Origin of the sequence: Bacillus sp. SIMBA_008 (assembly GCF_046535495.1) — a bacterium.
Taxonomy (GTDB): domain Bacteria; phylum Bacillota; class Bacilli; order Bacillales; family Bacillaceae; genus Bacillus; species Bacillus subtilis.
The window spans coordinates 633,875-691,337 of record NZ_JAWRWL010000003.1; the positions used below are offsets into that span (position 1 = coordinate 633,875).

At 45.5% G+C, this 57,463-nt stretch carries 59 protein-coding genes and 2 pseudogenes (2 of these 61 cut by a window edge); 20 read left to right on the forward strand and 41 right to left on the reverse strand.

Annotation, left to right across the window (positions count from 1 at the left end):
* The 5 genes from prpB to spoIIR form a co-directional block, all read right to left on the reverse strand.
* Positions 1-208, reverse strand: the beginning of a protein-coding gene (gene prpB / locus SB658_RS13805; RefSeq protein ID WP_014481190.1) for a protein arginine phosphatase PrpB. 245 nt of this gene lie to the left of the window's left edge; only the first 208 of its 453 coding nucleotides appear in the window; its start codon is at positions 206-208; its stop codon lies beyond the left edge, outside the window.
* A 75-nt stretch (positions 209-283) separates the two neighbouring features.
* On the reverse strand, positions 284-841 hold the full coding sequence (locus tag SB658_RS13810) for a manganese efflux pump MntP (protein WP_003227661.1): 558 nt from the start codon (positions 839-841) through the stop codon (positions 284-286).
* Positions 842-919: 78 nt separating this feature from the next.
* Positions 920-1,960, reverse strand: coding sequence for an L-threonylcarbamoyladenylate synthase (locus SB658_RS13815; RefSeq protein ID WP_144500487.1), 1,041 nt, complete (start codon positions 1,958-1,960; stop codon positions 920-922).
* A 156-nt stretch (positions 1,961-2,116) separates the two neighbouring features.
* Complete coding sequence (locus SB658_RS13820; protein ID WP_029726061.1) at positions 2,117-2,560, reverse strand: GNAT family N-acetyltransferase; 444 nt, start codon at positions 2,558-2,560, stop codon at positions 2,117-2,119.
* Positions 2,561-2,626: 66 nt separating this feature from the next.
* Positions 2,627-3,301, reverse strand: coding sequence for a stage II sporulation protein R (gene spoIIR, locus SB658_RS13825; protein WP_003227654.1), 675 nt, complete (start codon positions 3,299-3,301; stop codon positions 2,627-2,629).
* Positions 3,302-3,441: 140 nt separating this feature from the next.
* On the opposite strand from spoIIR, the gene SB658_RS13830 reads away from it, so the two are divergent.
* Positions 3,442-3,804, forward strand: coding sequence for a UPF0715 family protein (locus SB658_RS13830; RefSeq protein ID WP_014478265.1), 363 nt, complete (start codon positions 3,442-3,444; stop codon positions 3,802-3,804).
* A 16-nt stretch (positions 3,805-3,820) separates the two neighbouring features.
* Here the strand turns inward: SB658_RS13830 and SB658_RS13835 are convergent, their stop codons facing one another.
* The 3 genes from SB658_RS13835 to prfA are packed head-to-tail and all read right to left on the reverse strand — an operon-like array spanning position 3,821 to position 6,106.
* Positions 3,821-4,108, reverse strand: a complete 288-nt coding sequence (locus SB658_RS13835; RefSeq protein WP_003244050.1) for a DUF5316 family protein — start codon at positions 4,106-4,108, stop codon at positions 3,821-3,823.
* Between the two features lie 59 nt (positions 4,109-4,167).
* Positions 4,168-5,034 carry a peptide chain release factor N(5)-glutamine methyltransferase gene (gene prmC / locus SB658_RS13840; RefSeq protein ID WP_003227647.1) on the reverse strand — a complete coding sequence of 289 codons (867 nt, stop codon included), beginning with the start codon at positions 5,032-5,034 and terminating at the stop codon, positions 4,168-4,170.
* A 1-nt stretch (position 5,035) separates the two neighbouring features.
* A complete protein-coding gene (prfA, locus tag SB658_RS13845) occupies positions 5,036-6,106 on the reverse strand; it encodes a peptide chain release factor 1 (protein WP_003227645.1) in 1,071 nt (356 codons plus the stop codon).
* Positions 6,107-6,231: 125 nt separating this feature from the next.
* Between prfA and gloA2 the strand changes: the two genes are divergently transcribed.
* The gene (gene gloA2, locus SB658_RS13850; protein ID WP_003227644.1) at positions 6,232-6,618 is read left to right on the forward strand and encodes an SMU1112c/YaeR family gloxylase I-like metalloprotein; all 387 of its coding nucleotides are present in this window, start codon (positions 6,232-6,234) and stop codon (positions 6,616-6,618) included.
* 121 nt (positions 6,619-6,739) lie between these two features.
* Positions 6,740-7,294, forward strand: a complete 555-nt coding sequence (gene racA / locus SB658_RS13855) for a chromosome-anchoring protein RacA (RefSeq protein ID WP_021480817.1) — start codon at positions 6,740-6,742, stop codon at positions 7,292-7,294.
* A 33-nt stretch (positions 7,295-7,327) separates the two neighbouring features.
* Here the strand turns inward: racA and SB658_RS13860 are convergent, their stop codons facing one another.
* From SB658_RS13860 to spo0F, 11 genes are all read right to left on the reverse strand, one after another.
* Complete coding sequence (locus SB658_RS13860) at positions 7,328-8,287, reverse strand: AEC family transporter (RefSeq protein WP_003242497.1); 960 nt, start codon at positions 8,285-8,287, stop codon at positions 7,328-7,330.
* A gap of 81 nt (positions 8,288-8,368) precedes the next feature.
* Complete coding sequence (gene malS, locus SB658_RS13865; protein ID WP_003244309.1) at positions 8,369-10,066, reverse strand: oxaloacetate-decarboxylating malate dehydrogenase; 1,698 nt, start codon at positions 10,064-10,066, stop codon at positions 8,369-8,371.
* Between the two features lie 289 nt (positions 10,067-10,355).
* On the reverse strand, positions 10,356-10,943 hold the full coding sequence (locus SB658_RS13870; RefSeq protein ID WP_024572668.1) for a thymidine kinase: 588 nt from the start codon (positions 10,941-10,943) through the stop codon (positions 10,356-10,358).
* Positions 10,944-11,031: 88 nt separating this feature from the next.
* Positions 11,032-11,232: a 50S ribosomal protein L31 gene (gene rpmE / locus SB658_RS13875; RefSeq protein ID WP_003151132.1), complete on the reverse strand. Its 201-nt coding sequence runs from the start codon at positions 11,230-11,232 to the stop codon at positions 11,032-11,034.
* Between the two features lie 118 nt (positions 11,233-11,350).
* Positions 11,351-12,634 (reverse strand): transcription termination factor Rho, encoded by a 1,284-nt coding sequence (rho, locus tag SB658_RS13880; protein WP_003221939.1) that lies wholly within the window; start codon positions 12,632-12,634, stop codon positions 11,351-11,353.
* 30 nt (positions 12,635-12,664) lie between these two features.
* Positions 12,665-12,826 (reverse strand): hypothetical protein, encoded by a 162-nt coding sequence (locus SB658_RS13885; protein WP_003227632.1) that lies wholly within the window; start codon positions 12,824-12,826, stop codon positions 12,665-12,667.
* Between the two features lie 214 nt (positions 12,827-13,040).
* Positions 13,041-14,006, reverse strand: a complete 966-nt coding sequence (gene glpX / locus SB658_RS13890; RefSeq protein WP_003242962.1) for a class II fructose-bisphosphatase — start codon at positions 14,004-14,006, stop codon at positions 13,041-13,043.
* 30 nt (positions 14,007-14,036) lie between these two features.
* Positions 14,037-15,326: a UDP-N-acetylglucosamine 1-carboxyvinyltransferase gene (locus tag SB658_RS13895; RefSeq protein WP_003227628.1), complete on the reverse strand. Its 1,290-nt coding sequence runs from the start codon at positions 15,324-15,326 to the stop codon at positions 14,037-14,039.
* A 378-nt stretch (positions 15,327-15,704) separates the two neighbouring features.
* Positions 15,705-16,343, reverse strand: a complete 639-nt coding sequence (gene fsa, locus SB658_RS13900; RefSeq protein WP_003227626.1) for a fructose-6-phosphate aldolase — start codon at positions 16,341-16,343, stop codon at positions 15,705-15,707.
* 119 nt (positions 16,344-16,462) lie between these two features.
* A complete protein-coding gene (locus SB658_RS13905) occupies positions 16,463-17,320 on the reverse strand; it encodes a class II fructose-bisphosphate aldolase (RefSeq protein ID WP_003243339.1) in 858 nt (285 codons plus the stop codon).
* Positions 17,321-17,500: 180 nt separating this feature from the next.
* Positions 17,501-17,875 carry a sporulation initiation phosphotransferase Spo0F gene (gene spo0F, locus SB658_RS13910; RefSeq protein WP_003227621.1) on the reverse strand — a complete coding sequence of 125 codons (375 nt, stop codon included), beginning with the start codon at positions 17,873-17,875 and terminating at the stop codon, positions 17,501-17,503.
* Positions 17,876-18,040: 165 nt separating this feature from the next.
* On the opposite strand from spo0F, the gene SB658_RS13915 reads away from it, so the two are divergent.
* On the forward strand, positions 18,041-18,562 hold the full coding sequence (locus tag SB658_RS13915) for a DUF2529 domain-containing protein (RefSeq protein WP_014481199.1): 522 nt from the start codon (positions 18,041-18,043) through the stop codon (positions 18,560-18,562).
* 81 nt (positions 18,563-18,643) lie between these two features.
* On the opposite strand, the gene pyrG is transcribed toward SB658_RS13915, so the two are convergent.
* The 4 genes from pyrG to SB658_RS13935 all read right to left on the reverse strand — a co-directional run bounded on the left by pyrG (position 18,644) and on the right by SB658_RS13935 (position 24,453).
* Positions 18,644-20,251 carry a glutamine hydrolyzing CTP synthase gene (gene pyrG / locus SB658_RS13920; protein WP_003227612.1) on the reverse strand — a complete coding sequence of 536 codons (1,608 nt, stop codon included), beginning with the start codon at positions 20,249-20,251 and terminating at the stop codon, positions 18,644-18,646.
* Positions 20,252-20,492: 241 nt separating this feature from the next.
* The gene (rpoE, locus tag SB658_RS13925; RefSeq protein WP_086344428.1) at positions 20,493-21,017 is read right to left on the reverse strand and encodes a DNA-directed RNA polymerase subunit delta; all 525 of its coding nucleotides are present in this window, start codon (positions 21,015-21,017) and stop codon (positions 20,493-20,495) included.
* 182 nt (positions 21,018-21,199) lie between these two features.
* A complete protein-coding gene (acdA, locus tag SB658_RS13930; protein WP_086344429.1) occupies positions 21,200-22,339 on the reverse strand; it encodes an acyl-CoA dehydrogenase AcdA in 1,140 nt (379 codons plus the stop codon).
* Entirely contained in the window at positions 22,336-24,453 is a 2,118-nt protein-coding gene (locus SB658_RS13935) for a heterodisulfide reductase-related iron-sulfur binding cluster (RefSeq protein WP_410601776.1), read from the reverse strand. The genes acdA and SB658_RS13935 overlap by 4 nt, the downstream gene beginning before the upstream one ends.
* Positions 24,454-24,607: 154 nt before the next feature.
* Here SB658_RS13935 and cls (SB658_RS13940) point away from each other — a divergent pair, with 154 nt between their 5' ends.
* From cls (SB658_RS13940) to SB658_RS13950, 3 genes are all read left to right on the forward strand, one after another.
* A complete protein-coding gene (cls, locus tag SB658_RS13940; protein ID WP_029726068.1) occupies positions 24,608-25,804 on the forward strand; it encodes a cardiolipin synthase in 1,197 nt (398 codons plus the stop codon).
* Positions 25,805-25,816: 12 nt separating this feature from the next.
* Entirely contained in the window at positions 25,817-26,779 is a 963-nt protein-coding gene (gene uvsE / locus SB658_RS13945) for a UV DNA damage repair endonuclease UvsE (protein WP_029726069.1), read from the forward strand.
* Between the two features lie 80 nt (positions 26,780-26,859).
* Positions 26,860-27,132 (forward strand): hypothetical protein, encoded by a 273-nt coding sequence (locus SB658_RS13950; RefSeq protein WP_003227597.1) that lies wholly within the window; start codon positions 26,860-26,862, stop codon positions 27,130-27,132.
* A gap of 41 nt (positions 27,133-27,173) precedes the next feature.
* Here the strand turns inward: SB658_RS13950 and SB658_RS13955 are convergent, their stop codons facing one another.
* The 9 genes and pseudogenes from SB658_RS13955 to arfM form a co-directional block, all read right to left on the reverse strand.
* Positions 27,174-27,698 carry a dihydrofolate reductase family protein gene (locus SB658_RS13955; protein ID WP_029726070.1) on the reverse strand — a complete coding sequence of 175 codons (525 nt, stop codon included), beginning with the start codon at positions 27,696-27,698 and terminating at the stop codon, positions 27,174-27,176.
* Between the two features lie 9 nt (positions 27,699-27,707).
* On the reverse strand, positions 27,708-29,435 hold the full coding sequence (locus SB658_RS13960) for an ABC transporter ATP-binding protein (RefSeq protein ID WP_029726071.1): 1,728 nt from the start codon (positions 29,433-29,435) through the stop codon (positions 27,708-27,710).
* Between the two features lie 88 nt (positions 29,436-29,523).
* On the reverse strand, positions 29,524-31,026 hold the full coding sequence (cls, locus tag SB658_RS13965; RefSeq protein WP_003242612.1) for a cardiolipin synthase: 1,503 nt from the start codon (positions 31,024-31,026) through the stop codon (positions 29,524-29,526).
* 189 nt (positions 31,027-31,215) lie between these two features.
* Positions 31,216-31,370 (reverse strand): annotated as a pseudogene (locus tag SB658_RS13970) (YitT family protein); the annotation flags it as partial.
* Positions 31,371-31,555: 185 nt separating this feature from the next.
* Positions 31,556-32,227, reverse strand: coding sequence for a respiratory nitrate reductase subunit gamma (narI, locus tag SB658_RS13975; RefSeq protein WP_003227587.1), 672 nt, complete (start codon positions 32,225-32,227; stop codon positions 31,556-31,558).
* Positions 32,224-32,778: a nitrate reductase molybdenum cofactor assembly chaperone gene (gene narJ / locus SB658_RS13980; protein ID WP_144500482.1), complete on the reverse strand. Its 555-nt coding sequence runs from the start codon at positions 32,776-32,778 to the stop codon at positions 32,224-32,226. The genes narI and narJ overlap by 4 nt, the downstream gene beginning before the upstream one ends.
* A 25-nt stretch (positions 32,779-32,803) precedes the next feature.
* Positions 32,804-34,267, reverse strand: coding sequence for a nitrate reductase subunit beta (gene narH, locus SB658_RS13985; protein ID WP_014481212.1), 1,464 nt, complete (start codon positions 34,265-34,267; stop codon positions 32,804-32,806).
* Entirely contained in the window at positions 34,257-37,943 is a 3,687-nt protein-coding gene (locus SB658_RS13990) for a nitrate reductase subunit alpha (RefSeq protein ID WP_410601780.1), read from the reverse strand. Before SB658_RS13990 ends, narH begins: the two co-directional genes overlap by 11 nt.
* A gap of 193 nt (positions 37,944-38,136) precedes the next feature.
* Complete coding sequence (gene arfM, locus SB658_RS13995) at positions 38,137-38,613, reverse strand: Crp/Fnr family transcriptional regulator ArfM (protein WP_003243032.1); 477 nt, start codon at positions 38,611-38,613, stop codon at positions 38,137-38,139.
* Positions 38,614-38,756: 143 nt separating this feature from the next.
* Here arfM and SB658_RS14000 point away from each other — a divergent pair, with 143 nt between their 5' ends.
* Positions 38,757-39,476, forward strand: a complete 720-nt coding sequence (locus SB658_RS14000; protein ID WP_144500479.1) for a YwiC-like family protein — start codon at positions 38,757-38,759, stop codon at positions 39,474-39,476.
* 30 nt (positions 39,477-39,506) lie between these two features.
* Here the strand turns inward: SB658_RS14000 and fnr are convergent, their stop codons facing one another.
* The 4 genes from fnr to SB658_RS14020 all read right to left on the reverse strand — a co-directional run bounded on the left by fnr (position 39,507) and on the right by SB658_RS14020 (position 43,740).
* Positions 39,507-40,223: a fumarate/nitrate reduction transcriptional regulator Fnr gene (fnr, locus tag SB658_RS14005; RefSeq protein WP_086344437.1), complete on the reverse strand. Its 717-nt coding sequence runs from the start codon at positions 40,221-40,223 to the stop codon at positions 39,507-39,509.
* Between the two features lie 98 nt (positions 40,224-40,321).
* Entirely contained in the window at positions 40,322-41,509 is a 1,188-nt protein-coding gene (gene narK / locus SB658_RS14010) for a nitrate transporter NarK (protein ID WP_014478287.1), read from the reverse strand.
* Between the two features lie 135 nt (positions 41,510-41,644).
* Complete coding sequence (argS, locus tag SB658_RS14015) at positions 41,645-43,315, reverse strand: arginine--tRNA ligase (RefSeq protein WP_029726075.1); 1,671 nt, start codon at positions 43,313-43,315, stop codon at positions 41,645-41,647.
* Positions 43,312-43,740: a YwiB family protein gene (locus SB658_RS14020; RefSeq protein WP_003243604.1), complete on the reverse strand. Its 429-nt coding sequence runs from the start codon at positions 43,738-43,740 to the stop codon at positions 43,312-43,314. The genes argS and SB658_RS14020 overlap by 4 nt, the downstream gene beginning before the upstream one ends.
* 312 nt (positions 43,741-44,052) lie before the next feature.
* Here SB658_RS14020 and sboA point away from each other — a divergent pair, with 312 nt between their 5' ends.
* The 9 genes from sboA to albG are packed head-to-tail and all read left to right on the forward strand — an operon-like array spanning position 44,053 to position 50,990.
* On the forward strand, positions 44,053-44,184 hold the full coding sequence (gene sboA / locus SB658_RS14025) for a subtilosin A (protein WP_003222002.1): 132 nt from the start codon (positions 44,053-44,055) through the stop codon (positions 44,182-44,184).
* Entirely contained in the window at positions 44,141-44,293 is a 153-nt protein-coding gene (sboX, locus tag SB658_RS14030; protein ID WP_010886632.1) for a bacteriocin-like protein SboX, read from the forward strand. Before sboA ends, sboX begins: the two co-directional genes overlap by 44 nt.
* Positions 44,294-44,317: 24 nt before the next feature.
* Positions 44,318-45,664 carry a subtilosin maturase AlbA gene (gene albA / locus SB658_RS14035; protein WP_144500478.1) on the forward strand — a complete coding sequence of 449 codons (1,347 nt, stop codon included), beginning with the start codon at positions 44,318-44,320 and terminating at the stop codon, positions 45,662-45,664.
* A 12-nt stretch (positions 45,665-45,676) separates the two neighbouring features.
* Positions 45,677-45,838: an antilisterial bacteriocin subtilosin biosynthesis protein AlbB gene (albB, locus tag SB658_RS14040; RefSeq protein WP_003222006.1), complete on the forward strand. Its 162-nt coding sequence runs from the start codon at positions 45,677-45,679 to the stop codon at positions 45,836-45,838.
* On the forward strand, positions 45,835-46,554 hold the full coding sequence (locus SB658_RS14045; protein ID WP_003227564.1) for an ABC transporter ATP-binding protein: 720 nt from the start codon (positions 45,835-45,837) through the stop codon (positions 46,552-46,554). The genes albB and SB658_RS14045 overlap by 4 nt, the downstream gene beginning before the upstream one ends.
* Positions 46,547-47,857, forward strand: coding sequence for an antilisterial bacteriocin subtilosin biosynthesis protein AlbD (gene albD / locus SB658_RS14050; RefSeq protein WP_003243158.1), 1,311 nt, complete (start codon positions 46,547-46,549; stop codon positions 47,855-47,857). Before SB658_RS14045 ends, albD begins: the two co-directional genes overlap by 8 nt.
* Positions 47,847-49,007 (forward strand): antilisterial bacteriocin subtilosin biosynthesis protein AlbE, encoded by a 1,161-nt coding sequence (gene albE / locus SB658_RS14055; RefSeq protein ID WP_072692833.1) that lies wholly within the window; start codon positions 47,847-47,849, stop codon positions 49,005-49,007. Before albD ends, albE begins: the two co-directional genes overlap by 11 nt.
* Positions 49,008-49,011: 4 nt before the next feature.
* Positions 49,012-50,292, forward strand: coding sequence for a M16 family metallopeptidase (locus SB658_RS14060; protein WP_003227558.1), 1,281 nt, complete (start codon positions 49,012-49,014; stop codon positions 50,290-50,292).
* Positions 50,289-50,990, forward strand: coding sequence for an antilisterial bacteriocin subtilosin biosynthesis protein AlbG (gene albG, locus SB658_RS14065; RefSeq protein ID WP_144500477.1), 702 nt, complete (start codon positions 50,289-50,291; stop codon positions 50,988-50,990). Before SB658_RS14060 ends, albG begins: the two co-directional genes overlap by 4 nt.
* Before the next feature lie 5 nt (positions 50,991-50,995).
* On the opposite strand, the gene SB658_RS14070 is transcribed toward albG, so the two are convergent.
* The 3 genes from SB658_RS14070 to SB658_RS14080 are packed head-to-tail and all read right to left on the reverse strand — an operon-like array spanning position 50,996 to position 53,993.
* A complete protein-coding gene (locus tag SB658_RS14070) occupies positions 50,996-52,372 on the reverse strand; it encodes a YncE family protein (protein ID WP_069703619.1) in 1,377 nt (458 codons plus the stop codon).
* Between the two features lie 38 nt (positions 52,373-52,410).
* On the reverse strand, positions 52,411-53,766 hold the full coding sequence (locus SB658_RS14075) for a YncE family protein (protein ID WP_144500476.1): 1,356 nt from the start codon (positions 53,764-53,766) through the stop codon (positions 52,411-52,413).
* Positions 53,763-53,993, reverse strand: a complete 231-nt coding sequence (locus SB658_RS14080) for a hypothetical protein (protein WP_125121078.1) — start codon at positions 53,991-53,993, stop codon at positions 53,763-53,765. The genes SB658_RS14075 and SB658_RS14080 overlap by 4 nt, the downstream gene beginning before the upstream one ends.
* Before the next feature lie 2 nt (positions 53,994-53,995).
* On the opposite strand from SB658_RS14080, the gene rapF reads away from it, so the two are divergent.
* The 3 genes and pseudogenes from rapF (at position 53,996) to SB658_RS14095 (ending at position 55,806) form a co-directional block, all read left to right on the forward strand.
* A complete protein-coding gene (rapF, locus tag SB658_RS14085) occupies positions 53,996-55,141 on the forward strand; it encodes a response regulator aspartate phosphatase RapF (RefSeq protein WP_029318693.1) in 1,146 nt (381 codons plus the stop codon).
* Positions 55,125-55,244, forward strand: a complete 120-nt coding sequence (gene phrF / locus SB658_RS14090) for a phosphatase RapF inhibitor PhrF (RefSeq protein ID WP_009968329.1) — start codon at positions 55,125-55,127, stop codon at positions 55,242-55,244. Before rapF ends, phrF begins: the two co-directional genes overlap by 17 nt.
* 97 nt (positions 55,245-55,341) lie before the next feature.
* A pseudogene (locus SB658_RS14095) lies at positions 55,342-55,806 on the forward strand (YbaK/EbsC family protein).
* Between the two features lie 31 nt (positions 55,807-55,837).
* Here SB658_RS14095 and speB read toward each other — a convergent pair.
* Together speB and speE are read right to left on the reverse strand one after the other, a co-directional pair.
* Positions 55,838-56,710 carry an agmatinase gene (gene speB / locus SB658_RS14100; protein WP_003227545.1) on the reverse strand — a complete coding sequence of 291 codons (873 nt, stop codon included), beginning with the start codon at positions 56,708-56,710 and terminating at the stop codon, positions 55,838-55,840.
* Between the two features lie 60 nt (positions 56,711-56,770).
* Positions 56,771-57,463 carry the 3' portion of a spermidine synthase gene (gene speE, locus SB658_RS14105; RefSeq protein ID WP_003227543.1) on the reverse strand. The gene runs 138 nt beyond the window's last position, so only the last 693 of its 831 coding nucleotides appear in the window; its start codon lies beyond the right edge, outside the window; the stop codon is at positions 56,771-56,773.

Here is a 57,463-nt window from a genome sequence, read left to right on the forward strand (position 1 = left end):
TTAATGGAGAAGACACATGATTAAGGGCAATGTGTTTTTCAAACAGCGCTTCGACTGCATGAGGCGTCGCTTTCCCATTAGGTGAAGCAAACACGCCTGCCGAGCGGACATTGACATTCAGCCCTTCCATTTCTGCAATTGATTTAAAAAGCGCCTCAGCCATTGGGCTGCGGCACGTATTTCCAGTACAGACAAAAATAATATCCATGTCAGTCACCCCTTATTTTTCTCTATTATATATGAAGAAAAAAGAAACGGCGACTTCGTTTCTTTTATTGGTATATTAAATTGGCAAAAGCAGCTTTAATCCAAACACGATTAATATGATGCCCCCGAGCGCTTCGCTGTATGTGCCAAGCCATGACTGCACTTGTTTTCCGACCAGCAGGCCCAGCCATGTCAACATCATGCTGAACAGCCCGAACAGGGTAATTGTGAGGAGCGGATGCGAGCCGTATATCCCCAAGCTCAAGCCGACGGAAAAGCTGTCAAGGCTGACGCCGATGGCAAACAGCAATAAGCCCGGCCCTGCCGGTGACATGAATCGTTCTTCTGACTGTTTAAAAGAGGCCATAAGCATTTGAACCCCAAGAACAAAAAGCAACGCCCCACCGATATAAACCGCTAACACGCCGAGGAGCCCTGACAGCATGTTACCGGCCGCCATCCCTGCGAGAGGCATGATGACGTGAAAGAGGCCGATGATGAAACCAATATAGAATATCTGCTTCTTTCTAAGTTTGACCATGCCCATTCCAAGGCCGACAGAAAAAGCATCCATCCCTAAAGCAAACGCCATGATGCTTAATGTAATCAGTTCGCCTATAAACAAATCCGACATACATAAATAACCCCCTTGGACACGCCCCGCTTTTTTAGCCTATGCGTGTCCAAAAAGGGTTAGAACATCTGACTGCTTTCAGCGAATCACTCTTCCTCCGGCGGCTTTCATCAGCCTGTTCATAATAGCAAGACCGACACCTGTATCCGGAAAGGATTCCGCTATAATGAAATCCACCTTATTCTCATCAAAGCTGCGCAAAGCATCATACAGCCCTGCCGCAACAGTCTCAAGCTGAGCCCGTCTTCCGCAGCTCTTCACATAATCAGCGGAATAAACGCCCGCGTTTTCTTCTGTCGTCAGGACACCGACCCGTCTTCCGCCCTGTTGATATTCTTGAATGAGGTGCTGAATGCGCTCTGGGCTGCCTTCGCAAATGGCAAGAGGCGCTGTCGGCGCATAATGTGTATATTTCATCCCTGGAGAAATCGGCTTCTCGTTTTGGTCGCTGAGCCCTTTATCCACATGAATCGGCCCGATCACGGCCTCAATTTGTTCCTTCGTAATGCCGCCCGGACGCAGGAGAACAGGGATGTCGTCCGCACATGAAAGCACGGTTGATTCGACCCCGATTCCGGTAGGGCCTCCATCCATAATACCGGCTATGCGGCCATCCAAGTCGTGTGCCACATGCTCTGCTTTTGTGGGACTTGGCTTGCCTGATAGATTGGCGCTCGGTGCTGCAATCGGCAGTCCCGATTCGCGAATCAATGCAAGGGCAAGCGGATGATCCGGCATTCTAATGGCAACCGTTTCAAGACCTGCCGTTACACGAGGTGAAAGCGCACCAGGTTTGCAAGGCAGTATGAGCGTAAGTGCTCCCGGCCAAAACCGTTTCATCAATGTTTTCGCCTTTTCCGGCGCTGGGCCCGTTAAATTCTCAAGCTGGCTGATATCCGCAATGTGGACAATCAGGGGATTATCGCTCGGCCGCCCTTTCGCCTCATATATTTTTTTGACGGCATCCGTATTTTTTGCGTTTGCGCCTAGGCCATATACTGTTTCTGTCGGAAAGGCAACGACCTCATTTTCTCGGAGCAAAGCGGCTGCTTGTGCAATTTGTGGATCATTTGTGGATAACTCGTCAGTTACATCCACAAACCATCTTTTCGTTTTCATTTCTGACCAAACTCCTTATTCACAACAATAAAACGATTGTTTTACGCGTGTAATCCTTTTGAAAGTATAAAAGATGTCCTGTAATAAAACAAGCGTTATCCACAAATTGTGGACAACGCTAATAAAGAAGTGGATAAGTATGTGTATAAACTGCACTTATCCAGACGCTTTTTTCATCAAAACGGCCCCTTCTGTTTGCCGCGATTCACAGAAGTGATCAGAAGAAAACAGCTCCTCCGGTACACTTTCAGCTCTTTCAAAACCCATGGCCGTCAGAAAGTCCGCAGAGGAATGCTGATTCGCTACTAGGTACACGGTTTTGATCTGATGCTTTTCGCACAGCACCTCCATGCTTTGAAAAAGCGTGACGATGTGGCCTTGGTGAAGCTTGTCCGATATGACAAGTGATCGCAGCAGCCCCTGGTCACAGCTGATTTTTTCAATACCGAGGCATCCGGCAATGTTTTTCTCACTGTCCTCCAGCATAAGAAATTGAGTGAAGCCTTCTTTCACGCCTTCATAGCTGGTTTTCGCCTGTTTTAAAAATTCCTCGAGCACATCTCCGTCTTTTTCCCTTGCCACCCGCAGTTGATAAAACATCCGTTCACCCCGTTTTTGCGTTCTTTCTTCCAATCTATGAGGCAAATCTATTTTTAGACCAGATGATTAGGAAAAAAGGTCGGAAATCCATTCGACTAAAAAGAATTTCACTTCTGTGCCGTCTTCTTTTTCTTCATTCTCTTCTTTTTTGGCTTTTTCCGCTTTAGCGGTTACGTCCTCAAGCACTTTTTCAGTCTGCTTTTTTGAGGCTTCTTTATCTTCTTGTTCTTTGACGGCTTCCCCGTTAGAAAAATCGAGAAAGCAGAGGGGCGGGAACAGCACACACCACCAGTTGGCGCCGTCTCCGTTTCCAAGCGTAATCAAAATCGCTTCATACTCACCGGCAGGATATACCATGTTGCCGTAAAGCTTTGTCGGAAACGAGATTTTGTCAAAATCAACGGATATCGACTGATTCGCTCCTTCTTTCTCCATTGTTTCCTTTGCAATTGCTTTGATTTCAGGCAGCTTTGAACGAATCACGCGACGCGCTTCTTCAATAGAAGTAATATCCTTTACCCAAGTTGTGATTTCTTTATTCACCGCGTCTCTTATATGACGTTTTAATTGCTGGTCTTGATCACTATCGCTGTTTGCCAATATTCTCAAACGAATCGCCTGATCCGGTATGACCACCGGCTGATTTTCCGATTTCTGTGCCGTCTCTTCTTTTGCCAGCCCTACGAGCGCTCCAGATAGTAAAAGAAAGATATATATACAAATGATTACTGTTTTTTTCATCGGTCCCCACCGTTCCTCTCCGTGCTTTGTTTCTAGCCCTATTATGGACAAGGAGAGCCGGGGGTAAACGTGCAGGGTGAAAAAAATCTAGCAAGCTGTTAATCTTATTTATGGTACGATAGTGTTTTAGGAGGTTTAAGATGAAATACAATTATACAGTGCTGTTATCAGCATTCACGATGTCCGTTCTTTATTCAGTAATTTATATTCATTCATTTATCATTGCCGCTCTCATCACAATGGCATTTTATTTTCTGTTTCCTTATTTGATCTTCGCACTGCCGCTTCAAATCATGATGAATAAAAAGCCGAAACGTTTCAGCCCTTTGTATCTGCTGTATTACCTTGCCGCTGCTTTTATTGCCAACGCGATCATTTTCGGCGTGCTTCAGCCTTCGGGACAATCTCTGTTTCAAAATACAGCCTTTTATCTTTTCGCTGTATTAACAGCTCTTATCTATTGGATATGGGATTCTGTTTTACTGCAAAAAAAGGAAGCCTAAGAGGCTTCCTTTTTTATTAAAACAAAATCGTCAGTAAATAACATAGAATGGAAGGTATCGCCGCAACAAAGAAAGCGGCCGCCATTTTCATGCGAGATGTACGGCCTTCTTTGGTTTCTGAATGGTAGTTTGCCCGCTGATCGCTTCCGCTTACAGCCAAACCCGATGTAATGATCGCGAGCCCCACTAAAACGAGAGACGCAACGCCAAAAATCGCTTCATATGAAAGAGCCTGCGGAAAAATGGTGCCAATCATGCTCTCAATCGCAATGAGCAGGATTCCTGCTGTCAGGGCCTTTTTCATGTTTACATCCCCTTTGCTGGTGTTAAACAGCTTGATCCATTCAATCGCCAGCAAGCTGCTTATTTATTTTTATGAATCAGAGCGCATATGGTTCTGTCTTTTCCATTAATATCTTTCAGCACTTCCACTTCCGCCCCCTTAAACGCCTTGAGGATCAGGTCTTTGACCGCCGCTCCCTGTTTCCAGCCGATTTCAAAAACGACAAATACTTTATCCTTCATAACAAGCGGAATGTCTTCCATAAACCGCTTATAAAATTTCAGCCCGTCTCCGCCATCGGTGAGTGCGTGCAGCGGCTCATGAAAACGGACAATTTCCGATAAATCAGCCATTTCTTCCTCTGAAATATATGGCGGGTTTGAGACAATGATATCCGCTTTTTTTCCCGCCTTAATAAAAGGCTCAAGCAGATCGCCCTGATAAAAGCGCACATTCGCTCCGAGTTTTTCTGCATTGGCAGAGGCGACTTGCAGCGCCTCTTTCGAAATATCGACCGCCGACACAGAAAAGCTTTGGTTTTCAAGCGCAAGCGTGACGGCTATTGCACCGCTCCCTGTACCAACGTCAACAACTTCGAGCTTGCCGTCTTCAGAAAAAACACTCCGATATTTTTCAAGCAAATGAAAGACAACTTCTTCAGTTTCCGGCCGCGGGATCAGCACATCATCATTCACCATAAATTCCCGTCCATAAAAAAACTCTTTTCCTATAATGTATTGAACCGGCACGCCCTCTTTATGCATCTCAACGTGACGCTTAAAGCGATACAGTTCGTCTTCACCAATCGGTTCCTGTAAGCTTGCGAGCAGCTTGCTTCTCTCCATTCCGGTATCATAAAGCAATAGGAGCTCGGCCGCATTTTCTTCTCTTCCCGCTTCGGTTAAATAAGAAGAAGCCCATTTCAGGGCTTCGAATATCGTCTTCATCTTAACCTTCCGACTGCTGAAGCTTGCTTGCCTGATCTTCAACAATCAGCGCTTCAACCACTTCGTCAAGTTTTCCTTCAAGAATCTGATCAAGCTTTTGAATCGTCAAACCGATTCTGTGATCCGTCACACGGTTTTGCGGGAAGTTGTATGTGCGGATACGTTCAGAGCGGTCACCAGATCCGACTGCTGATTTCCGTGTTTGATCATATTCAGCCTGGGCTTCCTGCTGAAATTTATCATAGATTCTGGCACGGAGAACCTTCATTGCTTTTTCTTTGTTCTTAATTTGAGATTTTTCGTCCTGGCATGATACAACAACACCTGTCGGCAAGTGAGTCAGACGAACCGCAGACATTGTTGTGTTAACGCTTTGTCCGCCCGGTCCGCTTGAAGCAAACGTATCGACACGGATATCCTTCTCATGAATGTCAACCTCTACCTCTTCTGCCTCAGGAAGACATGCTACTGTTGCAGTGGATGTATGGATGCGTCCGCCTGATTCTGTTTCCGGAACACGCTGTACGCGGTGGGCGCCGTTTTCATATTTGAGTTTAGAATACGCGCCGCTTCCCGTAATCATAAAGATGATCTCTTTGTAGCCGCCCGTTCCGGTTACATTCGCTTCCATGACCTCTGTTTTCCAGCCTTGAAGCTCAGCATAACGGGAATACATTCTGTACAGGTTGCCCGCGAATAAAGCGGCTTCCTCGCCTCCCGCAGCCCCGCGGATCTCCATAATAACGTTTTTGTCGTCATTAGGATCTTTCGGGATCAGGAGCACCTTCAGGCGTTCGGACAGTGTTTCCGTTTCCTTCTGAAGTTCAGAAATCTCTTCCTTCACCATGTCGCGCATCTCAGCATCCAGCTTCTCTTCAAGCATCGCTTTTGCATCAGCCAGCTGTTCTGACGCATCTCTGTATTGTCTATATACGTCAACTGTTTCTTGTATATCAGATTGCTCTTTTGAATATTCTCTTAGCTTTTTCGGATCGTTGACTACTTCTGGATCGCTCAAAAGCTCATTTAATTTCTCGTATCGTTCTTCAATTGATTTTAAACGGTCTAACACGGTCTTCACCTCTGTTTTCCTGTGCGTAACATTCTCATTATAGTATAGTGATTAACCCCAGTCAAAAGCATTTCAATCCCATCTGGAAAAGCTCCCTCTGCTATACTGGAATTCGAGGAGGGATGATGTTGCTGAAATCCATACATCATATTGCAATCATATGTTCAGATTACGAAAAGTCGAAAGCTTTCTACGTACATAAGCTTGGTTTTCAGGTGATTCAAGAAACGTACCGCGAAGAGCGCGGCTCCTATAAGCTTGATTTGTCGCTTAACGGCTCGTATGTCATTGAGCTGTTCTCGTTTCCCGATCCGCCCGAACGACAAACCCGGCCTGAAGCCGCAGGCCTGCGCCACCTCGCCTTTACAGTCGGCAGCTTGGATAAAGCGGTTCAGGAGCTTCATGAAAAAGGAATCGAAACAGAGCCAATCAGAACAGACCCGCTGACCGGCAAACGTTTCACCTTCTTTTTTGATCCTGACCAGCTTCCATTAGAACTGTATGAACAATAACAGTTTTTGAAGAAAAAAAGGAGATACCCACTTTCTTTGCCGAATCTTTTCTTGTTTTGTCTAACGGGAAGGGAACCTCATTCTATGGTCGAATACCTAGCTTAAAAGGAGGTATGGGATCATGAATACAAATATGGTAGCAAGTGAACTCGGCGTCTCCGCAAAAACGGTGCAGCGGTGGGTGAAGCAGCTGAATCTTCCGGCCGAACGCAATGAGCTCGGACACTATTCGTTCACGGCAGAAGACGTGAAGGTTCTAAAATCCGTTCAAAAACAAATCTCTGAAGGCACGGCGATTCAGGATATTCATCTGCCGAAAAGCGCTAAAAAGCGCACAGGCTTCCTTGTCCAAAAAACAAATAGCGACACAGAACGAAGAATCGAGCAGCTTGAACAAAAGCTGGACACCCTTTTACAGCAAAGGCAGGACGAAAGCGAATTGATGGCAAGGATGTCGGAACTGGAACGCCAGCTGAAACAAAAAGCCGATGAAGGTGTATCTTACCAGCTGCTTCAGCACCGCAGAGAAATCGATGATATTCTTGCAGATCTGCAGTCACTGACCTCACAAATGAAAGAATTCACCGCTCAGCCGATCCCCGAGACCGCTGCTGCTTCTGAAAAAACCAAAACGAGAAAAAAACCGCTGCTGTCACTGTTCAAATTTCAAACCTAAAGCAAAAAGCTCCCGTAAAGGGAGCTTTTTTTGTTACGCAGTAAGCGCGATAATGATTGGAAGTGAAATCAATGACAGAATCGCACTGACCACAAACGCAGTTGCAGTTTCTTCTTCTTGTTTCTCGAAACGAGTCGCAATCATGGCTGCAACGGCAGAACCAGGGAATGCAACAAGAAGGATTGCTTTTGTTGTTTGGTCAGCTGGAAGTCCGATAGCAAGAGCAATCAGGAACATTAACGCAGGCTGAACCGCAACTTTTAGTAACGCAATACCGATAGCCGGCATACTGAGTTTAATTTTACGAATACCAACGGTAACACCGACAGCAAAGAGAGCAACACCAGATGTTGTGCTTCCAAGCTGATCAAGCATTTTAACACCCAGCTCAGGAAGAGTGAAATTGAAAACCAGCACTAAGATCATACTGATTAACGGAGCAGCTGCAAGCGGCTCACAAAGACCATGCAGGATTGATTTTCCTGTCATCTTCCAGAAGCTGTCGCCACTCTCTTCGTTTTTCTTAGAAGACTCACCAACAGTAGCGATAATGATCGCGAGCGGATCAAGAATCGCGTTAACCACGATACCTGTGACCGCGATCGGAATCGCAACTTCATTCGCTCCGAATAAGCTTCCCAATACCGGGATACCCATAAATGCGAATGTCGGCTGTGCAGAGTTCAAAGAAAATACAGATGAGTTCGTTAAATCATACTTGAAAATAAATCTGCAAACCAAAAGAATGATGATATAGAAACCAACAATCCCAATAATTAAAGAAATCATTAAAGGTACTTGTGATAAAAATTCACTTCTGGAAGTTGTCAAAATACCAGCGATAAAGTGAGCTGGAAGTGCGTATTTCGTTACTAACGTACTTACCCCTTTTGCCGACTTGGCATCATAACTTCCAAAATGTCCTGCAAACCAACCCAGCACGATAACAAAGAAGATCGGCGCCAGGAGGATTAAGATATCTAAGATGCTCAAAATATTCTCCTCCAAATCCTATGTCCGTATACTTTAGCTTTACAAAAAGCTTTCCCTCGGACAGAAAAATTTACTCGCTAATTATTTCGCGATGACTTTTTTGTATTCAGGTGTCCACATTGCATCAAGTACCGCTTGTTTCACATCTTCAGGCTGACGATTTGCCACGCCGTCTTTAATTGCTGCTTCAGCAACGGCAATCGCAACTTGGATAGAAACCTCTTGAAGCTTATCAATGCTTGGAAGCAATCCTGCTCCAGGTGTTTCAAGATCAACCATTTCAGCAATCGCATCAGCAGTTGCAGCAAACATAGCAGGTGTAATGATACGCGCTTCAGCTACAATTGAACCAAGTCCAAGACCAGGGAACGCGAATGCGTTGTTAGATTGTCCGATTTCATAAGAAACACCGTTGTATTCTACATTGTCAAATGGGCTTCCTGTTGCAATAAGCACTTTTCCGTCAGTCCATTTGAACAGATCTTCAGGAACAGCTTCAGCAAGGTGAGTCGGGTTAGACATCGGCATGATAACCGGACGGTCTACGTGAGATGCCATTTCTTTTACAATTTCCTCTGTGAATGCACCTGAAACCCCTGAAGTACCAATCAAGATCGTTGGTTTCGCTTGACGAACCACTTCATCGAATGGAATTTGACCTTTTTCATCGCGCTTCCAGTCTTTCACTTCATCCGCATTGCGAAGGTAAGGTTTTTGGAAATCAAGGATGCCTTCGATGTCTTCAGTCAGCAAGCCTCTGTAATCAAGTGTGTAGAAACGTTTGTTAGCTTCTTCTTCAGATAATCCGGCAAGCACCATTGTGTCACGGATTTGGTCAGCAATACCGATACCAGCAGAACCAGCACCGAAGATAACAACACGCTGATCTTTAATAGAAGCGCCGGTTTTCTTCATAGCGGCAAGCACACCTGCAAGTGTAATCGCGCCAGTACCTTGAATATCATCATTAAATGTCAGGATTTCATGATTGTATTTTTTCATGATGTTACGTGCATTTTTGTTGCCAAGGTCTTCCCAGTGAAGAAGCGCTTTAGGGAAGAATTTCAATGCAGCTTTTACATAAGCGTCAATGAAAGCTTCGTAGCGTTCACCTTGAACACGTTCATGCTTGTTACCAATATATAAAGGATCGTTTAGAAGTTTTTCGTTGTTCGTACCGACATCAAGCACAACCGGGATAACACGGCTAGGGTCAATACCAGCTGCAGCAGTGTAAACAGCCAATTTACCGATTGCGATATTAATACCGCCTACACCCCAGTCACCGATACCGAGAATGCTTTCCGAGTCAGTAGCAACGATAAGATCAATATCGCCTGCTGTCGCATGAAGGTTTTCAAACGCTTTTTCAATACCGTCAATATTATCGATTGACAAGTAGATTCCTTGAGGTCTTCTATATTCATGGCTGTATTCCTGAATCGCTTCACCAACTGTTGGCGTGTACACAACAGGAAGCATTTCGCGAAGATGGTTTTTCAGCAATTTATAGAAAAGAACTTCGTTACGGTTTGCAAGATCACTTAAGTAAACATTTTGACGAAGGCGGTCAGGCTGCGCTTGGAATTGCTCGTACGCGCGTTGTGCTTGTTGATCAAGAGAAAGTACAGTTGGCGGCAGAAGCCCTTCTAAGCCGAGTTCTTGTCTTTCTTCTAGTGAAAAAGCAACGCCTTTATTTAAAGTAGGAATAGATAAAACTTCTTTTCCTCTAAGAGTTGTTTCTAAGTGGCCTTCTTTCGTTTTTTTTATGTTATTCAAGCAAATCTCCTTCTTTCTTGAAATAGTTAACCAAGTTAAGTAATAACCCATCTAAAATATGACCGATCATGATCTTTATGCGACTTTGTGACAATTATTCGAACAATGTCTCAAAACTATTTACATTACGTAAGCTATTGTATGCCTGTCAAAATCAAAATTCAAGGGAAGAAAATTACTTAATTTTTTAATATACTTATTTAAATTTTTTAATTGAATATTATCAGAATATAAAAAAAACACCGGTGTTTTTAGCCGGTGCATTCTATCTTTATACCCATGTTTTGGACTATTTTTTAGATTTTCCTGGGACTTCGTGATGATGTCTGCATCTTGCTTCATATGATTCAGATGCACCAACCAAAATGACCGGATCATCGTAAGAAGCAGGTTTGCCGTCAATGAGGCGCTGTGTTCTGCTCGCCGGTGATCCGCAAACAGAACAGACGGCTTGCAGCTTTGTCACACTTTCCGCAATCGCCATGATATTCGGGACGACACCGAACGGCTCTCCCCTAAAATCCATATCAAGGCCTGCTGCTATCACACGGTAGCCTTTATCGGCAAGAGATGATAAAACCTCAACAATTTCCTGATCAAAAAACTGCACTTCATCAACCGCAACCACATCTGTACTTTCACTGATGTGATCCCAAATGTCCGCAGCAGACGAAATGGCATAGCTCGTCATCGATGTTCCATTATGGGAGACAACAGCAGCTTCGCTGTATCGGTTATCAATTACAGGCTTAAATACCCTGACTTCCTGCTTGGCATAAGTTGCTCTCTTCACTCTTCTGATCAGCTCTTCAGATTTCCCTGAGAACATGCTGCCGCAAATCAGCTCAAGCCACCCGCTTTGTTTCATTATGTACATAGGCTTCGCTCCCCTCTCTCTGCCAGCTGTGTTTTAGACAATATAAAAAACAGGCAAGACTGCTGCTTGCCTGTTGAGAAATCTATTATTACTTAAGACCGTATTTTTTGTTAAAGCGATCAACACGACCATCAGCAGAAGCGAATTTTTGACGGCCAGTGTAGAATGGGTGGCATTCAGAGCAAATCTCAACGCGTACCTCTTCTTTTACTGAGCCTGTTTCAAATTCATTTCCGCAAGCGCATTTAACTGTTGCTTTTTTGAAATTAGGATGAATTCCTGCTTTCATTGTATCCATCTCCTTCCGCCCTGAATCCCGTGTGGAAACAGAGTTATTATTTCGGAGCATTGTCCGAAACGCATATGAGAAAATTATATCAGTGATTTACTTCTTTTGCAAATACAATTTACCTTCTTGCAGATGATAGATTTGCCTGTTTCCATTCTTGATTGAGAATATCGAAAAATTCCTGGTTTGTTTTGGTTTTTTTCATTTTTCTCATGAACTTTTCTGCGAAATCAGGTGAATCAGACATCGTTTTGCGGATAGACCATAAACGATCAAGATGCTCTTTAGGCACAAGCAGCTCTTCTTTGCGCGTTCCTGAACGGCGAATATCGATGGCAGGGAAGATGCGGCGCTCGGCAAGAGAGCGGTCAAGATGGAGCTCCATGTTGCCTGTTCCCTTGAATTCTTCATAAATGACATCATCCATACGTGAACCTGTATCGACCAGAGCCGTAGCAAGGATGGTTAAGCTGCCGCCCTCTTCGATATTTCTCGCAGCCCCGAAGAAGCGTTTCGGACGGTGGAACGCCGCTGGGTCAATCCCCCCGGAAAGCGTTCTTCCGCTTGGCGGAATCACTAAGTTGTAGGCGCGGGCAAGCCGTGTGATGCTGTCCATCAGAATAATGACGTCTTTTTTGTGTTCCACGAGACGCATTGCACGTTCAAGCACAAGCTCGGCCACTTTGATATGGTTTTCCGGCACTTCATCAAACGTTGAGCTGACGACATCCCCAGCTACAGAGCGCTCGATATCGGTTACTTCCTCAGGTCTTTCGTCAATTAAAAGCACGATCAGCTCTGCTTCAGGCTGGTTCGCTGTAATGCTGTTGGCAATTTCCTTCAGCAGCATCGTTTTTCCGGCTTTCGGCGGCGCAACAATCAATCCGCGCTGCCCAAATCCAACCGGCGCCATCATGTCCATAATTCTTGTAGACAAGAAGTTCGGCTTTGTTTCAAGCACCATTTGACGATCCGGATAAAGTGGCGTAAGAGCCGGGAAATGCACACGCTCTTTTGCAGATTCGGGATCATCCCCATTTACTGCTTCAACGTGCAAAAGTCCATAGTAACGCTCATTTTCTTTTGGCGGGCGAACCTTGCCAGATACTTTGTCTCCGTTCCGCAAATCGAAACGGCGGATTTGTGAAGCTGAGATGTAAATGTCTTCTGAGCTTGGAGAGTAGTTGATCGGTCTCAGGAAGCCGAAACCTTCAGACTGGATGATCTCAAGAACGCCTTCCATAAACAGCAGATCTTCCTGTTCTGCATTCGCTTTCAGAATGGCGAAAATGAGTTCTTTTTTTGTCAGTTTGCTGTAATAGGAGATTTTATAATGTCTTGCAAGTTCATAAAGCTCTTTCAATTTCATATTTTCCAAAGAGGAAATAGATACGTCTTTCATAAAAACACCACGCTTTTCATAGTCAATATCTTACTCTGAACATGTCATCTGCTGCTTTTGCACAACATCCGCCAAAGCACATTCTTTTTTTAACATAAAGGAACTTCTATCGGTAACACTTCCACCCATGATCGGCGCTTTTGTTAAAAGGATTGTCTTAATGAGTTTTGAAGGAAGCGAGGACAAAAACATGAGAAGATCAATACTTATATCGTCTGTATGCGGTAGAAATTGAAACTTTCCTAGTGCTTAAAAGAAGGTATTACGCAGTAAAATTCGCAGCACTCTTTATTTTTACCTTATTTCAAAAAATTATTCAACTGAAATAAGGTTTTGACACGGAATTGATAGAGTTGACGCTTTTCTGCAAAAGTTAAAGCGGGCTCACACCCGCTTTTTCTGTTTGTTATGGACGGATTACAAGATTTGGTTTCTTTTTCAAGCTGTGTCTGCCGTCAACGAAACGAACAGTGCCCGATTTTGCACGGATAACTAAGCTTTCAGTTGTACCGACAGAGCCTTTGAATTGAACTCCTTTTAACAGCTCGCCGTCAGTAACCCCTGTAGCTGCAAAAATCGCGTCATCACCCTTCACAAGGTCTTCCATGCGAAGGACTTTGCTTAAATCAAGGCCCATTTTGTGACAGCGAGTGATTTCTTCTTCGCTTTGCGGAAGAAGTTTACCAATGATTTCTCCGCCGAGTGCTTTTAGCGCAACAGCGGAAAGCACACCCTCAGGAGCGCCGCCTGATCCGAACAGGATATCAACGCCCGTGTGGTCGAAAGCCGTGTTGATGGCGCCTGCGACATCGCCGTCATTGATCAATTTGATTCTGGCGCCGGCCTCACGAAGCTCGGAAATGATTTTTGCGTGTCTTTCACGGTTTAAAATTGTGGCAACGACGTCCTCAACGTCCTTGTTTTTCGCTTTTGCCACCGCTTTAAGATTGTCAATGACAGGTGCTTCGATGTCAATGCAGCCCACCGCTTCCGGACCGACTGCGATTTTTTGCATATACATGTCAGGAGCATTCAGCAGAGTGCCGTGGTCTGCGACCGCGATCACCGTCAGCGCGTTCCAGCCGCCGCTTGCTAAGATGTTTGTGCCTTCAAGAGGGTCAACTGCGACATCAACGCGAGGTCCGTACCCGTTTCCGAGTTTTTCCCCGATATACAGCATTGGCGCTTCGTCCATTTCCCCTTCACCGATTACAACGGTCCCTTTCATCGGCACTGTATCAAAAACGTCTCTCATTGCACTTGTTGCCGCTTCATCAGCCTCATCTTTTTTTCCCCGGCCCATCCATCTTGCTGATGCCAATGCCGCAGCTTCGGTCACACGTACCAATTCCATTGATAAACTTCTTTCCATTTCAACACGATCTCCTCTCACAAGAAACCATTATGAATTTTGAAGCTGTTCTATTTCTTCGTCAGTCATTCTTTCACGCCAAATTGTCGCTCCAAGCCCCTCAAGCTTCTTCTCAAGGCTGCTGTATCCGCGGTCAATATGCTCCAGTCCCGTAATTTCCGTGACGCCATCAGCCATTAGTCCGGCTACCACCAAGCAGGCTCCGGCACGCAGATCACTCGCCTTCACTTTTGCGCCTTGAAGCTCGACAGGACCTGTGATGATGGCAGATCTGCCTTCTACTTTCATATTGGCACCCATTCGTCTCAGCTCATCAATGTGCTTGAATCTTGCCGAGTAGATGGTGTCTGTGACGACACTCGTCCCTTTCGCCCTTGTCAGGAGCGCCGTCATCGGCTGCTGTAAATCAGTCGGAAACCCCGGGTATACGAGGGTTTTGACGTCAACCGGCTTTAAGTTCTTCTGCCCGCCGACAATGAGGAGCTGGTCGTCACTTGTTTCGATATGATAGCCCATTTCTCTCAGCTTTGCCGTTAACGACTCAAGATGAGTGGGGATGACGTTATCGATAATGACTTCCTTGCCCATTGCAGCCCCTGCAATCATAAATGTCCCGGCTTCAATTCTGTCCGGAATGATCGTATGCTTGCAGCCGTGCAGTTCCTTCACGCCGTCGATTCGAATCACATTGGTACCCGCACCTTTGATTTTGGCGCCCATGCTGGTAAGCAATGTCGCGACGTCAATGATCTCAGGCTCCTTGGCAGCGTTTTCGATGATCGTTTTCCCTTCTGCCAAAACAGCGGCAAGCATAATGTTAATCGTTGCCCCAACGCTTACGACATCTAAATAAATCCTTGCGCCTCTCAGCCTTTCAGCTCGCAAATAAATGGCGCCTTGTTCATTGGTTACTTCAGCTCCGAGTGCTTCAAAGCCTTTGATATGCTGATCAATCGGACGGGGCCCTAAGTGACAGCCGCCAGGCAATCCAATGACCGCCTGCTTGAAGCGGCCGAGCATCGCCCCCATTAAATAATATGACGCGCGAAGCTTTTTTACTTTCCCGTTAGGAAGCGGCATGCTGATCATCGACGTAGGGTCAACAACCATTTCCCCATTCTCAAAATGCACGTTGCCGCCAATTTCCTTTAACAGGTCACGCAGCGTTTCAATATCTGAAATCTCTGGAAGCCCTTCAATTGTCACCTCGGAATTTGCCAAAATGGTTGCAGGTATTAACGCAACAGCGCTGTTTTTAGCGCCGCTGATATGTACTGTACCGTTTAACGAGTCACCGCCGGCAATATTCAACTTTTCCATGATAGTCTCCTTCCATAAGAAGATAGCTGCGGAGCTAAATAAAATGTCATTTTATTCTGTCTCTGCAAATAAAGCTCATGTCCAAAATCTAGCCAATTCGAAGAGAAAGAATACAACACATTGTAAAATATCAGGAAGAAAATAGCGAAGCTTTGGGGGGTACAGGTTTCAAAAGATGCACAGAGACCCGCCGGCTCGAGAGACATCGTCGTCATCCGGCAAAAGCAGTACGCATACCCTTCATTCCGATATCAGCTTCTGCAGCCCAATGATTCCTTCTCTGTAAAGCGGCGTCAGCATCTGAAGATCCGCTGTATCAGGTCGGTGAAATACAAAGGCCGCGGCAAACAGGCATAAAGCTGTTTGCCGCCCCTTTCATTATTTGTTCCAGTCTGCCAGGAATTGTTCGATTCCTTTGTCTGTTAATGGGTGCTTCGTGAGCGCATGAATGACTTTCAGCGGCATTGTGCCGATATGAGCCCCTCTAAGAGCAGCTTCTGTCACGTGCTGCGGATGGCGGATTGACGCTGCAATGATTTGCGTGTCAAGGCCGTGAATGTCAAAAATCTGTTTAACTTCTGAAATCAAGTCAAGCCCGTTGTGGCCGATGTCATCTAAACGTCCCAGGAATGGAGATACATATGTTGCCCCCGCTCTGGCAGCAAGAAGCGCCTGGTTGGCATTGAAGATCAATGTAACGTTTGTTTTGATGCCTAAGTCAGTAAGTGCTCTTACCGCTTTTAAACCGTCAGACGTCATTGGGATTTTCACCGTAATGTTCGGAGCGATCTTCGCCAGTTCTTTTCCTTCCTCGATCATTTCCTCAGCTTTCAAAGAAATAACCTCTGCGCTTACAGACCCTTTCACGACGTCTGTGATCTCGCGAAGACGGTCGTGGAATGATACGTTAGCTTCCTTTGCTACTAAACTAGGATTCGTCGTTACACCGGCGAGAATTCCTAATTCATTCGCTTCTCTAATTTCATCGATATTGGCTGTATCAACAAAGAATAACATTTTCAAAAAGCCTCCCTGATTAAGAAATTTTCTGAACTGTGAATATGATTGCGCTTTCTAAAGATAGACGGAAAACCGCCTGTCAAGCTGTCAGGCGGCTATAAAAAGTTCCAATTGAATTAAGCTTGGTTTGAAGAACCAAATTCACGCATTTTACCGATAACTGTTTCTTTGATCGCTTCACGAGCTGGTCCAAGGTATTTACGTGGATCGTACTCGTCAGGCTTAGCTGCCAATGTTTCGCGAACAGCTTTTGCAGAAGAAATTTGGTTTTCAGTATTCACGTTGATTTTAGCTGTACCAAGTGAAATTGATTTTTTGATGTCAGCAGTCGGAATTCCAGTACCGCCGTGAAGAACTAGCGGAAGACCAGTTGATTTTCCGATCTCTTCCATTTCTTTGAAGCCAAGGTTTGGCTCACCTTTGTAAGGGCCGTGAACAGAACCTAATGCAGGTGCAAGGCAGTCGATGCCAGTGCGCTCAACAAGCTCTTGGCACTCTTTAGGATCAGCGTAGATTACGCCTTCAGCGATAACGTCATCTTCTTGTCCGCCTACTGTTCCAAGCTCAGCTTCTACAGATACTCCGTGGAAATGAGCAAGCTCAACAACTTTAGCAGTTGTTGCTACGTTTTCTTCAAATGGATGGTGAGAAGCGTCGATCATTACAGATGTGAAACCTGCATGAATCGCTTTCGCACAAGATTCAAAGCTTGAACCATGGTCTAAGTGAATCGCAACAGGAACTGTCACTTTGTACTCTTCCATAAGTGCTTTTACCATAGCAACGACTGTTTTGAAGCCGCCCATGTAGCGTCCCGCACCTTCGGAAACACCAAGGATCACTGGAGATTTTTCTTCTTCAGCTGCTTGTAAAATCGCTTGAGTAAACTCAAGGTTGTTTAAGTTAAATTGTCCTACAGCGTACCCTTTTTCTTTAGCTGTATTCAACATTTCCGTCATAGAAACTAAAGGCATGTCGAATGTCCTCCTTATGTAGCCTGATTGTCTTCTAGCGAAAAAAGCTTTCCACCCTAGCATGACCCATATATTGCTGTCATATGTAAATACTCAGATCGCTTTTTCTCCATAACTAGGATACCAACTTTTCGACAAATCGGCAACATAATGACATGATTCATTTGTTTCTTCTTTTTGTCAGTTAGACTTCAGGGGCAGATATTTTTTGACGGCGTCTCTGATTTCGTCGATGTCAAACGGCTTGGCAAAGTGCGTCAGAGCGCCCAATTCCTTCGATTCCTGGATCATGTCGAGCTCTCCGTATGCCGTCATGATAATGACCCGGATGTTTTCGTCAATGACCTTCATCCGTTTTAAGATTTCGATTCCGTCCATGCCGGGAATTTTCATGTCCAAAAGCACAAGGTCGGGCCGTTCTTTTGTCACAATGTCAAGCGCCTGCAGGCCGTTCGCAGCCTGAAACGTCTGGTAGCCTTCTTTATTGAACACTTCATTTAGCAAAATACGAATGCCGTATTGATCATCAACGATTAAAATTTTTTCATTCATCATTTTACACCCCAATATTATGATTTTCGTCAAAAGTAAGCAGTATTGTATGTATTCTGTTTGATTTTCCTATTTCCTTTAATTATAATAGTCTACTTTACGACATTTTCTGAGCATTTTCTCTTTTGTTGTATACTGATATTGTACGTTATAAAGGAGGATTCACTTATGTTGAAAATATTCACGACGCAGTTAACAGGTATTTTTTCCCGCATTCAGGATAAGGAATCTGACGCGATTGAAGATGGGGCGCGGCTGCTTGCTCAAGCGGTGATCAGCGGGCATTCCATTTATTTATACGGAGCAAATGAGCTGCAGGGCGTCTTTTTTGAGGCCACTGAAAGCAAAGAACCCTTCCCATCTGTCAAAGCCTTTCCAGAAAGCGCTGAGGAAGTGACAGAAAGCGACAGGGTGCTGATGTTTTGCTCAGGGACGGGCACAGCCGAAGAACAGGCGCTCGCAAAAGAGCTTTATGAAAAAGGTGCGGGAGTCGTATGCGTATCGCCCGCAGCCAAAGACAGTGCGGGAATAGAACAGTATTGTGATGTGCATATTGATTCTAAATTAAAAATGCCGCTTGTTCCGGATGAAGACGGCACCCGTTACGGGTTTCCCTCTTTAATGACAGCACTGTATGTCTATCACGCTTTATCGTTTACACTAAAAGAAATTCTGCAAGAGTATGCATAATATCTTATTGTACATGCTGGAACTTGCCGGAAACAAATAAAAAAGACTTGCCCGCTTTTGACAAACGGCAAGTCTTTTTTATTACTTCTGATTTGCAGCTTCGACAGACGCTCCGATAAAGCCTTTGAATAGAGGCTGAGGTCTTGTCGGTCTTGACTTGAACTCTGGGTGGAACTGAGAAGCTACGAACCAAGGGTGGTCTTTCAGCTCGATGATTTCAACAAGGCGTCCATCAGGGCTTGTGCCTGAGAATACGAAGCCTTGCTCTTCCATTTGCTGTCTGAATTCATTGTTAAACTCATAGCGGTGGCGGTGGCGCTCGTACACCACTTCATCCTGATACACTTCAAAGGCTTTCGTGCCTTCTTCAAGCTTACAAGGGTAAAGGCCGAGACGAAGCGTTCCCCCAAGATCCTCCACATCCTTTTGTTCAGGAAGAAGATCAATGATCGGGTATTGAGTTGACGGATCAATTTCCGCTGAGTGGGCACCTTTTAAGCCCAATACGTTTCGTGCGTATTCAATAGACGCCACCTGCATGCCCAAGCAAATGCCCAAGAACGGAATGTTGTTTTCGCGCGCGTATTTTGTCGCGACGATTTTACCTTCAACACCGCGGTCTCCGAATCCGCCCGGCACAATGATACCGTCTGTTCCGCTTGTGAGTTCTGCGATATTGTTTTCTGTCACTTCTTCCGCGTTGATCCATTTCACTTTTACATCTGTGTCAAACGCATAGCCCGCATGGCGGAGAGACTCGACAACAGAAATGTATGCGTCAGGAAGCTCAACGTATTTGCCGACAAGGCCGATTGTAATCGTTTGAGACAGGTTGCTGACTTTGTTAACAAGCTCTTTCCATTCGGACATTTCCGCTTCTTTGCATGCCAATTTCATGTGCTCGCAAACAAGCTTATCAAGCCCTTGTTTTTGAAGCTCCAGCGGAATGGAGTAAAGGTTGTCCGCATCTTCACATTCAATAACCGCTTTTGTATCGATGTCACAGAAAAGCGCGATTTTATCTTTCATATCTTGAGAAATCGGCATTTCTGTACGAACGACGATGATGTTTGGCTGAATGCCCAAGCTGCGCAATTCTTTTACGCTGTGCTGTGTCGGTTTTGTTTTTAATTCGCCAGCAGCTTTAATGTAAGGTACGAGCGTACAGTGGATGTACATTACGTTTTCACGGCCGATGTCGCTCTTCATTTGGCGGATCGCTTCAAGGAATGGCAGTGATTCGATGTCTCCGACAGTACCGCCGATTTCTGTAATGACAACATCTGCGTTTGTCTCTTTCCCTGCGCGGTAAACACGGTCTTTCAATTCGTTTGTGATGTGCGGAATGACCTGTACGGTTCCGCCAAGGTAATCTCCGCGGCGTTCTTTTTTAAGAACTGTTGAATAGATTTTACCTGTTGTCACGTTGCTGAATTTATTCAGGTTAATGTCGATAAAACGCTCATAGTGACCAAGGTCCAAGTCTGTTTCAGCGCCGTCATCCGTTACGAATACTTCACCGTGCTGGTACGGGCTCATTGTTCCCGGGTCAACGTTGATGTATGGATCGAATTTCTGAATCGTCACGTTCAGTCCGCGGTTTTTCAGCAAACGCCCTAATGAAGCTGCTACAATACCCTTTCCAAGCGAGGATACAACTCCCCCGGTTACAAAAATATATTTCGTCATTTCGTTTGCTCCTCTCTTCGCTCTTAGCTACATTTTTAAAATGTACTATTTTATAAAAAATCATTTAGCCTTTTAAATGATTTATAAGAAAAATGAGGGGTGAAAATAAGAAAGCTCCCTTTCAATTTCTTGAAAGGGAGCATAACGTACTATGTTCTCTCTTCGTTTTTGAAGAGCCCAAAATACATACTACATAGTTCGACTATGAAAGTCAAGATCGTTTTGAAGATGAAATCTGATACTATTTAATTTCCTCTTCTTCATCATCATAGTCTTCATCATCTTCATCAACAATATCTTCTTCGATCTCAAGATCGTCGTCGTCGTCTTCGTCAAGATCTTCATCGTCAAAATCGTCGGCTTCAAGATCGAGTTCTTCCTCAACTTCATCCAAATCAAGGTCATCTTCGTCGATCTCTTCAAACTCGTCAAGATCAAGATCTTCTTCGACTGCTTTCTTCGCTTTTTTCTTTTTCGCCTTGACTGTCGGCTGAGTTTCTTCATCAAGCTGATCATACGGATACCAGCTGCGAAGCCCCCACGTCTGGTCAGAAAGCGCCAGGAAGCGGCCGTCAATGTTTAAATCTGTATAAAATTGAGCGATGCGGTCTCCAAGCTCTTCTTTTTTCACGCCGAGCAAAGATGCGATTTCATTTAAAAGCTCCTGAAAAGGAACTGGTTTTTTATGTTCTTCAAATAATTCGTGAGCGATTTCAACTAAAGCCATTTCCTTTAGCTCTTCCTGTGAATATTGTTTGATACCCAAGGTCGGACACTCCCTTTCTATTACTTATATGTATCTGTTTTATCAATAATGAAAGCGATTTTGTATCGTTCTTATACAAACCATACCTCTCATTATAAACAAAATAAAACAGAATATGCTACCCTTAACAGCGTTAATTTAAATAATTTTACAAGAGTGATCCGACTGAGAGATGTTTTCCGTTAATCCGCGAGCATTCTGGAGATGACCAGTCTTTGAATTTCTTGAGTGCCTTCATAGATTTGCGTGATTTTTGCATCACGCATATAGCGTTCTACCGGATAATCTTTTGTATAGCCGTAGCCGCCGAAAATCTGCACGGCTTCGGTCGTTACCTTCATCGCCGTATCCCCAGCCATCAGCTTGGACATGGCGGAAGCTTTTCCATATGGAAGACCCGATGATTCTAACCACGCAGCCTGATAGGTCAATAGCCTTGAAGCTTCTATCATTGTCGCCATATCCGCGAGTTTAAAAGCGATGCCCTGCTGCTCGCCGATCGTTTTTCCGAATTGCTTTCGCTCTTTTGCATATTGAAGCGCCGCATCAAGCGCTCCTTGGGCGATGCCTACGGCTTGTGCAGCTATGCCGTTTCTGCCTCCGTCAAGCGTCTTCATCGCGATTTTGAAGCCTTCTCCTTCTTGTCCGAGACGCTTTGATACGGGCACTACACAATCTTCGAACATGATTTCCGTTGTCGGTGAAGAACGGATGCCCAGCTTCTTTTCTTTCTTGCCTGTAAAAAATCCTTCAAAATCCTTTTCTACTATAAAAGCGGTAATGCCTTTTTTCTTTTTCTCGGGATCGGTGACGGCAAAAACAATGTAAATATCAGCAACGCCGCCGTTTGTGATAAACACTTTGGAACCATTTAACACATAGTCATCGCCGATTCGTTCAGCAGTTGTTTTCATGCTGCCGGCGTCAGAGCCAGACCGTGCTTCGGTCAAAGCGAATGCGCCGATTTTCTCTCCGAGGGCCAGCTGTGTTAAGTACTCTGTCTTCTGTTCCTCCGTTCCAAAGGCAAACAGCGGCCAGCTGCAAAGAGAGATATGGGCGGAAAGCGTCACACCGGTGGATGCGCACACTTTTGACAGCTCCTCCACCGCGATGACGTAGGCCAAATAGTCACTTCCGATTCCGCCGTAATCTTCAGGCCATGGAATTCCCGTCAGCCCCAGATTTGCCATTTCCCGAAACAGCTCGCGATCGAAGCGTTCTTGTTCGTCCCGTTCTGCCGCTGTCGGGGCCACCTCATGCTTCGCAAAATCGCGCACCAATTTTCGTATCATCTGGTGTTCTTCTGATAATGAAAAATTCATTGCTTCTCCCCCATTTTCAGATCAGCGCCTAAAACGGATTGAGCCAGAAGCTCGACTATGTCATACGTTTTGACTTGGTCTTCAGCTTCCTTCGCCTTTGTGCCGTCCCCAAGCATTGTGAGACAGTACGGACAGCCGGAACTGATCACCGATGGGTTGACTGCGAGCGCTTGCTCTGTCCTGGCGACGTTAATCCTGTTGCCTGTTTCTTCCTCCATCCACATTAATCCCCCGCCAGCTCCGCAGCACATGCCGGTTTCCCGGTTTCTCTCCATTTCAACAAGCTGCACGCCCGGAATGGCTTTCAAAATCTCTCTCGGCGGATCATAAACTTCATTGTATCGGCCCAAATAGCACGAATCATGGAAGGTAATCTTCTCATGAAGCGGGTGCTGCGGCTTTAATTTTCCGTTTTTTACAAGCTCGGCCAGCACTTCTGTATGATGATAAACCTCGCCTTCAAATCCGAAATCCGGATATTCATTTTTAAATAAATTGTATGCATGGGGATCGATCGTAACGATTTTTTTGACATCATTTTTTTCAAATTCAGAAATATTCTTCTCAGCCAGCTCTTGGAACAAAAATTCATTTCCGAGACGGCGCGGCGTGTCTCCTGAATTTTTTTCTTTATTGCCGAGAATCGCGAAGGACACGCCCGCGTGATTGAGCAGCTTGGCAAAGGAAATTGCGATTTTCTGGCTTCTGTTGTCGTAAGACCCCATGGAGCCTACCCAGAAAAGGTACTCAAATTCTTTTCCTTCTTTTTTCATTTCTTTTACAGTCGGAATCTCAGCATCCGGCGCCTCGTCACGCCAATTTTCACGTTCCTTACGGTTGAGTCCCCACGGATTCCCCTGCCGCTCAATACTTGTCATTGCGCGCTGGGCGTCACTGTCCATTTTTCCTTCTGTCAGTACGAGGTAGCGGCGGAGATCGATGATTTTATCCACGTGCTCATTCATGACCGGGCATTGATCCTCACAGTTTCGGCAAGTGGTGCATGCCCAAATTTCTTCCTCTGTGATGACGTCGCCGATCAAGCTTGGATTGTAATCAAGCGCCGCTGCGGCTTCCTGCGATCCGCTGCCCGCTGACGAAGCAGCCAGCTGATTGCCTCTCGTATGCCGAAACGCTGCTGCGGGCACCCATGGGGAGCGCGAGGTGACGGCAGCGCCTTTTTCCGTGAGATGGTCTCTGAGACGCAAAATCAAGTCCATCGGAGAAAGCATTTTTCCGGTGCCTGTTGCAGGACACATATTTGTACAGCGGCCGCACTCGACACACGCGTACAGATCAAGCAGCTGAGACCGTCTGAAATCCTCAATTTTTCCCGCTCCGTAGCTTTCTTTCGTTTCGTCGGTAAAATCAATTTTTTCAAGTTTTCCGGCAGATTCCATTCGATTGAAAAAGACGTTTGCCGGGCCGGCGATTAAATGGGCATGCTTCGACTGAGGCACGTACACTAAAAAGCTAAGCAAGAACAGAAGATGGATCCACCATGCGATATAGAAAATCACCGCCGCGCCTGTTTTCCCGACACCGCTAAGCATAAACGCAATACCTGAGGCAATTGGCTCGCTCCAAGAAAGCCCATGCTCATGCCAAATCAGATTCATCCCGTTCCCAAGCAGAACGGTCAGCATTAATCCTCCGATAAAAATGAGAACGAGTCCGGCTTTGAAACCGCGTTTCAGCCTCACGAGCTTTTCGATATAACGTCTGTAGAATGCCCACCCAACAGCAATTAAAATGAGAAACGTAACAATTTCCTGAAAAAAGGTGAAGGCGGGATAGACCGGGCCAAGCGGCAGATTCCGGCCGGGAGCCAGTCCTTTGATGATAAAGTCAATTGCTCCGAACTGAACCAATATAAATCCGTAGAAAAACATGACGTGAATGATTCCGCTTTTCTTGTCCTTGAGCAGTTTTTTCTGTCCGAATACATTCACCCATATGGCGTGAAGCCTTTCCTTGAACCGTTGATCAAATTGTTCTTTCTGGCCGAGCTTGATGTAGGCCAGTCTCGTTTTGACCAAGTACACAAACAAATAGACAGCGTAAGCGGTTACAATCAGAAATAATAATGCATTTGCGATGAGAAAGCCGCTCATTCCAATTCCCCCTTTTTACTGATAAAGACCGCGATCCCCTACCCCCGAATCTGTATAAGATTATCTTTATGATAAATAATGAATGAGTGTTCAGTCAATAATTAAATTCCTGCTGTTCGGGCACACTACCTTTACTACGGAAAGGAGTGCCGGTATGAAGGTATTTATCGTGATTATGATCATTGTCGTTATTTTCTTTGCCTTGATTCTGCTTGATATCTTCATGGGCCGTGCCGGATACAGAAAAAAGGCGTACGAGCCTGTTTTTTCAAAAAAGAAGAGTGACATCGAATTGATCCACTGCGGCGCTGATCTCGTTGAGCGGATGATGAATGATATTCGCCAGGCCGCCTCTTCTGTTCACATGATGTTTTTTATTATGAAAAATGATGATGTCAGCCACAATATGTATACCTTGCTGAAAACAAAAGCCCAAGCTGGCGTATCCGTTTATTTGCTTCTGGATTGGGCGGGCTGCCGGGCAATTAAAAAAACGGCGCTGCAGACGATGAAAAATGCCGGCGTCCATGTCCATGTGATGAATCGTCCCCGTTTTCCTTTTTTCTTTTTTCACATGCAAAAACGGAATCACCGGAAGATTACGGTGATAGACGGAAAAATCGGTTATATCGGCGGATTTAATATCGCCGAAGAATATCTTGGAAAGAAGGCGAAGTTCGGCAATTGGGAGGATTATCATCTGCGCATGATGGGAGAAGGCGTACATGATCTTCAAACGCTTTTTGCTTCTGATCTAAAACGTAATACCGGAATCGTTCTGGGTTCGGATGTTTGGCCAAAGCTTCAGCAAGGGGCTATTTCTCACAAGATATATGCGACCGACGGTTATTCCCTTGAAAACATATACTTGGCCAACATTGCACAAGCGAAGAATCGCCTTACGGTTTGCACGCCTTATTACATTCCATCAAAACCGCTTCAAGAGGCCCTTATTAATGCAAGAAAAAACGGCGTATCCGTGAGAATCATTGTACCGATGAAATCAGACCATCCGCTGGTACGAGAAGCAGCTTTTACGTATTATTCGGAGCTCTTGGATGCCGGCTGTCTTATTTATCGTTATTATCAAGGATTTTATCATGTAAAAGCCCTCATCATAGACGACCATCTCAGCATAATCGGAACAGCCAACTTCGATAAACGGAGCCTGTTTTTAAATGAAGAGGTGAATGTCGAAATTGATGACGAAGCGTTTACAAGTGAAGTCTATGCCACGATTGAGGAGGATATGAAAAAGTCGGAGCTGCTGACGATGGAGGATTTCAGCAAGCGCACATTCAGGCAGCGCCCGGCGGAATGGCTCGGCAGGGCATTATCTTATTTCTTATAAAGGAGAGTTCCTATGATTTTCAGATTCGGGTTCGTTTCAAATGCGATGAGCCTTTGGGATGCGTCTCCCGCTAAAACATTGACATTCGCGCGTTATTCAAAGCTTTCAAAGACTGAAAGAAAAGAAGCGCTTCTGACTGTGACAAAAGCCAATTTGCGTAATACGATGAGAACCCTTCACTATATCATCGGCCACGGCATTCCTTTGTACCGTTTTTCCAGTTCGATTGTGCCGCTGGCTACGCATCCCGACGTGATGTGGGATTTTGTAACACCGTTTCAAAAAGAGTTTCGGGAGATTGGAGAGCTTGTTAAAACACATCAACTGCGAACAAGCTTTCATCCAAATCAATTCACTCTGTTTACGAGCCCGAAGGAATCCCTCACAAAAAATGCGGTAACCGATATGGCGTATCACTACCGCATGCTTGAGGCCATGGGCATTGCTGATCGCTCCGTTATCAACATTCATATTGGCGGCGCTTACGGAAATAAAGACACCGCCACTGCACAATTTCATCAAAATATAAAACAGCTGCCGCAGGAGATCAAAGATCGGATGACACTTGAAAATGATGATAAAACATATACAACGGAAGAAACGCTTCAGGTCTGTGAGCAGGAGGATGTTCCGTTTGTCTTTGACTTTCATCATTTTTACGCCAATCCAGACGATCACGCCGACCTGAATGTAGCACTGCCCCGCATGATCAAAACGTGGGAGCGGATCGGCCTTCAGCCAAAGGTTCACTTGTCTTCCCCAAAATCGGAGCAAGCGATACGCAGCCACGCCGATTATGTTGACGCCAACTTTTTGCTGCCGCTGTTGGAACGCTTTAGGCAATGGGGAACGAATATTGATTTCATGATTGAAGCAAAGCAGAAAGACAAGGCGCTTCTCCGCTTGATGGATGAATTAAGCTCCATCCGCGGTGTCAAACGCATCGGGGGCGGTGCGCTGCAATGGAAGTCATAAATGTGCAAAAATAGGTTTACGACTTGTCAGCTTTGGGAACTTAGGCTATATAAGACAACAATCGATGGAGGAGAAAGATCATGAAAAATATCAAGTCTCTGAAAGTAGCCGCACAGGCCTTTACTTTAAGAAATTTGATTCATCTTTATAAAATGTGCCATTCCGGAAGCCACGAGGTTTATATTTATTCAAAGAAAACGATGTGCAAAATCAAAAGCTTAATTGAGCTTGAAACGTTCCGCATGGCTCATAATGAAAAGGAATATCTGATCGTAGTTGAAGGAACAAAAGCATCACAGCTCATTGAAAAATTCCAAAATCTCATCGAGCCTGCTGAGAGAGAAGCGCTCTAACTTACATACAAAAAAGGATAGACATCTGTCTATCCTTTTTCTTATGCTCTTACATAATGGAGCTGAACCGCTTGTCCAAATTGTTTTGTCCCTTTTAACCGCAGTTTTGTTTCATTTGTTAGTTCGTGAAACAGCGGGATGCCGCTTCCTAAAACGACGGGAATAACAGTGATGATGAATTCGTCGATGGCATCTTCTTTCATAAAGGCATTCACAAGCTCTGCCCCGCCAGCTATCCAGATGTTTGAGCCTTTTTCCTGTTTCAAACGGGCAGTGAAGGCTCTGGCTCCCTCATTGATAAACGTCACATGTTCATCTTGATAACTGTCGGGCGATCCTGTAAAAACATAGCAGGTTTTATCCTGATACGGGAAAACCGGTGTTAGCACTTTAACGTGCTCATATGTGCTCCGCCCTAGAATGACTGTATCAACAGTCTGATAAAAATCACTGTAGCCGTTGTCACCTTCACCTTCAAATTCATCCAGCCAATCGATGCTTCCATCTTCTTTTGCGATCATCCAGTCCAATGAAACAGCAATGTACAGCACAGTTTTTCTTTCCATGTTCTCCTCCTATCGATGCACCATTTGCCCGAATTGCGCTTGATGCAGCCTGCTGTATAGGCCTCCGGCTTCGATCAGGTCTTGATGACGGCCTTGTTCTTCAATACCGTTGTTTGTGACGACTACAATTCTGTCCGCGTCTTTGATCGTCGCCAGCCTGTGGGCGATGACAAGCGTCGTGCGCCCCTCAGACAACTCTTGAAGCGCCTTTTGGATCGCCGCTTCCGTCTCTGTATCAAGAGCTGAGGTGGCTTCGTCGAGAATCAAGATCGACGGATTTTTCAAGAACATCCTTGCAATTGACAGACGCTGTTTTTGCCCGCCGGAAAGCTTCACGCCGCGTTCGCCAATCATAGTATTCAACCCATCGGGCATGTTATGGACGAGCTCTTCCAGATGCGCCTGCTTCACAGCTTGCCAAATGTCTTCTTCTGATGCGCCTAGTCGGCCGTAGGCGATATTTTCTCTAAGCGTGCCCGAGAATAAGAAAACGTCCTGCTGCACGACTCCAATCTGCCCGCGCAACGAAGAAAGCGTCATGTCTTTTATACTGATGCCGTCAATCGTAATGTCGCCCTCTGATGCTTCATAAAAACGCGGAAGCAGACTGCAAAGCGTTGATTTCCCCGCACCTGACGGACCGACGAACGCCACCGTTTCCCCCGCTTGAATGGATAGGTTGATGTCATTGAGGACATTGTGATGGTCATCATAGCCAAACGAAACATGTTTATAGCGGATATTGCCCTTCAGGCCGGAAACATCTTTCGCATCAGGCGAGTCCTGAATATCCGGCTCTGTCTCCATGAGCTCCATATAGCTTTTGAAACCCGCGATCCCCCTCGGATACATTTCGATAATGGCATTAATTTTGTCAATAGGCCTGAACAGCACATTCGTCAGGAGCACAAACGCCACAAATTCCCCGTACGATAAGGAGCCGCGAATGACAAACCACGTCCCGCACAAAAGGACAAACAGCGTGACAAACCGGGTCAGCATATAGCTGATTGAACCGTTTTTCGCCATGATTTTGTAGGAAGAAAGCTTTGTGACACGAAAACGCTGGTTATTGACGGCGAAACGTTCTTTTTCAAACGCTTCATTTCCGAACGCCTGCACAAGCCGGATGCCGCCGATGTTATTTTCTACACGCGCGCTGAAGTCTCCGATATCCTTGTTCAGCGTGGTAAATGCTTTGGTCATTTTTTTGTTGAAATAAAGCGCTAGCCAAATGACGATCGGCATAATGATAAACGTTAATAAAGCAAGCTGCCAGTTAATAAACAGCATCACTCCGAACGCCCCGAGAATGGTCATGACCGCAATGAATAAGTCTTCCGGACCGTGATGGGCGACTTCACCGATATACATTAAATCGTTCGTGAGCTTCGACATCAGCGTTCCCGTCTTGTTGTTGTCGTAAAATTTGAACGAGAGCTTTTGCAAATGGTCAAAAAGCGACTTTCTCATATCAGTCTCAATATTGATACCAAGCATGTGTCCCCAGTAGGTCACGATATACTGAAGAGCCGAGCTGAGCGCGTACACCGCAAATAACCCGATTGAGGTCGCGATGATAAGTCCCCAGTCCCTGCCCGGCAGCAAGGTATCAATAAAATAATTGACGATCAAAGGAAAACTCAGCTCCATTAAACCTCCCGCGATCGCTGAGAAAAAGTCGAGAAAGAACAACGTTTTATATGGTTTATAATATGAAAAAAATTGCCGCAGCACCCTATCTTCCCCCAATGTATAAATAACTGATAATATTTCTCAATTATACTATACACGGGCTGTTTTGAAAGATCAGATTTCTTTTTTCTTACAGAACACCTGAAAACAGGCGGGCAAATGACTCTTTTGTCCGGTCAGCCACGCCTCTTTTATAAAAGCCGACAGGGCTGAGCTTTTCACTTTCCTGCATATCTTCTTCAAAATGGGCCTCAAGGGTTCGGATCGCTTCGGCATCCGTGAAGAACACATTCACTTCAAAGTTGAGCTGAAAGCTGCGCATGTCCATATTCGCGGTACCGACGGAGGCGAGATCGCCATCAATGATCATGACTTTTTGATGCATGAAGCCTTTTTGGTAGGAGTACACTTCAATGCCCTCAAGGAGCAGCTCCGGGAAATAGGACCTCGACGCGTATTGGGTCAAAAAGCTGTCGTTCTTCTCCGGCACCATAACCCTTACCTCTACCCCCTTTGTCGCCGCTGCTTTTAGCGCCGTGCGAATGGATTCATTGGGGACAAAATAGGGCGTGGCGATCCATATTGATTTCTGCGCTGAAGAAATCATTTCATAATAAAGATCGCTCATGCTTTCCTTCATGTCAGGGCCTGTCGCGACAATTTGATAAATGCCTCCTCCTTCCACGGGAACCGGGGTATTGTACTCCTCTTGATCAATTAACACTTCATTGGAGACGTATTCCCAATCCAGCATAAAGATAGCGTGGAGCGTTTGCACAATTTCCCCCTCAAGCCGCAGGTGTGTATCTCTCCAAAATCCGATGTACGGATCTCTGCTGATATATTCCTTCCCAACATTTAATCCACCCACAAAACCGGTTTTCCCATCGATGATCACGATTTTCCGGTGATTTCTGAAATTCAGCTTCTGGTTGAAAAACCCGTATTTCAGCGGAGAAAACGGGACGATGTCCACCCCCGCTTGTTTCATTCTCATAATATCTCTTCTTGCTAGCTTCATGCTTCCTGCCGCATCGTATAAAAACCTCACCTCGACACCCTGGCGCGCTTTCTCCATCATAATATCCATCATGCCGCGTCCGAGCATGTCTGATTTAAACATGTAGTATTCAATATGTATGTAAGATTCCGCTTTTCTCATTGCTTTGAAAATGTCCGGGAAGGTTTCTTCGCCGTTTTTCAGCACTTTGATGTTGCTTTTCGTATTGATATTCATATGGGCAGCCCTGATGGAATATGTAAAGAACCTCTCTTGATTGTCCTTCAGCCCTGTCACTTCGGGCGTTTCCTCCTTGTCAAACAGCTTCCTGAGCTTTTCCCTGTTGTACATTCGTTTTGTCTTAAACAGCTTTCCCTTTACATAAAGCTGTCCCGAAAACAGATAAAACACGTAGCCGACAATTGGAAAAAAGACAAGAATATGGATCCATAGCAGCGTGTGCTGCGAGGTGCGGTTTTCAAGAATTAATGAATAGATGCTGAACAAAATAATGCTTATATAGCAAAGCAATCCTCCGTAAAACTCAAGCCTGGAAACCGGAAAAAACCAAATGACATATGCCCCGATGAGCATCATATATAAAAAGAAAAATTCCAGTCTCCTTTTCAGCATCCTGATTCTCTCCAATCTGATTCAATTACCTCTGTATTACCTCTTTTTTCTAATCGATAAACCTTGTAAGTAAAAAACCTCTCCGCCAAAAGAGGAGAGGTTTAGAGAAAACTAACTGTCACGGAATTCATCCGCATCGTTTCTGCAGAAATAAAGCAAGATGGCAACGCCAAGTAAAGCCTGATGCTACAACATGAGCGGCAAGCTGAACCCGCTCAGCACTCCGGCAAGCGCCGAAAAGAAGGCGGCGCTGTGACTGCAAATACGGTGGATAGAGTAAATTTGATACCCATTCTGATGAGAGAAAATATATAAAACGGGATATTGATCAGAAAGAAAATAAGGAGTTAGTCAGGCTGAGTCATAATCTGCTGTTCCGCCGGTTTAAAATGAGTAAAATCCGTTTTATTCTTGATGTTATTTCCAAATACAAACACAACAGGATTCCCGGCCGCCCAGCCATTACCTTTTCAGAAGATATCTTATGTTTTCATCAAGATAAAAAAATCCCCCTCTTCAAGGGGGATTTTCACGAGCGTTTCCGATATACAACGTAGCTGCGGGTCAGATACTTGAGCGGCAGACTGAACACATGAACCAATCTTGTAAACGGCCACAGGATAAAAACGACGTATCCTATCACAATATGAAACTTAAACCATAGCGGGACACTCTCCATCAAAGAGGCGTCAGGCCGGAACAAAACGATTTCCCTGAACCAGGGCCCGACTGTGGTCCGGTAATCAAATCCTTTCGAATCAATGTTGAGAAACGTGGCCGCAACGCCCGACAGCATCATGAACAGCAGCAGGAGCAGCGTAAGGATATCGGATGGCGAGCTCGTTTTGCGGATTCTTTTGTCAAACAGCCTTCTGTACGTCAGGATGACAAGTCCGGTACATGCCGCAATGCCCGCCGGCAAGCCAGCGCCAATCGCCATTTTGTGATACATATGCTCTGAAATGCCAAGGGAAGCATACACGCCTTCCGGGATCAGAATCCCCATGACATGCCCGCCGACAACGCACAGCAGTCCCCAGTGAAAAAGTGTGCTGCCCGCGGCGAGTTTTTTCTTTTCTAACATCTCGCTTGATTTCGCCGTCCAGCCAAATTGGTCATGCTGATAGCGGTAAATATGGCCGCCGATAAAGATTGTCAATACAATGTATGGCATAATACCCCAGAGAATCTGCCCGCTCATGCCTGAACAGCCCCTTCAACGCTTTCACGTACGCCAATGTTTTCAAGCGCGGCCAGCAGCACGTGCAGCAGTTCAGCGTATATACTGTCATTTTTTTCGAGACGGGATGCCAGCTCCCTCACATTGGACAGATATTTCTCAAACACGCTTCTCGCTGCTTCAATTTCTGCAGCCGCAGCAAATTCCAGCATCAGCGGCAGATAATCAGGCAGCTCTTTCTCTGTCGGCAGGAAACCGGATTGCTCGTATGTGTTTTTTAAATGCAGCAATTCAACGCCGCGTTCCCTTTGCTCGCCCGAGTTAAAGTAGGTGACATACATATTTGTTTTTTTCCCAAAGTCGAATGTATAGACATAGTGTTCAATCAGCGCTTCCGGTGAAAAGCTGGCTGACGCTTCGAAAAAGTGCAGCAGCTTCTCCCGGATTTGCCGGTTGCTGATTTCATGGATAAGAGCCTTCCAATCGGGAATCTCGGCTCTCCACTCTTCATCCGGATAAGAGAGAAGAGTGGAAAGAGTGGAGAACGTCATTTGCCGGTCTGTGGTGTTCATCTTGTTACACCTCATTTATCAAAAGTTAGAAACAGGAGCCGGGGCCGCCTGAAAATGATAAGCCGCAGCTCCCTTGTTCAGCATATAAATCTGAAACTTCTTCTCGATGACTGCTCGGTATCACAAAGCGGTCATCATATTTGGCAATCGCAAGCAGCCGATACATATCTTCAATTTGCTGTTCTGTTAAGCCGACACTGGAGATCAGTTCCGGGTCGATTGATTTATTCGTCTGGATCGCTCTCATATACTGGCGCATGACAGACATTTTCTTTAACGTTGACCGAATATGATCCGTATCACCGGCTGTTAACAGCTGCGCCAAATAATCTATCGGGATTCTCATTTGGTCGATAGCCGGAAAAATATCTTCTGCGGATTGCCGGCTGCCTTTTCCTTCAAAGAGATTCATAATTGGGCTGAGCGGCGGAATGTACCACACCATTGGCAGCGTGCGGTACTCAGGATGAAGCGGCAGCGCAATCTTCCAGTCAATGATCATTTTATAGATCGGCGATTGCTGCGCAGCCTCTATCCATTCAGCCGGAATGCCTTGTTCTTTTGCCAGCTTGGCAACCTCAGGATCATTTGGATCAAGAAAAACGTCCAATTGGGAATGGTAGAGATCCTTTTCATTTTCAACAGATGCCGCTTCCTCCACTTTGTCCGCGTCATACAGCATGACGCCGAGGTAGCGGATTCTGCCAACACACGTCTCAGAGCAGATGGTTGGCAGTCCCGCCTCCAAACGCGGAAAGCAGAGTGTGCATTTTTCCGCTTTGTTCGTTTGCCAGTTAAAATAGACTTTTTTATAAGGACAGGATGAGACGCAATATCTCCATGAACGGCATGCGTTTTGATCCACAAGCACAATGCCGTCCTCCTCGCGTTTGTACATGGCGCCGGATGGACAGGATGAGACGCACGCCGGGTTGATGCAGTGCTCGCAAATACGGGGCAAATACATCATAAAGACCTCATCGAATTCTGTTTTGATCGATTCCTCCATCTTTTGTACGTTGGGATCTTCAAGTCCCGTTATGTGGCCGCCCGCGAGATCATCCTCCCAGTTCGGTCCCCATTCGATATTCATAAAATCCCCCGTTAAGGACGATTTCGGGCGTGCTACCGGCTGGTGTTTTTTCTGCGGGCTGTTCGTTAATGTTTCATAATCATAGTTCCAGGGCTCATAGTAATCATCAATCGACGGCTGATTCGGATTATAGAAAAGGCCTGCAAGCCGATTGGTTTTCGAGCCCGATTTCAGCTCGAGCTTTCCTTTTTTCAATGTCCAGCCGCCTTTATATTTGTCCTGGTCCTCCCATTGCTTCGGGTAGCCGATGCCCGGCTTTGTTTCTACATTATTGAAGTACATATATTCCGCACCGGAACGGTTTGTCCACGTGTTTTTGCAGGTGACGCTGCACGTGTGGCAGCCGATGCATTTATCCAAGTTCATGACCATACCGATTTGCGCTTTAATCTTCAAGCCAATCGACCTCCTTCAGCTTGCGGATGACGACGTTCAGGTCGCGCTGATTCCCCGTTGGACCGTAATAATTAAAGCCGTAGCTGAGCTGGGCGTAGCCACCGATCATCTGTGTCGGCTTGACGTGAATCCTTGTCGGGCTGTTATGGGTGCCTCCGCGGTTATTCGTCAGCTTTGTGCCGGGCACGTTGATGTGGCGGTCCTGGGCATGGTGCATAAACGCCATTCCTTTAGGAATCCGATGAGACAAAACGGCTCTCGCGACGACAACACCGTTTCGGTTAAAGCATTCAATCCAATCGTTGTCTTTGATATCCGTGTCCTCTGCATCATCTTTATTCATCCACACGGTCGGCCCGCCGCGGAACAGCGTCAGCATCGGCAGAGAATCAAAATACATGCTGTGGACAGACCATTTATTATGCGGCGTCAAATAATTGAGGACGATTTCTTTTCCCTCTTGATCAGGCCGCTTGCTCAGAAACGGGCGATGCTGGAGGATCGGTTTGAATGTCGCCATCGTTTCACCGAATTCCATCATCAGTTCATGATCGACATAATAGGATTGTCTGCCTGTCAGCGTCCGCCACGGAATTAATTTTTCAACATTTGTTGTAAACGGCGAATACCTGCGCCCTCCTTTTTCAGAGCCGGAAAACGCCGGAGACGTGATCACCGTTTTCGGCTGGGCTGTAATTTGTTCGAACGTAAAGCATTCTTCCTCGCGTTCTTCCGCCAGGTCTTTCAGCTTCAGGTTTGTGATGTTTTCAAGTGATTCCCATGCTTTTACGGCGACCTTTCCATTCGAAGTGGATGATAGGGTTAAAACCGCTTCTGCCGCCTGCTTTGCTTCACTTATATTTGGACATCCCTTTGCCACGCTGTCTGAGGTGATTTCTCCCAGTCTCTGTTTGAGTGATTCATATTCATCGGCTATTGACCAGCTCATCCCTTTTGTTCCGCTCGGCTTTAAAGCAGCGTTAGGACCGAGTGCGGTCATTTTATGAAAAATGTGTTTGTAATCCCGTTCAACGACTTGGATGTTCGGCATCGTTTTTCCCGGAATGGCTTCACATTCGCCCTTGCTCCAGTCATTGATTTTGCCGAATGGCTGGGCCAATTCCTGCATGGTGTCGTGGAGCAGCGGCGTCGCAACCACTTCTTTCACCGGCTCCATATTGACTTCTTCTGCCAGATCGGAAACGGCTTTTGACAGCGCCTTGAAAATATCCCAGTCTGACTTCGATTCCCACGGAGCTGAGATCGCCGGAGCAAATGGATGAATGAACGGATGCATATCTGTGCTGCTGAGATCGTGTTTTTCATACCATGTCGCCGCCGGCAGCACGATATCGGAATACAGCGCCGTACCGGCCATTCGGAAGTCAAGATTGATTAACAAGTCGAGCTTTCCTTCCGGCGCCTGCTCCCGCCATTTGATTTCTTCAGGGCGGATGCTGTCGCTGTCGTCATTCATCAAGCCGTTCGTCGTCCCCAGCAAATGCTTGAGAAAATATTCATGCCCTTTTCCTGAGCTTGAGATCAGATTTGCCCGCCATACGAAGAGATTTCTTGGAAAATTCACTTCATTATCAGGATCTTCAATCGCGAATTTCAGTTTTTTCTCTTGGAGCTGTGAGGCCACGTACGCACCAACGTCTTCAGGTGTTGCTGCCCCTGCTTTTTCAGCTTCTTTATACAGATCGATGCCATTTTGATTGAAAGTCGGGTAAGACGGAAGCCACCCCAGCCGCGCGGCCAGCACATTGTAATCAGCGTGGTGCTTGTAGCGGGATGACGCAGCAATCGGTGATGCCAAATCACTGATCGGCTGGTCCTCATAACGCCACTGATCTGTCGCAAAGTAGAAAAATGAGGTGCCGTTTTGCAGCTTGGGCACGCCCTCCCAGTCCTTTGCAGTTGCAATCGTCTGCCACCCTTCAGCAGGTCGGAGCTTTTCCTGCCCCACGTAATGGGCCCAGCCTCCGCCGTTTACGCCTTGGGCGCCTACAAGTAAAACAAGATTTAACACTGCTCGGTAGATCGTGTCGGAGTTGAACCAGTGGTTAATGCCGGCCCCTACGATAATCATGGACCGGCCGTCTGTATCGATCGCATTTTGGGCAAACTCTCTGGCAATCTTAACGACAGCTTCTTTTTTGATTCCTGTCATTTGTTCCTGCCAGGCAGGCGTAAACGGCTCAGGATCATCATAGGAGACAGCCGATCGTTTACCGATGCCCCGGTTCACGCCGTAGTTAGCCAATATCAAGTCAAACACGGTCGTGATGTACGTTTCTTCACCGTTCAGGTTCATTTTTTTAATAGGAAGATCCCGCTCGAGCACTTTGTTTCCGTCATTTGAAAAATACGGGATGCGCACCGTGCCGATTTCGTCCTCTATTCCCAGCACAGAGAGACAGGGTTCAATCGGTTCCCCGGTTTCTTCATCAATCATGTGCAGGTTCCATTTCTGCTGCCCGTCCCAGCGCGAGCCCATTGTCCCTTGGGGTATGGCAAATGAACTTGTCTGTTCATCCCAAACCGCAGGCTTCCACTGATCATGCTTTGTCTTCCGCCCGATGTCCTTCGCATGCAGAAACCGTCCCGCTGTGTATACGCCATTTTCTTTTGACAGGGTGACGAGAAATGGAAAATCAGTGTATTGCTTCGCGTACTCAATAAAACGTTCAGTTTCTTGGTTCACGTAAAATTCCTGCAGAATGACGTGACCCATCGCCATCGCAAGCGCCCCGTCAGTCCCTTGGCGAATACTCAGCCAGTCATCCGCGAACTTTGAGGATTCCGCAAAATCCGGACTGATCGAAATGACCTTAGCGCCTTTATAGCGGGCCTCCGCCAAAAAATGCGCGTCAGGCGTTCTCGTTAACGGAACGTTGGAGCCCCATGTGATGATATAGCCGGAATTGTACCAATCACTGCTTTCCGGAACGTCCGTCTGGTCACCCCAAATTTGCGGGGATGCCGGAGGAAGATCCGCATACCAGTCATAAAAACTGAGCATAGGGCCTCCGATTAACGACATAAACCGGGAGCCTGATGCATGGCTGATCATGGACATGGCCGGAATCGGAGAAAAACCGACGTTTCTGTCAGGCCCGTATTTCATCACTGTATACAGCAGAGAGGCTGAAATCAGCTTCAGCACCTCCGGCCATTCAGCGCGCACAAAACCGCCTTTCCCTCTCGCCTGTTTATAGGACTTCGCTTTTTCAGGGTTTTCGACGATCGATTTCCAGGCTTCCAATGGATTTTGATGTTCTTGCAGTGCCTCCCGCCATAAATTAATCAGTACACCGCGCACGTATGGATATTTCACACGCAGCGGGCTGTAGATATACCATGAAAAACTGGCCCCCCGCGGGCAGCCTCTCGGTTCAAAATCAGGCATATCCGGGCCTGTTGAAGGATAATTCAAATTTTGCCCTTCCCACGTGACAATTCCGTTTTTCACATAAATATTCCAGCTGCAAGACCCTGTACAGTTAACGCCGTGGGTGGAGCGAACGACTTTGTCGTACTGCCATCTGTTTCTGTATACATTCTCCCAATCGCGATCTTCGCGGGTGGTTTGGCTATGTTTATTTGAATGGTGTTCGATAGGAGAGAAATAATTCAATCTCCTAAACAACGGACTCCTTTTCTTTTTCTTCATGAGAGTTCACTCCTTCCGAGTCAGGTGATGCTAAGTTCACTATAAACAGAGACAGCGCGTTTCCTTGTGAACTATGTCACACACTCTGCTTTTTTCACAAAATGTCCACACAAAGGAGAAGGAAGGCTGCGTTCAGGCAGGACGCTTGGGTCATTAGCTGCCTTTCATTCAAAGACAAAAAAACCGGCTCTATTTAAGAACCGGGCTCAGCGTTTTCATCCTGTGATGTATGCAGATACCGCAAAAATAATTGATAGGAACAAAAAACATTTTGCTGAAGCATAGCCAAAAAGTTCATTTGCAGCTGCGGATGATAAGACATCATTTTCTTAAATATGTAATATGGGATGTTGAGAATCAGAATGTCTGAAGTGGCATTGACTGAGATAAAGGGCGATAAATAAAGCCCGCCTTTTTCATCAATCGGAAACACATCGCCTTTTTCCCACAGCGCAACGGTTTTCGACCCTTCAGGGAGCCTTGTGTCCATAAAACGGACACTGCCTTTTAATACAATATAAACAGATTGAGAATGAAGAAAAGATGGAGACTGATCACATGAACCGCGGATAAACGTGCCGTTTTTCAGCAAGGTTTCGACAATGGATAGAGGCACTTCATTAAACATAGGAAGTTGTTTCAGAAATAATAAATAGTCACACTGATTCATAGGAAAACCTCCTGTGCTAAGGATAGCTTTAGTGTAGCTCGACTGAGCCTGTACAGCAGTGATGTATTTCACAGCCTGTATGATGAATGTCACTTATCAGGAGGGTGACTGCATTTATAATGAAAGAAAAAAGGAGGATTTCGATGAAGGCGCTGATTCCGAAGCAGCACGGCGCGTGGGCGATGCTGCTGATCCCATTTTTACTCGGCATGGTCAAGGGAGGCCCCGTTATTTGGCATATTCCGCTCTTCCTAGGCTGGCTTTTACTATACTTAGCGGTTTATCCCGTTACGCTTGCCTTAAAAAAGAAACAAAGAAAACCATATCAAAAGTGGATGTGTTATTACGGTTTTCCCGCCTGCTGCTTTTTGATGATCTCGGTCTTTCATAAGCCGCCTCTCATCTGGGTGGGCGTTTCTTTACTGCCGCTGTTTCTCATACATATGTATTTTGCCCGCAGAAAAAACGAACGAGCCTTATTGAATGATGTTGCAGGTGTCTTGTTCTTTTGTTCGGGCGGGTTTGCGAGCTGCTGGCTGGGGATGGGAACCCTTGACGGCTGGGCTTGGTTTATTTTCTTGCAGTCTGCTTTATTTTTTATCGGGAGTTCCTTTTATGTGAAATCGGTGATTCGTGAAAGAAAAAACAGGGCATTTGCATACTGGTCATGGGGGTATCACCTGCTGCTCCCCTTTTTATCCGCTCTTTTCGGAGCAGGATGGGCGTTTCTCGCTTTTATCCCGAGCAGCTTGCGGGCATGGTTTTTTCATGGAAGGGATTGGCCCGTAAAAACGATTGGCATTCTGGAAATCGTGAATGCCTGCTTCTTTCTTGCCGTCATGTGCCTCTTTATGACAAGGTAAAAAAACAAGGACACCACTGTCCTTGTTTTTTCAGTCAATATTGCAAATCTCCAGCGGGCAATTTTCACACTCAATCTCACATCGTAAATAGTCCCGCTTGTGCAAAATAATTTTTCCGGATTCGTCTATCGAAATAACCCCTTTTTTGCGGAGATCTCCGAGCATACGGTTGACGCTTTCCCGTGCAGCCGCGCAAAACTTTGCCAAATCCTGATTTGTCAGGACAATGTTAATCAGAATGCCGTCGCTTCGCTCCACTCCGTAGCTGTTTGATAAGCGGATAAGGGTGGAATAGAGCGCCCCCTTTTTGCCATGAAGAAGCAGATCCCTGATTTTGGACTGAATCTTCCGGAGGTGCGTGCTCATCCATTTCATGAACTCAAATGTCAAAGCGCCGTTTTGGATTAATTCTTTTTCCAGCTTATTTTTATTAATGACGAGCACCTCGCCATCCTCTAGCACTTTTGCACTGAGCATATACCTCGGTTCTTCAGTGAAAAGTGTTAATTCTCCGACGATATCATGCTTTTGGCAGATTCTAAGCGTCAGGTCTTTTCCGTCAGATGTCAGCTTGCCGATTTCAATGAGTCCTGATTGAATCAGATAAAGCTCTTCTGCATCCATTCCTTCTCGAAACAAATACGTGTGTTTTTCCATTTTTCTTTTCGTGCTGATCGATTCCAGCAATTCATGCAGATCGCTGGATATAAGATCTCTATCAGATGGTCGAACAGAGAGAAAATTCATGAGCTCACCTCGAAGAAAGTCACGTTGTGTGTTTATTGTAACGTGAATTGATTTGTACCCATCGAGAAAAAACTAACAATCTTGTGAATGCCCCAGTGTTAGTTGATGCTCTGGCTGTTTCTCTCCGTGTGTGTTTTCATTCTTTCCTGCCAATACATCCATATGACAAGGACAAAGCTGGCTAACGCCACCTCTGAAAGCGCCATAAACCCGATCGCGTACTGGCCTGTTGCCTGAAATACACTCGCCAATATGAGCGGAGGAAAAAAGCCGCCTAATCCGCCCATGGCAGACACAATCCCATTGGCAATCCCCGCTTGCTTCGAAAAATAGAAAGGCACCAGTTTAAAAACAGTTCCGTTTCCTATGCCTGAGCAGACGGCCACGGTTAATGATCCAAACGTATAAAGGCCGATTGTCGGCGAGAACGATAGGATAATGCCTGATAATGTAAGCCCGGCAAAAACAAACATCAAGATGCGGAGCGGGCTCATTTTATCAGCCAGGAATCCGCCCGCAGGCCTGAGCAGCGTAGAAACCGCAATAAAGCCAGCCGTCCGCAAGCCGGCATCTGCAGGATTCAGCCCAAAATGCTCCACCAGAAAGTTCGGCAGATAGATAGTGAAGGCGACAAAGGCACCGAACGTAATAAAATAAAACAGGCTCAGAAACCATAGCACATGATTTCGGTAAACGGCTTTGATTTGAGTCTTAACAGAAACTTTGACCTTCTTCTCATGCCTGTCGCCGAACAAAACGTGCAGTAAGGCAAAGACAGCCAGCAAAACCAGATACATCTGCACGGTTGATTTCCACCCGACGGCTTGAGCGATAACCGGCGCTGCAAATGTCGTAACGGCTGTCCCGATATTTCCTGCACCGTAAATCCCATTGACGACACCGTGCTTTTCTTTCGGATAATATTTCGGGAGGGAGGTCACTCCAATGGAAAACACCGCTCCCCCGATCCCTAAGAAAAAGCCGCCTGCGATTAAATCAAACAGAGAGTCCGCGATACTGATCCAAAATACAGGAAATAAAAGCAGGATGAAGCTGACCATAAACATGAGCCGCGCGCCAAACCTGTTCGTTAAATACCCTAAAGGAATGCGGAGAAGCGACCCGAGGATCACAGGAATCGCCGTCACCAAAGAAATCTCGCCCTTGCTTAAATGAATATCTAATGTGATTTGGGAAATGAGTGATGAAATCAGCACCCAAACCATAAACCCTGCCACCAAGCTTAATGACTGTAACGATAATTGAATGTGTTGACGGTTGATCATTTGGCTTGCCCCTTTCAATGATTCAATAATCAGTCTTATCATACAAAAACTCGCCAAACAGGATTGTGAATTACATCACACGTTTTTCTCATAAAAAAAGGACAAAGCCCGAAGACTTTGTCCTTTTGATCGTGATTACATTTTTTCCGGAGCCGATACGCCGATCAGCTGAAGCGCATTGTTCAGCGTAATTTGCGTTGCCTTCATTAAAGCCAGGCGCGCGCGGCTTTTCTCTTTATTTTCAGGGTCGATGACTTTCTCTGCGTTGTAGAAGCTGTGCAGAGCAGAAGCCAGATCATAAATATAGTTTGTGACACGGTGCGGAATTCGTTTTTCTGCTGCTTCCGCCACTGCCTCTGGGAAGCCGCCGATCGTTTTCAGCAGATCATATTCTTTTTCTGATTGAATATGGCTGAAATCAAGATCTGCCGCCGGTTTAAGTCCCTGCTCTTCCCCTTGGCGAAGCATGCTGCAAATACGGGCATGCGCGTATTGTGCATAATACACAGGGTTTTCGTTAGATGTTGATACAGCAAGATCTAAGTCAAAATCCATATGGGTGTCTGCACTTCGCATTGCAAAGAAGTAACGCACGGCATCCAAGCCGACTTCTTCAATCAGGTCACGCATCGTTACGGCTTTACCGGTCCGTTTGCTCATTTTCATTTTCTCGCCGTTTTTGTAAAGGTGAACGAGCTGAATGATTTCTACTTCAAGCGTTCCTTTTTCATAGCCCAGCGCTTCGATTGCCGCTTTCATACGCGGGATGTAGCCGTGGTGATCGGCGCCCCAAACGTTGATCAGCTTATCAAAGCCGCGGTCAAGCTTGTCCTTATGATACGCGATATCAGGAAGAAGGTACGTGTACGTGCCGTCCTTCTTGATCAATACGCGGTCTTTATCATCGCCGAAAGTCGTGGAACGGAACCAAGTCGCGCCGTCTTCTTCATAGACATGGCCTTTTTCGCGGAGCGCTTCAAGCGCCTTGTCGATTTTTCCATTTTGGTACAGTGAAGTTTCTGAATACCACACATCAAACGGCACACGGAAGTTTTCCAAGTCCTTGCGAAGCTTTTCCAGCTCGTATTTCAGGCCGTATTCACGGAAAAACGCGAGGCGTTCACTTTCCTCTTCGTTAACGAAACGATCACCGTATTCCTCAGCGAGACGCTTTCCGATCGCAATGATATCCTCACCGCGGTAGCCATCCTCCGGCATCGGTTTTTCCAATCCGAGTGCTTCAAAGTAACGGACTTCAACAGAAAGCGCCAGATTGTTGATTTGGTTTCCCGCATCGTTAATGTAGTATTCGCGGCTTACATCGTAACCCGCTTTTGAAAGCACGTTGCACAAGGAATCGCCGACAGCCGCCCCGCGCGCATGCCCGAGGTGAAGGTCTCCCGTCGGATTCGCTGATACGAATTCTACCTGAACTCGTTCACCGTTTCCGATGTTCGTTTCCCCGTATGCTTCCCCTGCTTCCAGTACAGACGGAATCAGCTTTGTTAAATATTGATTGTTCATATAGAAATTGATAAAACCCGGGCCGGCGATATCCAGTTTTTCAATCGAAGCCTTTCCTTTATCAAAATGAGCGACAATCTCTTCAGCGATTTGACGCGGCGCTTTTTTTGCCACTCTTGCCAACTGCATCGCCATATTCGTTGAGTAGTCGCCGTGTGTTTTATCTTTCGGTGTTTCTAAAACAACATTGGGAATCTGGCTTTCTTCAGCCAGTCCCGCTTTCAGAACGGCCGCTTTGATTTCTTCTTTCAGCACGTCCTTCATTTGTTCCGCAATGTTCATGCGTGAGTTCCTCCCTCATACGTGATCGTCATATTATGTAAATGCTCCTGCTCGTCTCCGACATGCATGTCATATGCGATGCTGATACGGCCTTTTTCTTCATCGAGATCAGATTGAATCGATTTTGTGCTTGTTTTCAGCTCAAGCTCACCAAATGACATTTTATATTTAGCAATTGTGGAAGCTCCCGTTACGAAACGCTGATTCATTTTGACAGCGCCTGACCTCATGACCAGGACTTCGCCTTCGCTTACTTTCACAATCGTTTTGACTTTGCCTAAGTCGTGTTCTTCATAATAAGATAGATACACTTTATTTTGTTTTACATAGTAAAATCCGGTGGTGCGGAATTCGATGACTTCTTGGTTTCCGTCATCCTCGATCACAGACTTCACATGGAGTGTTATCGGTGTCTCTTGCTTCATTCTGACACGTCCTTTTCATCATTCCACTTTGACTTGAATAGTATAATCATTCGGTTTGTAAACTTCAACTGCTTCTATCTTACCATCATTGCTCATCAGATTTGAAGATAAACCTCATAAAAAGCATTTCCTTATATAGAAGAGAAAATCATATCACTAATTACCTTTAGGAAATGTTACATTTTTCCGAAATCTATCATTTCCTTTTCACATTTTTTTCAAAATATATGTATTGAATTAGTAATTTGATAGTTTTAAGATAAAAGTACAACATAGATCTGCTAGAAAAACAAAAAAAGGGAGGATTCAATTATGAAAAAAGCTGTCATTGTAGAAAACAAAGGTTGTGCAACATGCTCGATCGGAGCCGCTTGTCTAGTGGACGGTCCTATCCCTGATTTTGAAATTGCCGGTGCAACAGGTCTATTCGGTCTATGGGGGTAAGGATCTCCCAAAAGGGCATAGTCATTCTACTATGCCCTTTTTAAGTAAATTACAATTTTTAACTAAAATCTACCTCTTGGATATACATACACAACCGTTTTTCATTTGAATCATATGTATAGGGGATGGTATTTTGTTTATAGAGCAGATGTTTCCATTTATTAATGAAAGTGTAAGGGTTCACCAGCTTCCTGAGGGTGGCGTGTTAGAAATCGACTACTTGCGCGATAATGTCTCCATTTCTGACTTTGAGTATTTGGATCTCAACAAAACGGCTTACGAGCTCTGCATGCGCATGGATGGCCAAAAAACAGCTGAGCAGATTTTAGCTGAGCAATGTGCAGTGTATGATGAATCACCGGAAGACCATAAAGATTGGTATTACGACATGCTCAACATGCTCCAGAACAAGCAGGTGATCCAGCTTGGAAACCGGGCCAGCCGCCATACAATCACCACGAGCGGAAGCAATGAATTTCCGATGCCCCTGCACGCCACCTTTGAACTGACGCACCGCTGTAATTTGAAATGCGCCCACTGTTATTTGGAAAGCTCACCTGAAGCGCTCGGCACCGTGTCGATTGAGCAATTCAAAAAAACGGCTGATATGCTGTTTGATAACGGTGTATTGACATGCGAAATCACGGGTGGGGAAATTTTTGTCCATCCAAATGCCAATGAGATTCTTGACTATGTGTGTAAAAAGTTCAAAAAAGTCGCTGTCTTAACAAACGGAACACTCATGCGAAAAGAGAGTTTGGAGCTTTTGAAGGCTTACAAGCAAAAAATCATCGTCGGCATTTCTCTTGATAGTGTCAATTCCGAGGTCCATGACTCCTTTAGAGGGAGAAAAGGCTCTTTTGCCCAAACTTGTAAAACGATAAAATTGTTGAGTGACCACGGTATATTTGTCAGAGTCGCCATGTCTGTCTTCGAAAAAAACATGTGGGAAATCCACGATATGGCCCAAAAGGTTCGGGATCTCGGGGCGAAGGCGTTTTCTTACAATTGGGTTGACGATTTCGGAAGAGGCAGGGATATTGTCCATCCAACGAAAGACGCCGAGCAGCACCGCAAGTTTATGGAATACGAGCAACATGTGATTGATGAGTTTAAAGATCTGATTCCGATTATTCCCTATGAGAGAAAACGCGCGGCAAATTGCGGCGCTGGCTGGAAGTCCATTGTGATCAGTCCGTTCGGCGAAGTACGTCCTTGCGCCCTCTTTCCAAAGGAATTTTCATTGGGAAATATTTTTCATGATTCCTATGAAAGCATCTTTAACTCCCCTCTCGTCCATAAACTGTGGCAAGCGCAAGCGCCGCGGTTCAGCGAACATTGCATGAAAGACAAATGCCCGTTCAGCGGCTATTGCGGAGGCTGTTACTTAAAAGGGCTGAACTCTAACAAATATCACCGGAAAAACATTTGCTCTTGGGCGAAAAATGAACAATTAGAAGACGTGGTCCAGCTTATTTAGGAGGGAAACGATTTGTCACCAGCACAAAGAAGAATTTTACTGTATATCCTTTCATTTATCTTTGTCATCGGCGCAGTCGTCTATTTTGTCAAAAGCGATTATCTGTTTACGCTGATTTTCATTGCCATTGCCATTCTGTTCGGGATGCGCGCGCGGAAGGCTGACTCGCGATGAGCATTTTGGATATACACGATGTATCCGTTTGGTATGAACGGGACAACGTCATCTTAGAACAAGTGGATTTACATTTAGAAAAAGGCGCCGTTTACGGGTTACTTGGGGTAAACGGCGCCGGAAAAACGACACTGATTAATACGCTGACAGGCGTGAACCGCAATTTCAGCGGGCGTTTTACACTGTGCGGAATTGAAGCGGAGGCCGGCATGCCGCAGAAAACATCAGATCAGCTGAAGACTCACCGTTACTTCGCCGCCGATTATCCGCTGCTATTTACAGAAATTACGGCGAAGGACTATGTGTCTTTCGTCCATTCGCTTTATCAAAAGGATTTTTCAGAGCAGCAGTTTGCCAGTTTGGCCGAGGCCTTTCATTTTTCGAAATACATCAATAGGAGAATTTCGGAGCTGTCCTTGGGGAACAGGCAAAAGGTTGTATTGATGACAGGCTTATTGCTGCGCGCTCCCCTGTTTATTTTGGATGAGCCGCTCGTCGGTTTGGATGTGGAATCGATAGAGGTCTTTTATCAGAAAATGCGTGAGTACTGTGAAGCAGGCGGAACCATTTTGTTTTCTTCTCATCTGCTCGATGTCGTGCAAAGATTTTGTGATTATGCGGCTATTCTTCACAACAAACAGATCCAAAAGGTCATTCCGATTGGAGAGGAGACCGATCTGCGGCGGGAATTTTTCGAGGTGATCGGCCATGAATAACATAATCCCTATCATGTCTTTGCTGTTCAAACAGCTTTACAGCCGGCAAGGGAAAAAGGACGCCATCCGCATTGCCGCAGGCCTTGTCATTCTGGCCGTGTTTGAAATCGGGCTGATCCGCCAGGCCGGCATTGATGAATCGGTGTTGCGCAAAACGTATATCATACTCGCGCTTCTTTTGATGAACACATATATGGTGTTTCTTTCCGTGACATCACAATGGAAGGAATCTTATATGAAGCTGAGCTGCCTGCTGCCGATTTCTTCACGGAGCTTTTGGCTCGCCCAGAGTGTCGTTTTGTTTGTCGATACCTGTTTGAGAAGAACTTTATTCTTTTTTATTTTACCGCTGTTCTTATTTGGAAACGGAACGCTGTCAGGGGCGCAAACATTGTTTTGGCTCGGCAGGTTTTCGTTTTTTACCGTTTACTCCATTATTTTCGGAGTTGTGCTAAGCAACCACTTCGTCAAAAAGAAGAACTTGATGTTTCTGCTGCATGCGGCGATATTCGCCTGTGTATGTATCAGCGCCGCTTTGATGCCGGCCGCCACGATTCCGCTTTGCGCGGTTCATATCCTGTGGGCGGTGGTCATTGACTTTCCTGTCTTTCTGCAGGCGCCTCCGCAGCAGGGCAAGATGCATTCATTTATGCGGCGATCTGAATTTTCGTTTTACAAAAGAGAATGGAACCGATTTATCTCTTCTAAAGCGATGCTGTTAAATTACGCGGTAATGGCGGTATTCAGCGGCTTCTTTTCGTTCCAGATGATGAACACCGGCATCTTCAATCAGCAAGTGATTTATATCGTGATTTCCGCGCTTTTGCTCATCTGCTCGCCGATCGCCCTTTTGTATTCGATTGAAAAAAATGACCGGATGCTGCTCATCACGCTTCCGATCAAGCGAAAAACGATGTTTTGGGCGAAATATCGCTTTTATTCAGGCCTATTGGCAGGCGGATTTCTCCTTGTCGTGATGATTGTGGGTTTCATCAGCGGCCGTTCGATTTCAGTTCTCACTTTTTTGCAGTGCATTGAGTTGCTGCTGGCGGGAGCGTATATCAGGTTAACTGCGGATGAAAAAAGGCCCTCCTTCAGCTGGCAGACGGAGCAGCAGCTATGGAGCGGTTTCTCAAAATATCGGTCTTATCTGTTTTGTCTTCCCCTATTCTTAGCCATATTAGCCGGCACCGCTGTATCCTTGGCGGTCATTCCGATAGCCGGTCTGGTCATAGTCTATTACCTGCAAAAACAGGATGGTGGTTTCTTTGATACAAGCAAAAGAGAACGGCTTGGAAGTTAACCTGCTGAAGACTCATCAATTTTCAACTATTTCAATCGCCGCGAGCTTTCTGAAACCGATCGAAAGCGCGGCGGAACCTGAGGAAGAAACGATTTATTTTTACGGCGCCGCCGCATACCTGAAGGAGCAAATCATTGACGCTTTTGGTTATGCTGCCGGCAGCCGTTTCATGTACTCAGCGAATCTCTTTTTTGATCAGCAGCTGAAAACCTGCGGGACCCGTTTGATTCACCCATTATATAACGGGAATCTTCATGTTGACGCCCTGATGAAAACTTTTGCAGACTTGTCTTTCCCTTCTTCTCTTTCATTCGAAGCATTTGAAAAGGCCAGGAATGAGCTGCTGCTGAAAATCGAAAAGAAATTCACTGATCCCTTCTCCTACTCGGCGGCTCGCTTGGCTGAGGAGGTCTTCGGAAACCCGATGTACGGCACAGGCATGTTTGGCCGGAAAGACAGGATAAAGGCGATTCATCCTAAACGGTTTCTCGACGCAACGGACTTTATCGTTGATTTAGTGTCCCAGCAAAAACAGCTGAACATATTGGGACAAGTACAAGCATGTGATGTTCGGGGACATGCCCCGCAAACGTCCGCTGTAACGTCCGGAAGAATACCCGTAAACCGGCATGTTTTTGAAACAGAGACACGCAGCGCTGCAGGTCCTTCCGTCTTGACACTCGGATTTGACTGCGGAGAGATGAAAGATGCCAGCGATTATATCAAAATACAGCTAATAGACGGATTACTGGGAAAGTACGGCCATTCCGCTTTATTCAAGCACTTCAGAGAGAAGGATCTGGCAGTCTATCACGTTATCACCCGTTACGATGTCATGAACAATTTGCTGCTTGTTTCAATATGTACAGATCAGCTTCATGAGATAGACATTCCCCCGCGCGTTTTGGAAGCTGTCTCAGCTTTTCATACAGATGAGCGGGAACTAGAACAGGCAAAGCAGTTTTTACGCAATGAATTGCTGCTGCAATTCGATTCTCCCGAAGGTCTATTGGCCTATATGGGGATCCTGCGCCGCTTCTCCTGCACGAAAGAAGCCTTGCTGGATGGCATCTCAGCGGTTACATGCCGTGATGTATTGCAATTCATAGCGACCATCAATTATATCGGAGCTCATGTAGTAAGGGGATGAAGAGATGGAAAAGAAAGCCTTTTTTCAACAACTGGATGAACGAACCGATATCAGATACACAGACAGCGGACTAAAAATATTCAGATTGAAATTCCCCCGCGCCCACCTGCGGCTGTGCAATGTAAAAATCGATTTTGGAAGCCGGGATGTATGTATACGGGCAGAATCCGGTGATACACTGCTTCCGTATGGCACAGCGCATTTTTTAGAGCATCTTCTCTTCTGGCATAACGGCCGCAATCTGTACAGTGATTTTTTTGCGCATGGCGCGCTTTTAAACGCATTCACTACCTACACCGATACCAATTTCATGTTTACCTCATTACCGGATCGGCTCAGACAAACGATCCCCATCCTGCTTGATGCTTTATGGAACCACTCATTTGACAAGAAGATTGTCGCTCAGGAAAAAGCTGTGATTACAAGCGAAATTCAAACAGCACACCTTAACCATCAGCTCTCATATCATTATCAGCTGATCAGCATGCTTTCTCCCTCCTCACCAGCTGCCGTTTTCCCCGCAGGCAGAATCGAAGATATTGAGGCGCTGGACATCAGTGATTTACAAAAAGCCTATAAGGCTGCCTACCAAGCCCATCGGATGACACTGTTTTTGATTGGGGGCTCAGAAAATACAGAAACGCTTTTGCCTCCTCACCTCCAGCTGGAAAAGCGTCCGGATTATCATGCTGAAAGAAAAATCATCCCGGCATGCCCTCCAGCCCTCTCACAAAAAATGGTGCTGGGTGATGAGGAGCGGATGGAAGATACTTGGACCGGATTACAGATCGGCGCACTTCCCGGGCAAAACGATCTGTTGTCGATAAAGCTTTATTGGGATATCGCGGCTCGTATTCTATTTCAATTAGATTCACCGTTTTTTCAAGAGATTCAGCAAACGTACCGTCTGGAAATCGATCGCTTGTCAGCCGAGACTTATATATATGAGGATGGCGGTTTCTTGATCCTTCACAGTCAAGGGACCCATTCTTCAGCTTATATCGATGTGGCTTCATACTATGTCACACAGAAGAAAGAACAGGTTGCCGCCTGGCTTCAATACGGCAAGGACTCTTTGACAGACGCGATCATTTATGACAGCGATTATGTGCGTAAATGCTTCGAGTGGGCAGCCGAGTGTGACAGGTGCGATTGCTCGTTTCTTGACATGTACCACATCATTCAAGATATGGATGCGCAGGTTTTCTTGTCTCTCATTGATGCAATGGCATCTTCTAACAAAGCGATCATTCATGTTTCTCAGAAAGAGGCGATCAGACAATGATAAAAAACACTGTCTTTACCCTTTTATTGCTGCTTATAGGTATGGCGGCTTATTCCTTCGGCTGGGTTCAGGTCGTGGCCGAAGCCGCCGCCCAATATGTACAGATGATCAACAATGACGCTGTGCGGCTCGGGCTGCTGGCTTGTACCGCTGCCCTCCTGATGCTGCCTGCTTTTCTCTATCTTCATTATGTCACCCAATCCGTGAAAAACATGACAGCAGCTTTTCAGAAACTCACACAGTCTCATCAAAGCTGCTGTGACTTTCAGCAACACAACTTGTGCAGCCGATATGCAGAAGACGTCAAATCGCTGCGTGACAGCTATAAAAACGTCCGCCAAACATACGTGATGGCTGCCGTGTTGTGCCAAGTCATCATATTCGGCTGCATGTTCGAAATCGTTAAAGCCGTCCCTTTCCGCCTTCACACGCCCCCTGCCCTTTCAATGGGACTTGCGATGCTACTGATCCTGTATTTATTGTTTTGCATGCGAACGTATTTGCGGCAGCTTTTCCGGCACGGCAGCCTGTTCAGAAAAGTGTTTGCGGGAGCGCTGGCAGCAGCCGGGATTTGGTGGATGCTCAGTTTCTCTATAAGTGAACTTCTGTTTCTGATTATCCTGGCTGCCATCCAACAAATCGGATCATTTATTTATAAACGATTCTCTTATCGCAGCACCGCTTCTCTTAATCTATAAAATAGCTACATCACAATCGCAGACGGACCCGCGCCAACCGGAATCACCGTCACGGCTGTATAATCACTTGTGCGGTACACGGTCACAGCATTGTCGTTGGGCTGTGCCGCATAAATATACTGTTTGTCCGGCGTTACGGCGAGGTCAAAAGCGCCGGGGAGAGACACGTTTGCAATGATCCTCTGTCTGGCCGTATTAACTACATATAAGTTATTAATGAGAAACGGTTCACTATATGGCTCTAGAAAATAAGCTCTAGTGCTATCGAGAGAAAATACAATCGTCCTCAGCGTTTCAAATAAACGGCTGAAGTCCCCTCCCCTGCTTAATGGTGACAAACTAATCTCCGTTACACCTTTCGGCCACAGCTCACCATTCAACACGTACGCAAAATTTCCAGCGTAAGGAGTTGCAATTAAATTGGGAAATTCAAATGAATCTATGATACTTTCTACCAACTGCCCAGTATTTACATCATATTTATCAACCGACCAACTGCTTCCATTAGCGGTATAGACATACTGTCCATTCGGATCAAGAGCAAAGTCTAAAGCGCCGGGTATCGGAATGACATCAATGACCGATTGAGAGGCCGTGTTAATCACATATATAGATCCGGCGGCCATCACGTATGCGAACTCATCTGTTGGATCAAATTCGATCTTTCTCGGCCCTCCTCCAACAGTAATGGTATTTATGATGGTTAATGTTTTATTATCAATCACTGAGACAAGGTTGGTATTTCCATGGAGGACATACGTGAATGCTTTATCGAAAGTAACGCCTAGATTAGTTGGCACGTCAGAAAAAGGGATTGTTTTTACAACAGTGTTTAAATCTGCATCAATAACCGAAACCGTGCTGTCTCCAGTATTGGCAGTAAACACATACGATTGAGGGTCTGGCGATGGCGGTAAAACAAGTGTCCCGGTCACCGTAAGCGGACTGCCGTAGAAAGGCGGTACAATGAGCAGATCTTCCACTGTTATTTGACTGAAATCAGGACAGCGGCCAGACTGTGCTGCATAATAAACAACTTGATCAATCTCTTCAGTATGAATCACAGAAACCGCCCCATTGCCTTGTCCATATTGATTTCGCACAGGCGACACACTGACAAGAAGCGTAATGGTCCCTTGTACTCTCACAGCATATCGAACACCGATATCTTCTGGTTCCGGCCCAGTCTGGATTAAGCAAGGCTCACTGATACAGGACAAATTGTCTGTACTCCATGTAACAGCCGTTGACGCTTCGGCCGAATCAACCTTGAAGCCCTCAGGGATATCTATCGGCACTTGAAACGGCGCTTCTCGGCTAATTTCCTCATCACAAAAACAGAAACAATTTTCCTGTAAAGCAGAAAGATCATTCTTTTTCATGATTTCACGTCCTTTTAGAAATGCACAACATGCAGCGGTTAAATCGTAATGGCACCCGGTGAAACCCCAAGAGATATCACAGTTTCCTCAGAATAATCATCTGTGTTGTAAACAATGATGCTCTGCTCTATAAAACGAGTTGCATACAGAAAATCGCCATTCGGGGTAAACGCATAGTCTGTTGCTGATTGCGGAACATTTCCTATAACGCCTGCTCCATTTGGACTGACAGAATATAAATTGCCAGTGAAGCCGTCATATAAATACACCTCTGCTCCACTCGTAAACATTCGATATTCCCCTTCATACTCCAGCTCTTGGGTGCTGCTGATGGTAAACGTATTTAAATCAATAACCGTCAAATAATTAAAAAAGAATTCTTGTTCTAATACATAGGCATACCGCTCCGGCCAATTTGTTTCTATGGTTGATACGATAAGCTCTCGTTCAATTGTTCCTGTGACTTCACCGGTAGTTAGGTCCACTTTTTGCACTATTCCAAAATTCAGAACATAGGCGAATAACCCATTGGGATCGATTGCAACATCATATCCTTCCACAGGAATCGACCTATCCACAGTTAACGTATCAATTCCAATCACATAAACCGCAGTACCGGTGAAAACATAAGCAAACTCATGATTAGGGATAAATCTAATCAATCGAGGCGGCTGATCCAGCAATATAGTTGCTGTCACTGTTAATGTGTCATAATCGATGACAGAAATCACATTATTGTTGGGATGTAAGACAAACACAGCGCTTTTATCTGGCGTAATTTCAATACCTGCCGGATTGTACGGAAGAGCAATCGTTGTCACAACAGTATCGGTGTTTGTATCAATCACAGAAACTGATTGATCATTTGGATTCGCTGTAAACGCGTAGACGGGTTCCGGCTCCGGTACAAGCACAATTGTCCCCGTCACCGATAAAGGACTGCCGTAAAACGGCGGAACAACAACAAGGTTCTCAATCGTGATGTCACTGATATCCGGGCAATCATCCGGTTCATCGGAATAATAGACGACTTGATCGATTTCTGCATTGTGAATGACGGAAACAGCCCCGTCCCCTTGTCCATATTGATTTCGCACAGGTGAGACACTGACGAGTAGCGTAACGGTTCCCTGCAGGCGCACTGCAAATTGAACACCGACCTCATCAGGCTCTGGCCCCGTTTGAATTAAGCAACGGTCACTGACACAAGAAAGGCTGTCTGCATTCCACGTCACGTTTGCAACAGCTTCAGCCGGATCAACGACAAACCCTTCAGGTAATTCAATCGGTGCTTGAAACATGGCTTCTCGGCTTGCTTCTCCCTCACAAAAACATAAGCACTCTTCTTGTTCTGCTCCTGCTTTTTCTTTAAAGGAAAGCTTGTTTTTTCTCATTCCTTCACTTCCTTTTCAGACATACACTGCTCACGCAGATATAACAGAATATGGAAGATTAACGTGTTTGCTTGTACAAATTGCTGAGGGTAAACGCTTCTTTTTGAAAATATATCTCCAAACATGCGGTGTAACGAAAGAAAAAATTGCGGTTTTTTTGCGCTTCTCACAAGAATGTTGATGATAAAATATGACATATATAGAATTATGAAGGGAGGGATTTGCAAACGTGACAGGTGTCATATCTTCTTCTTCCATCGGAGAAAAGATTAACGAATGGTATATGTACATACGCCGATTTAGCATACCCGATGCAGAATATTTGCGACGAGAAATCAAGCAAGAGCTGGATCAAATGGAAGAAGATCAAGACCTTCATTTGTACTATTCACTGATGGAGTTTCGGCACAACCTAATGCTTGAGTACCTTGAACCGTTAGAAAAAATGAGAATTGAGGAACAGCCGAGACTGTCTGATCTGCTGCTTGAGATTGATAAAAAACAGGCTCGTTTAACTGGTCTGCTTGAGTACTATTTTAATTTCTTCAGAGGCATGTATGAGCTGGATCAGCGGGAATATCTGTCGGCTATTAAATTTTTCAAAAAGGCCGAAAGCAAGCTGATATTCGTTAAGGATCGGATAGAGAAAGCTGAGTTTTTCTTTAAGATGTCTGAATCTTATTACTATATGAAACAAACGTATTTTTCAATGGACTATGCACGGCAAGCATATGAAATATACAAAGAAAATGAAGCTTATAATATAAGATTGCTGCAGTGTCATTCTTTATTTGCCACCAATTTTTTAGATTTAAAACAGTATGAGGATGCCGTCTCACATTTTCAAAAAGCTTATTCTATGGCAGAAGCTGAAAAGCAGCCCCAATTAATGGGAAGAACTTTGTACAATATCGGGCTTTGTAAAAACAGCCAAAGCCAATATGAGGATGCCATAACTTATTTCAAAAGAGCAATAGCTGTTTTTGAAGAATCAAATATTCTTCCTTCCTTACCTCAAGCGTATTTTTTAATTACACAGATCCATTATAAATTAGGAAAAATGGATAAAGCTCATGAATATCATAGTAAGGGAATGGCTTATTCACAAAAGGCCGGAGATGTAATATATTTATCAGAGTTTGAATTTTTAAAATCTTTATACTTATCAGGCCCGGATGAAGAAGCAATTCAAGGATTTTTTGATTTTCTCGAAAGTAAAATGTTGTATGCTGATCTTGAAGATTTCGCTATTGATGTGGCAAAATATTATCATGAACGTAAAAATTTTCAAAAAGCTTCTGCTTATTTTTTGAAGGTGGAACAAGTAAGGCAACTTATTCAAGGAGGAGTGAGTTTGTATGAAATTGAAGTCTAAACTATTACTCTCTTGTCTGGCTCTAAGCACTGTGTTCGTGGCAACAACTATTGCAAATGCACCTACACACCAAATTGAAGTTGCACAACGAGGAATGATTTAACCGCCGTCCATCGGCGGTTTTTTTGTCCCCTCTTTACCCAGTCTCCCAATCCATGCTATGATTTTTTCAATAATCTTAAAAATAGTGGAAATGCAGCATGTCTCTAAAAAGTGTGAGAACCCACTTTACACAATGGAATCGAGAAAATGATGTGACGGAGTTCGAAACGTCGAGCGCGACACTGTTGAACAGGCAGCTGAGACGATCGGCGTGAGCCCGGCTAGAATCGCCAAGACCCTGTCCTTCAGAGGGGAAGGAGATCAGGCGATTCTGATTGTGGCAGCCGGCGATGCCAAGATCGACAACAAAAAGTCCAGACAAACATTTGGCTTTAAAGCAAGAATGCTCTCTCCTAATGAGGTACTGGAGCAGACAGGCCATGAAATTGGAGGAGTTTGCCCATTTGGATTGGCTCATGATCCTGAGGTTTATCTTGATGTATCGCTGAAACGGTTTGAGACTGTTTTCCTCGCTGCGGCAGCAGAAACTCCGCTATTGAGGAGAATTATCCGAATTTTCTTTCTTAAAAGCATGGATTGATGTTTGTAAAGACTGGGAATAAAAAAACATCCAGACATCGTCTGGATGTTTACTTATTTCACAAAACCAAGCAGCATCTCACGGATGATTTTGCTGGCTGTGTTTGCCGTTTGCTCTGAGTGGTCATACACCGGTGCGACTTCCACTAAATCAGCGCCCTTTACGTTTACCTCTGAACGCGCAATTTCATGGACGGATGCAAGCAGTTCTTTAGACGTGATGCCGCCGGCGTCAACCGTTCCTGTACCCGGTGCGTGTGCAGGGTCTAATACGTCAATGTCAATTGTGACATAAACCGGACGGCCCGCCAGCTTCGGAAGCACCTCTTTCAGCGGTTCAAGCACTTCAAATTTTGAGATGTGCATGCCGTTTTCCTTCGCCCATTCAAACTCTTCTTTCATGCCGGAACGGATTCCGAATGAATACACATTGTGCGGTCCGATCAATTCTGCCGCCTTACGGATCGGCGTGGAGTGAGAAAGCGGTTCTCCCTCATAATCAACACGAAGATCTGTATGTGCGTCAAAATGGATGATCGCAAGGTCTGGGTATTTCTTGTACATCGCTTTAATGACAGGCCATGACACGAGGTGCTCACCGCCCATACCCATTGGGAACTTCCCTTTTTCTAAAATGCTGTCCACGTACTCTTCAATCATATCCAAGCTTCGCTGCGGATTTCCGAACGGCAGCGGAATGTCGCCGGCGTCAAAGAAGTTCAAGTCAGCCAGATCGCGGTCTAAATATGGGCTGTATTCCTCAAGGCCGATTGACACCTCACGGATTCTGCTTGGACCAAAGCGTGAGCCCGGGCGATAGCTGACTGTCCAGTCCATCGGCATGCCGTAAAGAATGGCGTCCGCTTCTTCCCACTCGGGACGGCTCGCGATAAATACTTTTCCTGAATAAGCTTCATCAAATCTCATCTATAATACCCTCGCTTTCCTGTAAAAAAGCGCAAGATTCGCTCCTGCGCCATACCTTCATTATTTAATCAGGTCACTCACAAATTTCGGCAGAACAAACGCCGCTTTATGAATATCTTTTGTGTAATATTTCGTCTCAATATCGAAGAAACGGCTGTCTTCCACTGCAAGCGGATCATATTTTTTCGAGCCAATTGTAAATGTCCACAAACCGCTTGGATATGTCGGAATGTTCGCCGTATACAGCTTCGTAATCGGGAAGATTTCCTTCACGTCGCGCTGTACATTTGTGATTAATTCCGGTGTAAACCATGGGTTGTCCGTCTGCGCAACGAAAATACCGTCTTCTTTCAGCGCTTTTGCGATTCCTGCGTAGAATCCTTTTGTAAACAGGTTTACAGCCGGTCCGACTGGTTCAGTTGAATCTACCATGATGACGTCGTATTGATTTTCAGATTTTGCAATGTGCATAAATCCGTCATCTACCTGCACGTCAACGCGCGGATCATCCAGTTTGCCTGCGATAGAAGGAAGGAACTTTTTAGAGTATTCGATAACCTTGCCGTCAATGTCTACAAGTGTCGCTTTTTTCACGCTTGGGTGCTTCAGGATTTCTCTGATAACGCCGCCGTCACCGCCGCCGACTACAAGAACGTGCTCCGGATTTGGGTGCGTAAATAATGGCACATGCGCCACCATTTCGTGATAAACGAATTCGTCTTTTTCAGATGTCATCACCATGCCGTCCAAAAA

Bases quoted from the DNA above. Each gene is read 5' to 3' on its own strand.
- SB658_RS13810 (WP_003227661.1), bottom strand. From the start codon at position 841: ATGTCGGATTTGTTTATAGGCGAACTGATTACATTAAGCATCATGGCG.
- SB658_RS13815 (WP_144500487.1), bottom strand. From the start codon at position 1,960: ATGAAAACGAAAAGATGGTTTGTGGATGTAACTGACGAGTTATCCACA.
- SB658_RS13820 (WP_029726061.1), bottom strand. From the start codon at position 2,560: ATGTTTTATCAACTGCGGGTGGCAAGGGAAAAAGACGGAGATGTGCTC.
- spoIIR (WP_003227654.1), bottom strand. From the start codon at position 3,301: ATGAAAAAAACAGTAATCATTTGTATATATATCTTTCTTTTACTATCT.
- SB658_RS13830 (WP_014478265.1), top strand. From the start codon at position 3,442: ATGAAATACAATTATACAGTGCTGTTATCAGCATTCACGATGTCCGTT.
- SB658_RS13835 (WP_003244050.1), bottom strand. From the start codon at position 4,108: ATGAAAAAGGCCCTGACAGCAGGAATCCTGCTCATTGCGATTGAGAGC.
- prmC (WP_003227647.1), bottom strand. From the start codon at position 5,034: ATGAAGACGATATTCGAAGCCCTGAAATGGGCTTCTTCTTATTTAACC.
- gloA2 (WP_003227644.1), top strand. From the start codon at position 6,232: ATGTTGCTGAAATCCATACATCATATTGCAATCATATGTTCAGATTAC.
- racA (WP_021480817.1), top strand. From the start codon at position 6,740: ATGAATACAAATATGGTAGCAAGTGAACTCGGCGTCTCCGCAAAAACG.
- SB658_RS13870 (WP_024572668.1), bottom strand. From the start codon at position 10,943: ATGTACATAATGAAACAAAGCGGGTGGCTTGAGCTGATTTGCGGCAGC.
- rpmE (WP_003151132.1), bottom strand. From the start codon at position 11,232: ATGAAAGCAGGAATTCATCCTAATTTCAAAAAAGCAACAGTTAAATGC.
- rho (WP_003221939.1), bottom strand. From the start codon at position 12,634: ATGAAAGACGTATCTATTTCCTCTTTGGAAAATATGAAATTGAAAGAG.
- SB658_RS13885 (WP_003227632.1), bottom strand. From the start codon at position 12,826: ATGTTTTTGTCCTCGCTTCCTTCAAAACTCATTAAGACAATCCTTTTA.
- glpX (WP_003242962.1), bottom strand. From the start codon at position 14,006: ATGGAAAGAAGTTTATCAATGGAATTGGTACGTGTGACCGAAGCTGCG.
- SB658_RS13895 (WP_003227628.1), bottom strand. From the start codon at position 15,326: ATGGAAAAGTTGAATATTGCCGGCGGTGACTCGTTAAACGGTACAGTA.
- fsa (WP_003227626.1), bottom strand. From the start codon at position 16,343: ATGTTATTCTTTGTTGATACAGCCAATATCGATGAAATTAGAGAAGCG.
- SB658_RS13905 (WP_003243339.1), bottom strand. From the start codon at position 17,320: ATGCCTTTAGTTTCTATGACGGAAATGTTGAATACAGCTAAAGAAAAA.
- spo0F (WP_003227621.1), bottom strand. From the start codon at position 17,875: ATGATGAATGAAAAAATTTTAATCGTTGATGATCAATACGGCATTCGT.
- SB658_RS13915 (WP_014481199.1), top strand. From the start codon at position 18,041: ATGTTGAAAATATTCACGACGCAGTTAACAGGTATTTTTTCCCGCATT.
- pyrG (WP_003227612.1), bottom strand. From the start codon at position 20,251: ATGACGAAATATATTTTTGTAACCGGGGGAGTTGTATCCTCGCTTGGA.
- acdA (WP_086344429.1), bottom strand. From the start codon at position 22,339: ATGAATTTTTCATTATCAGAAGAACACCAGATGATACGAAAATTGGTG.
- SB658_RS13935 (WP_410601776.1), bottom strand. From the start codon at position 24,453: ATGAGCGGCTTTCTCATCGCAAATGCATTATTATTTCTGATTGTAACC.
- cls (WP_029726068.1), top strand. From the start codon at position 24,608: ATGAAGGTATTTATCGTGATTATGATCATTGTCGTTATTTTCTTTGCC.
- uvsE (WP_029726069.1), top strand. From the start codon at position 25,817: ATGATTTTCAGATTCGGGTTCGTTTCAAATGCGATGAGCCTTTGGGAT.
- SB658_RS13950 (WP_003227597.1), top strand. From the start codon at position 26,860: ATGAAAAATATCAAGTCTCTGAAAGTAGCCGCACAGGCCTTTACTTTA.
- SB658_RS13955 (WP_029726070.1), bottom strand. From the start codon at position 27,698: ATGGAAAGAAAAACTGTGCTGTACATTGCTGTTTCATTGGACTGGATG.
- cls (WP_003242612.1), bottom strand. From the start codon at position 31,026: ATGCTGAAAAGGAGACTGGAATTTTTCTTTTTATATATGATGCTCATC.
- narI (WP_003227587.1), bottom strand. From the start codon at position 32,227: ATGAGCGGGCAGATTCTCTGGGGTATTATGCCATACATTGTATTGACA.
- narJ (WP_144500482.1), bottom strand. From the start codon at position 32,778: ATGAACACCACAGACCGGCAAATGACGTTCTCCACTCTTTCCACTCTT.
- SB658_RS13990 (WP_410601780.1), bottom strand. From the start codon at position 37,943: ATGAAGAAAAAGAAAAGGAGTCCGTTGTTTAGGAGATTGAATTATTTC.
- arfM (WP_003243032.1), bottom strand. From the start codon at position 38,613: ATGAATCAGTGTGACTATTTATTATTTCTGAAACAACTTCCTATGTTT.
- SB658_RS14000 (WP_144500479.1), top strand. From the start codon at position 38,757: ATGAAGGCGCTGATTCCGAAGCAGCACGGCGCGTGGGCGATGCTGCTG.
- fnr (WP_086344437.1), bottom strand. From the start codon at position 40,223: ATGAATTTTCTCTCTGTTCGACCATCTGATAGAGATCTTATATCCAGC.
- narK (WP_014478287.1), bottom strand. From the start codon at position 41,509: ATGATCAACCGTCAACACATTCAATTATCGTTACAGTCATTAAGCTTG.
- argS (WP_029726075.1), bottom strand. From the start codon at position 43,315: ATGAACATTGCGGAACAAATGAAGGACGTGCTGAAAGAAGAAATCAAA.
- SB658_RS14020 (WP_003243604.1), bottom strand. From the start codon at position 43,740: ATGAAGCAAGAGACACCGATAACACTCCATGTGAAGTCTGTGATCGAG.
- sboA (WP_003222002.1), top strand. From the start codon at position 44,053: ATGAAAAAAGCTGTCATTGTAGAAAACAAAGGTTGTGCAACATGCTCG.
- SB658_RS14045 (WP_003227564.1), top strand. From the start codon at position 45,835: ATGAGCATTTTGGATATACACGATGTATCCGTTTGGTATGAACGGGAC.
- albD (WP_003243158.1), top strand. From the start codon at position 46,547: ATGAATAACATAATCCCTATCATGTCTTTGCTGTTCAAACAGCTTTAC.
- SB658_RS14060 (WP_003227558.1), top strand. From the start codon at position 49,012: ATGGAAAAGAAAGCCTTTTTTCAACAACTGGATGAACGAACCGATATC.
- albG (WP_144500477.1), top strand. From the start codon at position 50,289: ATGATAAAAAACACTGTCTTTACCCTTTTATTGCTGCTTATAGGTATG.
- SB658_RS14070 (WP_069703619.1), bottom strand. From the start codon at position 52,372: ATGAAAAAGAATGATCTTTCTGCTTTACAGGAAAATTGTTTCTGTTTT.
- SB658_RS14075 (WP_144500476.1), bottom strand. From the start codon at position 53,766: ATGAGAAAAAACAAGCTTTCCTTTAAAGAAAAAGCAGGAGCAGAACAA.
- phrF (WP_009968329.1), top strand. From the start codon at position 55,125: ATGAAATTGAAGTCTAAACTATTACTCTCTTGTCTGGCTCTAAGCACT.
- speB (WP_003227545.1), bottom strand. From the start codon at position 56,710: ATGAGATTTGATGAAGCTTATTCAGGAAAAGTATTTATCGCGAGCCGT.